Consider the following 57,671-nt stretch of genomic DNA (forward strand, 5'->3'; position numbering starts at 1 on the left):
AACTTTGGACTTCTTTTTTTATCTTTTTTTTGAGCGCTTATCCCGAACTGGGGTTTATTGACTATCCTTAATATTGGCTACATTACAATCGATACGGTTTTAAACAGTACTCTCGTTATTCAATCAGACCAGAAAACCGATACCCTGTACCGCGTACCGTTTGAATAAACGTATGGCAGCCAAAGGGCTTTAGTAACTTACGTAAACGGCGAATGTGCACATCAATCGTTCGATCCTCAATATAGACATTGCCGCCCCAGACCTGATCTAACAGCTGCGGACGCGTGTAGGCACGCTCCGGATGGCTCATAAAAAACGCCAATAAACGATACTCTGTAGGACCTAAATCGATAACCTGATCATTCGCTGTCACTCGCTGGCTTTTGGGGTTTAGGCTCAGTGCACCTATTTCGATAGGTCTATCGCTACTGAGTGCACTACTACGACGTAGTACCGCTTTGATCCTAGAGATCAATTCTCGGGTGGAGAAAGGTTTGGTCATATAGTCATCAGCGCCAGCATCGAGCCCGTGTACTTTGCTATCTTCTTCGCTTTTGGCAGTCAGCATAATGACGGGTATCTCAGCGAGTATCTCATCATTTTTTAGCATACGGCAAAAATCAATGCCGCTCTTATCTCCTGGCAACATCCAATCTAGCAAAATTAGCGCAGGCCTGTGATCAACGACTTGCTGATGAGCCTCTGAGATATCGGCCGCCTGCAAACTCTCAAAGCCTGCCATCTCTAGCGTCATCATCACCATCTCACGAATTGCAGGTTCATCTTCAACAATCAAAATCTGCTCGTTGTGCATACTACAGCCTTGTTTTTTAACGTACTAATAGGAAATGAAAAGTCGATAAGTACTGATTAGCGTCTGTCCATTAAACACAATAATTATGACAGTTTAATGACAGTAATCCTATCGCCAAACCGCTGTTAAATAAATCTATCCCTGCCAACCTCATAAGAATGAAGCGTGACGTATTTTTTTGAGGCGATCTTAATTCATAAAAACACTCTATGTCATCAAACTGTCATATTTGCTCGGCACAATGTGCTCATCAACCGCCAAGACAGGTTGTCGAAAAACACAAGTAGCAATACCGCAGTAGCGGAAGTGTTAATTATAACTGTCAATAATGATAAATAGTGAACTTTAGGAGAAACAATGCGTTATTCATTTATGGCTGTCGCCATCATAAGCACTCTAAGTTTAACCGCTTGCGATAGATCTGCCGATAGTAACTCAAGCACTGAATCAACTGCTTCAGCCCAATCGAGCGCGGCCTCTACTCAGAGCGCTAATGCCGCATCAGCTGAAAACGTGTCGATGAATATCACCGGCGCAGGTGCTTCTTTTCCGCAGCCTATCTATGCTAAGTGGTCAGCGGACTACAATGCAGCGACCAAAGGCCAAGTGAACTATCAGTCTATCGGCTCATCAGGCGGCATCAAGCAAATCACTGCAGGTACGGTTGATTTTGGGGCATCGGATGCGCCAATGACGCCAGAAGAGCTAGAAAAAGAAGGCTTGATTCAGTTCCCAACCGTTATCGGTGGCGTGGTTCCTGTCGTGAACGTAGAAGGCATCGAGCCTGGCGCACTAAAGCTTGACGGTAAAGTATTGGCAGACATCTATCTTGGCAACATCAGCAAGTGGAATGACGCGGCAATCAAAGCGCTAAACCCAGACTTGACGCTACCAGACAGCCCAATCACTACTGTATTCCGTTCAGACGGCTCAGGCACGACCTTTAACTTCACGGACTACTTGGCAAAAGTATCACCAGAGTGGCAAAGCAGTGTCGGTGTGGACAAAACCGTTAAGTGGCCAACCTCTGACCGCGGCGCGGCAGGTAAAGGCAACGAAGGTGTGGCAAGCTACGTGAACCGTATGCAAAACTCTATCGGCTATGTGGAATACGCGTACGCGAAGCAAAACAACATGTCACACGCGACCTTGAAAAACGCAGCGGGTAACTTTGTACAGCCGTCAATCGACAGCTTTGCTGCTGCAGGCGACATCGATTGGTCTCAGCAAGAAGGCTTCTATAAAGTCATTACCAACTCAGAAACTGACCAAGCATGGCCAATCGCTGCGGCGACCTTTATCTTGGTTCACAAGCAGCCACAAGATCCAAAACAAGTGGCAGGCGTGCTGAACTTCTTTAACTGGGCGTACGACCAAGGCGACGCGGCAGCTACAGATTTGGACTACGTGCCATTCTCAGATACTGCTGTGGCACTGTTTAAAGACAGCTGGAAACAAGTGGTTGATAAAGATGGCAACCCTGTCTATACCCCACAGTAAGAACCGTTAACGCATGACGTCTGTAACCAAGCCGAGGGGCGGATCGCAGGCGTCGTTGCATCGCTTGTATTTAGCGCATCTATTCGAGTAATGAGAGCAACGTTGAGGTGACTATGGCAGGGCACAATCTGCAAACACAATTGGCAAAACAAAAGCGCTGGGATGCTGTCTTTGTAAATACCACCAAAGCGGCGGCGTTGTTTGTGCTGCTGAGCTTAGGGGCAATTTTGGTCTCTTTGATTGTTGGTGCATGGCCAAGTATGCAAACCTTTGGCTTTGACTTTTATACCAGCAACAACTGGGATCCTGTCGCAGGCGAGTACGGAGCGCTGGCACCGATTTACGGTACGGTGATGACCTCGATTATGGCGATTGTGATTGCGGTGCCTATTAGCTTTGGTATTGCCATCTTTTTGACTGAGCTGTGCCCAACCTTTTTAAAGAAGCCTTTGGGCATCGCTATTGAGCTGCTCGCGGGTATTCCCTCTATCATCTATGGCATGTGGGGTCTGTTCGTATTTGCGCCGTTTTTTGGTAATAACATCCAGCCATGGCTGACCGAGCATTTGGGCGATTTGCCTGTGATTGGCAAGCTGTTCGTCGGTGCGCCGATGGGTATTGGTCTGTTTACCGCCGCGCTTGTTTTGGCGATTATGATTATTCCCTTTATCGCCGCGACCATGCGTGATGTGTTCTCAGTGGTGCCCAATTTGCTCAAAGAATCAGCCTACGGTATGGGCGCGACCACATGGGAAGTTATGTTTAAAATCATCTTGCCTTATACCAAAACAGGGGTGGTTGGTGGCGTAATCTTAGGTCTTGGCCGGGCGCTTGGCGAGACCATGGCGGTGACCTTCTTGATTGGTAATACCTTTAACATCAACCCAAGTATGTTCGCCTCTGGCGTGTCGATCACCTCGGCGCTGGCCAACGAATTTGCCGAAGCCTCTGACCCACTGCACTTGGCGTCACTGCTACACCTTGGCTTGATTCTATTTATGATTACTTTCGTGGTGCTGAGTATCTCGCGCTTGATGTTACGCAATATGGACAAGCGCGCAGGACACTAAGTCGGCGCGCACGGTTTACTACTTTTAATAAGCGTTATGTTGTATGAACGGTCAATCCAGCGACCTATGAATCAAAAGGAATATGTGCATGTCTAGCTTGACTGCTGTGTCACCTGTCTCAACCCCGCCCGCGCAAAAGATTGACCGCGGCTTATACCGCCGCCGCCGTATGTGGAACAAGGTCGGACTAGGCTTTGCGTCTTTTGCCATGGTCTTTGGTTTGTTTTGGCTGCTTTGGATTTTGGTCACGCTCGGTATCGAAGGCATGAGCGGCTTGATTGAGATGCCAGTATTTACCGTAGACACGCCGCCGCCGATGACAGAGGGTGGTTTGCGAAACGCCATCGTGGGTTCAATCATGATTGCCAGTAGCGGTTTGTTTATCGGTGCGCCGATTGGCATGTTGGCGGGTATTTATTTGGCGGAATTTTCAGGCGGCAACAAGCTGGGTCAAGTCATTCGTTTTTTAAATGACATTTTGCTGTCGGCACCCTCTATCGTGATTGGTCTATTCGTCTATGCCTTGATGGTAAAAGGCGGCAGCTTTTCAGGTTGGGCAGGGGCGTGCGCTTTGGCACTCATCGTGATTCCTGTAGTAGTGCGTACTACTGAAAACATGCTGCTGCTCGTGCCCAATACCTTACGCGAAGCGGCGTATGCGCTTGGTACGCCTAAGTGGAAGCTGGTGTTAAGCGTGACGGTAAAAGCAGCGCGTGCAGGCTTGACCACAGGGGTGCTGCTCGCATTCGCCCGTATCACGGGTGAGACCGCGCCTTTGCTATTTACAGCGCTGAACAACCAATACTTTAGCTTAGATATGAGTAACGCCATGGGCAACATGCCAAACACCATTTATCAGTTTGCCATGAGCCCTTATGACAACTGGCATGCTTTAGCTTGGGCAGCGGCGCTATTGATTACCTTTACGGTGCTTGCGCTCAATGTCATCGCCCGTTATATCGGTGCGCGTGAGCGTCATTAATCACGGCCGCGACTCAGCCATTGCCACACAAACGCATATCAGACCGAAAAAAAGGATACTCCCATGACCGACACCGCTATCAAGACACCAAAGACCAAATCCGTATTTACAGAAGAAAGCACTGCCGTGAACACAAAAACCACCCAACCACCTGTATCTGCCCCTGTTATTAACACACAAGCCAACACACAGACGCAGGCAGATGCCAGCAGCACAACAGAAGAAGCAACGCCAGCAGCGAAAATGCAAATTCGTGATTTAAACTTCCATTACGGTGATTTTCATGCACTAAAAAACATCTCTATCGACATTCCAGATCGCAAAGTGACCGCGTTTATCGGGCCATCAGGCTGCGGTAAATCAACCCTGCTGCGCACCTTTAACCGCATGTATGATTTGTATCCCAACATGCGCGCGGATGGGCAAATCATCCTTGATGGGCAAAATATCTTGGACAAGTCGGTCGATGTCAATTTGCTACGCGCTCGTGTCGGCATGGTGTTCCAAAAACCGACACCGTTCCCGATGTCTATTTTTGATAATGTTGCCTTTGGTGTGCGTCTGTACGAAAAACTGTCTAAAGCGGATCTGGTCGAACGTGTCGAATGGGCACTTAAAAAAGCGGCACTGTGGGATGAGGTTAAAAACAAGCTAAACGCCTCAGGTCTGTCACTCTCAGGTGGTCAGCAGCAGCGCTTGTGTATCGCGCGCGGCGTGGCTACCAAACCTGAGGTGTTGCTGCTTGATGAGCCAACCTCCGCCCTTGACCCCATCTCAACAGGTGCGATTGAAGACTTGATTGAAGATTTAAAACAAGACTACACCATCGCGATTGTGACCCACAATATGCAGCAAGCGGCGCGTATCTCAGACTACACCGCCTATATGTATCTGGGTGATATGGTTGAGATTGGCAAGACCGACCAAGTCTTTACCAACCCCACGCAAAAAGCGACCGAAGACTACATCACAGGTCGTTACGGTTAAGTTGCCATAATTGCTACCGATGCCGCTCTGTTGCGGCATCTTTTTTGTCTTATTTTTGCCTTATGAGGACACCATCATGCCGCATCAAATGGCGCACACCTCGCGCAGCTTTGACCATGATTTAAAAGAAACCACGACCTTATTTTTGCACATGGGCGCGCAAGTGGATGAGCAGGTAGCGCATGCCATGCGCGCCTTGATTGAGAGCGATAGCACGCTAGCGGAGCAAGTGATTGAGCACGACAGCCATATCAATCAAATGGAAGTGCAAATTGATGAGCATATTTTGCTGCTCTTAGCGCGTCGCCAACCTGCCGCGCGTGATTTGCGCTACGTGATGGCGATGAGTAAAGGCGTGGTCGATATCGAGCGCATCGGCGATGAAGCGACCAAAATTGCGCATATGGCCAAACAAATCGCCGCCGAAAATCACAACACCTATTGTCACCATGAAGTACAGCACCTGAGCAACCAAGTACGCTTGATGCTGAACAATGCGCTGCTGGCTTTTGAAAAACTACACGCCAATGAAGCATTTGAAGTGATGCGCGATGATGGTAGTGTTGACTTCGAGTACCAGTCGGCGGTAAGGGCGCTGATGACGTATGTCATGGCAGATGCGCGTCAAGTCACACAAGTGATGAATTTGATGTGGGTACTGCGCGCGCTTGAGCGTATCGGCGACCATGCGCGCAACATCGCCGAGCTGGTAATTTATATCAGTAGCGGCACGGACGTGCGCCACAGCGATTTTCATACCGTCAAGCAAGCGGTCGATGCGTCAAAAGACAAGGGGCTGTCCTAGATAAGTAAAATTATTTAGGATAGCCCCATCCCATGTCTGTCATTCATACCCGATTATCGCCTCAATAAGGCTGAAGCAATGATATTAGCGAACCTTCATACTCTACTATTATCCGCTTATAATATATAAAGACATCGATTATTTAATTTAAAAGGTTTACTAGGTACCATAAACACCCTTCTTACTGGCACACGAACGGCTAAGTCTTTACCTTCACCGATTCCAGAGCAAGCAAACATGAATGTCTGCATGCTTTGGAAGGCGCGCTGCGAGCATGCAACCTGCCGAACCCCCACCAACCACGACATAATCAAATTCTATTTTGATATTCTTGTGGTATGCACGCTTGAATTATAATAGTAATTGTAATTACCTTATTGCTGGTTTATAACTATAAACTAAGCATATTATTTACTGCTTTTATTCTAGATATCCCACTGACTCATTGCAATAAAATGCTTTACAATGGTAACTGTTATTATCATCACTGAATAGTTTGAGCGAAAAGTTAGTTAAATAATGAGCCTATAAGGAACAATAAGATATGCCACCTACTCGATCAAAGCTGCCTTCTAACTCTAATCGTAAAAACAAAATTGGCCAACCAAAGAGCAGTAAACTTAAAAAAGACACGCGTACTACGCCTTTAGCTGTAGCGCCTCTGAGTGATATGCGTCCTGCGACATTAGAGAAAGTAGAAAAAGCGGTTCGTCTGCTTTTTGCTGATAGTGATGCCAGCGATATTACTATGATACAAATTGCCAAGACGGCAAATGTGTCACTGCAGACGCTCTATAAGTACTTTGGCGATAAGCAAACGGTACTTTATACCATTATGGATTTAGTGCTAGGCAGACTTGCCACTAGAATGATGGATCATCTGCAAGGTATCGATAGCGTTGAAGATCGCCTGCGTAAAACCCTATGGGTATGCTTAGATTTTGTCGATACGCATCCAGACGCGGTGATGGTGCTGTCTAAAGTCTCGATAGCGCGTTTTCATAACATCGCAATTTATAACAATAAAGAGCTAATCAATGCATTTTTAAGCGTGCTTGAAGATGGTCAAAAGCGCGGAGTATTAGTAGACACTGTGCCACTGCACATCTTATTTGATGTGTTTATGGGCTTTATTAGTCGCCTTGGTATTATGCAAACCATTCGTCAAGCAGAGGCACCACTAAACGCAAATTTTGATGCTTTATTTAGTATATTGTGGCGCTCTATGTCGAAGCCTGAGTTATCCGACTTATAAGCAGATCATTAATTCAAACCTAGCTATTAAAAAGCTAATTTAGTTAAAATCAGCTTTTTAATAGCCTTTAAACTAAAGCATTTTTTACGCTTTATTGGCCGCTTTTCTCAGCTCATGACGTAATATTTTACCGACAGTAGATTTTGGCAGCTCGTCTATAAATTCGATATGGCGAGGACATTTATAGCCGGCTAGATTTTCTTTACACAGCATTTTTATATCCTCCGCCATTAAGTTTTCATCAGCCTTAACGATATAGGCTTTGACCGACTGTCCTTGGCTTTTATCAGCAATACCGACGACAGAGCACTCGGCAACTTTGAGGTGAGTCTCGATGACGTTTTCGACTTCATTAGGATAAACATTAAAGCCGCTGACGATGATCATATCTTTTTTGCGGTCGTATATTTTGATGGAACCTTGCTCATTCATCGAGGCGATATCACCGGTTTTTAGGTAGCCATCAGCAGTGAAAAATTTGGCATTATCGATATTATGATAGGTTGTGATGACGTTATCGCCTTTGATACACATCTCGCCCACCTCATTTAAACCTAGCACCTCATCCTCATCATTGCGAATACTAATATCCACGCCAGGTAGCGGCAAGCCGACGTTGCCCGTGTACTCGGTACCATCAAATGGATTGGCAGTTCCTACGCCTAGTGTCTCAGACATCCCCCAGCCTTCCAAAATAGGCAGTCCTGTGATTTCAAGCCAGCGTTTGGCCGTCTCAGGCGTGGCTGCCATACCGCCCACTACCGTTAATTTACATTCTGAGAAATCCAGTTTACGAAAGTCAGGATGATTGACAAAAGCTTGAAACAGCGTATTCACCCCTGGCAGCAAATGAAAAGGACGTTTGGCTAAAATTTTAATAAAGCTATCAATGTCACGCGGGTTAGTGACTAAAGTCAGATGCTGACCGACCGTTAAGCCGACTATCGAGCAGATAAAAGCATAGATATGATACAGCGGCAGGGCAATATAGCTATGACTGAGCCTTTAGCGAGTCCCAAATTTGGAATCCAAGCGGCAATCTGCAATGACATGCTATCGATTTGCGCATAGGAGTAGCTGACGCCCATATTGCTAGTAAACTGACGATCAGCAAACGCTTGCAATTTATCATCAAATATATCTAGCACCGTACTATGTGGTCGATCTATATAGGCATTAACCCCTGCTGGATAACCCTGTGTCCAAAACTTATCCATAACTTACCTTCCTTGGTAATTGATTTATAGTAGATAATGTTGACCCTGCATCCACAAAAACCAGCTTTTAAATTCAGTCTTTTATAACTTGCCATCCTAATGTTGTCTGGTGCTCATCTTGGTGGGCAAATAATGGATGACTCTTGGCCTCCTCTAAGCTCAGTACTGGCGTTACACAGACATCGGCTGACGCGAATACTTGCTGCCAAAACTCAAGCGGTTGACTAGCAAACTTATCACTGACTTTTGTGGCCGCTTCACGACTTTCAGGCAGGTTTGGCATCACCCCGCGCTGCCAATGCGCGTCTTTGAGCTCTGGCAGCTCTAATACCTCACACAGCCCTTGCCAGAATTTTAGCTCAAGTGATCCTACCGCCATGTAGCGATTATCAGACGTTTGATATAAGCGATAACAAGGCAATAGTCCACCCAAAAAGTCATAATTTGGCGACGGGTTTTGTCCTGAGAAGCTTTTGACGAGCTCCCCTGTCGCTTTTGGCATGACCATATGGTTATACAAGCTATGAGTCATACTCACCGCAACATGGCGACCTTTACCTGTGCGCTGTGCGGCGAATACCGCTGCTAACAAGGCAATTACTGCCGTATCACTACCACCTGCCAAATCGGCAAACTGAATGTTAGGCATGGCCTGCTCACCAGTTGCGGTACGCAGCTGATCGAGTACCCCGCTCATCGCCATAAAGTTGATATCATGACCGGCTTTATCCGCCCAGTCGTGAGCCACTGGCGAGTTGTCGCTATCGTTAGCCATGCCATAGCCCGTAATAGAGACGATAACCAATTTTGGATTAATAGCATGTAAGGTTTGGGCGTCTAACCCCATCCCTTTTAGCACCCCAGGGCGAAAGCTATCGAGCATGACATCAGCGTCTTTGAGATGCGCTTTGATAACCTCTATGCCTTTGGGGTCGCGAAAATCAACCTTACCGATAGTTTTGCCGTGATTTAAAGCTTCAAACAAGCCGCCTAAAGCGCGGGCAGGATCGCCGCTTTTTGGCTCAACCTTGGTAATCTCAGCGCCCAAATCCGCAAGCAGACGCGTGGCAAAGGGCCCAGGTAGGTTGCGCGTCAAATCTACAACGCGCAGTCCTTGTAAGCAGTCGCTCATACCCTCTATTGCGTGAGCTAAATTAGCCATCCACAAACTCCTCGCCACTTGCAGCCATATCTACCAAAATCTTAGCCGGCTCAAAACGCTCGCCATATTGCTTGGCTAGCTCACGGCTACGAGCGACAAAGCGCTCGACACCCATAGCGTTGATAAACTGCAAAGTGCCGCCTTGGTTTGGAGCAAAACCCCAACCAAAGATAGAGCCGATGTTGGTATCTGCGACAGATCGCACCACGTTTTCTTCAAAACATTTCGCCGACTCGTTGGCTTGAATAAACATCAAGCGATCGACTAGATCTTGTTGCGAGGGCTGCTCGCTACTGGTTGGATAGAGCTCGGTCAGCTTAGGCCACAAGTGCTTATCGCCTTTGTCTGGATAGTCATAAAAGCCTTTGCCGTTCTTTTTACCTTCGCGCTCATGCTCTTTGACTAAGGTTTTAAGAATGTCGTAAGAGGGACGCATCACCATGGTCTTACCCTCCGCCTCCATATCCTTTTGCTGTTGCTCGCTAACATGCAGCGCTAAGCTTAACGACACCTCATCTTGTAGCGCTAAGGGCGACATAGGCATACCCGTCTTTAGACCTGCGACCTCAATACTGCGGGGATGCACGCCTTCGCCTAGCATAGCGATGCCTTCTGAGACATAAGTACCAAACACCCGCGAGGTATAAAAGCCGCGACTATCATTGACGACGATTGGGGTTTTGCCAATTTGCAATACATAATCAAAGGCTTTGGCTAAGGTCTCATCACTGGTTTGCGCGCCTACGATAATCTCAACCAACGGCATCTTATCAACTGGCGAGAAGAAATGCAGACCGATAAACTGCTGCGGGCGCTGGCTGGCCTCAGCCAGTCCGGTGATAGGCAGAGTTGAGGTGTTAGACGCATAAACGGCCGTTTGTGGTATAACGGCTTCCGCTTGCTCAGTACACTTAGCTTTGATTTCACGGTTTTCAAACACCGCTTCAATTATCAAATCACAATCTTTTAGGTCGTCATAGGAGACGGTTGGTTTAATACGAGCTAGCAGCGCTTGTTTTTTGTCCTCGGTAGAACGTTTACGGCTGATGGCTTTATCTAAAATAGTCTCAGAATAGGCTTTGCCCTTTTCAGCTCCTGCTATATCTGTATCGAGTAAAACCACATCGATACCGACTTTAGCCGTGACATAAGCGATGCCTGCGCCCATCATACCCGCACCTAAGATACCCACCTTTTTGGTTTGATAGCGCTCAAAGCTATCAGGACGTGATTGGCCTTTTTTGATGTTGTTAAGCTGCGTCCAAAGCGTGCTGATCATATTTCTAGATTCAGACGATAGCACGCAAGCGGCAAAATAGCGCGACTCAAGCTCAAGGCCAGTGTCGATATCGACAATGCAGCCTTCAAAGACGCAAGACATTATATGGGTGATCGCAGGATAATTACCATGCGATTTTTGATTCGCCATCGCAGGCGCGATAGAGAATACTTGTACTACTTTTGGATGCTTGCTATCACCGCCGGGAATTTTAAAGCCCTTTTTATCCCAAGGCTGCTTTGCTTGCGGATTGGCTTTGATCCACGCTTTGGCTTGCGCTAACATATCTTCATTGTCCGTCGCTATAGCGTCGATAAGACCGATATCCATTGCGGCTTTAGGCCGTAGCTCTTTGCCTTGGGTCATTAGCTCTAGCGATTTTTGAATACCAACTAGCCTTGGTAGACGCTGAGTACCACCGCCGCCAGGTAGCAAGCCAAGTTTGACTTCTGGCAGACCCAGCTTAGTCTTTGGCGAGTCAATCGCAATGCGATAATGACAAGCTAATGCCAGCTCCAACCCGCCGCCAAGCGCCGTTCCTGTCATCGCAGCCACGACGGGCTTGCCTGCGGTCTCAAGCCTGCGGAGGCTGCCTTTTAATTCTTTAACCAAGTCAAAGGCTTGCTGCGCGGTTTGTATATTAGAGAGCTGATCGATATCTGCGCCAACCACGAAACTGTTTTTTGCCGAGGTTAGAATTAAGCCTTTCGCAGAATCATCACCAATAAAGCTGTCCGTCACAGTAGCAAAAGCGTCGTTAAAACCATCGCCGATAACGTTCATTTTACGATCGCTTTGATCGATAGATACGGTGATGATGCCCTCATCATCCCGCTCAGCTGAAAAATTTGCTAGCTTGTTTATTGCATCAATGCTGTCTGTAGTCGTTGTCATTTTTTGTCCCTTAAATGATCTCTTAGTTATCACTATCTATTTAACAGGTAGAGTGTTATACGCGCTCAATGATGGTGGCAATACCCATACCACCGCCGACACATAAGGTAAGCATGGCGGTTTTAAGATCACGGCGCTCAAGCTCGTCGAGCACCGTTGTCATCAGCATCGCACCTGTAGCACCAAGCGGATGACCCATAGCGATAGCGCCGCCATTGACGTTGACGATATCAAGCGAGATGCCAAGATCATCCGCTGTATTCATAGGGACAGCGGCAAAAGCTTCATTAATCTCCCAAAGATCGATATCGGAGGCTTGCATACCCGCCTTGTCGAGTGCTTTTCTACAAGCAGGGGTTGGACCTGTGAGCATGATCGAAGGCTCAGAGCCTATGACTGAGGCCATCGTAATCTTGGCTCGTGGTTTCAGACCGGCTTTTTTGCCTGCAGCAGCGCTGCCGACTAAGCATAACGCGGCACCATCGACGATGCCTGAGGAATTGCCCGCATGATGCACATGATTGACAGTTTCGATAGTGGTGTATTTATCTAAAATCACACTATCAAAACCCATTTGACCAGACATAGCAAAAGAAGGGTTTAGGCCTGCTAGCGTCTCAGGCGTCGTGCTGGGACGAATAGTCTCATCTTTCGCTAATAGCAGCATACCGTTGAGATCTTTGACAGGTACTACTGACTTATCAAAATAGCCCTGCTCCCAAGCTTTGGCAGCTCTTTGGTGTGACTGGGTAGCGAACGCATCGACATCGCTGCGACTAAAACCTTTGAGCGTGGCTATGGTATCGGCACCCACCCCTTGTGGGACAAAACCAGTACCGTCATTGACCCGTGGATCCATGTACCAAGCACCGCCATCAGAACCCATAGGCACACGGCTCATTGACTCGACGCCACCAGCGACGACCATGTCCTCCATACCCGACATGACTTTTGCTGCGGCAAGGTTGATCGACTCAAGTCCTGAGGCGCAGTATCTAGACAGCGTGACACCTGCAACGCTTTGATCCCAATCGGCATCGAGCACGGCAATACGCGCGATATCAGAACCTTGTTCGCCAACGGGTGTCACACAGCCGAGTACCACATCATCGACTAGACTTGTATCCAAATGATGACGCTGCTGCATCTCTTTTAATAAACCACGCACCAGCCAAATCGGCGATGCTTGATACAAAGAGCCGTCCTGTTTACCCTTGCCGCGCGGCGTACGGATACTGTCAAAAATATAAGCCGTCTCAGTCATAAAATTCCCTTTTTCTGTCTTTTGAATAAATAATAGTTTAAATCTAAAGCTGGACTTATTTATTATAAATCCAATTTTAGCTTTTATATTAGCGATAACGCCTATAAGAGCCGTTACATAAAGCGTGACGCCAGCTCTTTCATAATCTCATTAGTGCCGCCGTATATTTTTTGTACCCGAGCATCGGCATACATACGAGCGATTGGATACTCTGACATATAGCCATAACCGCCAAACAGTTGCAGACACTCATCCATCGTTTTGCACTGTTTCTCGGTTACCCAGTACTTAATGAGCGAGGCTTGCGCGGCATCAAGTTTACCTTCTATTTGTGCCTCTACTGCTGAATCGCATAAGGTTTTTACCGCTAAATAATCCGCTTGCACCTCAGCGAGCTTAAAGCGCGTATTTTGGAACTTCCAAATCGGCTTGCCAAAAGCTTCACGCTGTTTGACATAATCGAGGGTCAGCTCTAAAGCCAGTTTCATAGCGCCGCAGCCACTCAGAGCAATAATCAGGCGCTCTTGTGGCAACTCCTGCATCATATGCATAAAGCCTAGACCTTCCATACCGCCGAGTATGTTTTTTTGTGGCACACGGACATTATCGAAGAATAGCTCTGAGGTATCTTGTCCGGCAAGGCCCGTCTTTTTGAGGTTACGACCGCGCGAAAACCCTTGTAGATCGTCTGTCTCAACTAGGATAAGAGAGACGCCCTGCGCACCCTTATCGCGGTCTGTTTTGCACGCTAATAGCAAAATATTGGCATGCTGACCGTTAGTGATAAAGGTTTTTGAACCATTAATAATATAGTCGTCACCATCTTTTGTCGCATAAGTCTTAATGGCCTGTAAGTCAGAACCCGTACCCGGTTCGGTCATCGCAATAGCACCGATATACTCGCCTGTTGCCATTTTTGGTAATATCGACTTTTTCTGATCTTCTGTGCCAAGCTTATAGATATAAGGCGCAACAATACCTGAATGCACCATACCGCCATACCCGGCTTGGTTCGCCTGCGACTGCGCCAAAATGATAGCCGCTTCATGACCAAAGTCGCCGCCACCGCCGCCGTATGCTTCTGGTATTGACGCACACAAAAAGCCCATCGCGCCCGCCTCTTCCCAAGCATCGCGATCGATCATGCCAGCCTCGCGCCATCCTTCGTCTCTTTCTTCCCAGCTTTGAAACATTTTTAGAGCACTGTCGTATACCATTTCGTGCTCTTCGGTCATCCACTTTGCTGAAAATGTTCTGATGCTCATAATGTCTTTCCTTGACAAGGTTTTCTAGTAATAATTAAATCAATAATGATAGTGCAAAACTTTTTATGGCGGGTTAACAATAAATAGTAATATTTATTACCCTTATAAATTCTTTGATACCGTCTTCAGATATCAAGCCATGGGATTTATACTAGAATAGCAAGTATTATGTTGCAACTCATATTTAAACAATGGTAATTATAATTACCATTGTTTAAATATGAGTTAATAGTTTGTGTTAGTAACGCAATTGCTCATACTGATTATGAAAAAGTAAATAGCCGCGGGGTAGCAGCATAGGTAGATAAAATTAGATAACTGAAATGAGACTGAGATGAGATTGCTGGAGCTTTAAGAATTCTATATTAAGAGTCTTAAGTAAAGATGCTTGGTTAAAGAAGCTTAGTTGTGGAAGCTCGATTAAAAAAATGAAAATAAATCAGCATATAAGGGCCATATCGTTGATAACCTATCAAAGAATAGATAAGTAGAACAAGGTGAAAAAACAGGCCCTTTTGCATGAGATTTGAGAGATGAATTATAGGCTTAGACCCGCTCTATGACCATAGCCAGCCCTTGCCCGATACCAATGCATAAGCTAACGACCGCATATCGTCCACCCGTGCGCTGTAGCTCGCGCGCTGTACTTAACGCGAGCCTTGCACCTGATGCACCAAGCGGATGACCGACCGCAATCGCCCCGCCATTAGGGTTGACGCGGGTGTCATCAAAGTCGATATTCAAAGCCTTTAGACAACCCAGTACTTGCGAGGCAAAGGCTTCGTTAATCTCAATGTGGTACAAGGCGCTAGCGCCACGACGATGCGGCGTAACGTTGGCTCATATCTACCTATGTACTCAACAGCTATGGGCCGCGCGTGCTTAGCAAGCATGCCATCTGCTGAACAAGATTTTATGATGAATGCGATACGTCATAAGTACGATAAAGACTGGTTAAACATCAAGTCAAGCCTAGAGCAAGCGTTTAAAGATTATGAGGATTTTGGCTACTGCTTCTCATTTGGTGATTGGCAAAAAGAGGTCAATGCCGTTGCCACAGCTATCATGCACCCTACCGAGGGTCTACTCACCTTTAACTGCGGCGCGCCAAGTTTTGTACTTAGCTGTACTAAGATTGAAGAGGACATTGCGCCGCGTCTAATGCATATGAAGTATAATATTGAGAGCAGCCTTTAGTTCAATCAAGAAAAACGAGCACTTACACTCAAACCAACTACTGTAAATAACCGCCCTCAGACATAAGCTCAGGCGGCAGATCCGTTTCGCCCAGAGCTTCTAGCAAATTGATCTCGATAGTGCGAGAAATAGAAGTCAAAGCCAAATTATTAGCATCCACGCCAAATGGATTGGTAATTTCCTCATTGAGAGCATCTAAGCCAAAAAAGGTGTACGCAATGACGCCGCAGACTAAAGGGGTGACCCAGCCTAAAGACGTCGCCAAGCCAAAAGGCAGCATAAAGCAGTACAGGTAAGTGGTACGGTGCACCAGCAAGGTATAAGCAAATGGCAATGGCGTGTTATGAATGCGCTCGCAAGCTGCCAAAACTATAGTCATCGAGGTGACGCGTTCGTCCATATTTTGTATCATAAGATCAGATGTCAGCTGCTCACGTCGACTACGGCTGAGCTCTTTGCCGATTAATCGCAAGAGATATTCAGGAAGGTTACCGGCTTTACGCATACTGGCGTGATGCTCCGGCGCTACAAAACGCTCAACATCCTCCCAAGGGGAAGTATTACGAAGTCTGTGCCTGAGGGCGTGAGTAAAGGCAATCGTCAGCTGCACCATAGAGCGCTGCGCGCGCTGTCCACTATAAGTGTCGTCGTCTATAAAGGATAGTACCTGCCGAGTAAAGCTACGAGCATCGTATACCAACTGACCCCATAAGCAGCGTCCCTCCCACCAGCGCTGGTAGCTGGCATTATTCCGAAAGCCGAGAAACAAAGATAAAGCAATACCCAGTAAGGTAAAAGGCGCAGCACCATAAGAGGGAAAGGAGCCTGGAATCCAGTGCTGGACGGCTGAGATGACTGCGCTAAGTAAAGTAATCAGTAAAACTTGCAGATAGATATGAGGAATGACAGAACCGCGTAAGGTGAAGAGTATTCTAAAGGCATTCGGTTTTTGCCAAACGATCATGACAGCTTCCTATAAATCTGATATCGAGGTACGCGGGGTCAACTACTTGGGTGCTAGCTACTGAGAAATAATGACTGGCGATTTTAGCACGAAACTTTTCCATGCGGTGGCAGTGCTTAGGTAATAACTTGCATACCGTTATTAATCATTAGAATATTCGACTAATCATGACAAGAGTCATCCGCAAGCGCGTGTAGTATCCCGCACGATTCAGCAGGTGCCTCTGTTGTACACTTTTGGCGCAGCTGTATTAAGTGCTGCTTTAATTGCCGCAATTCTTGCATGCGTGTCTCTACGGTTTCAATATGCTCCTCTAATAACTCATTGACCTCTCCGCAGTTTTTATCTGGAGTATCCCAGTACTGCAGTAACACGCGCACTTCATCCAAACTCATATCAAGCGTACGACAGTGCAATATAAACTGCAGGCGCTCGATGTGCTCTTCACGATATAACCGATAATTGCCTTGGCTACGAAAAGGCTCGGGCAATAACTGCTCTTTTTCATAATAACGAATGGTCTCAACCGTCGCCCCTGTGCGCCGAGCAAGCTCACCGATTTTAATGGGTGCTTTGATTGCTGCTTTGACTGCCATTACCCTCTCCTTTTATTGCTCAAATCTATACTGCTTAAATCTATGTAAGTAGCCGTAAGGTTCATTATAAAAATCTGATGTGCTGCCATTAACACCTTGACCCTAAAGCCGCTACAGGGTTCATAATACCTTTAATAAGAGGATAAATCACTATGCAATATCATATTGAAGGTATGGACTGCGCCAGCTGCGTTAACAAGATCGAAACAGCTTTAACCCGTATGCCAGGCGTCTCTGACGTTCAGCTCAACTTTGCGACACAAAAGTTAGCGCTCACCCTAGCGCCTGATGCCACGACTGAAGTCAAAGATATCGAAAGGACCATCAAACGCCTTGGGTTTGGTATGTCAGAATTAACCGAACAACAAGACGCAGTCGTTGGTCATGAGGCCAATGTAGACGATCAGCACTGGTGGCAGACAATGAAGGGCAAGCAGGTCATCGGCATTGGCTTACTGATGAGCGCAGCCTATATGCTGTCTTTGGTATTTCCTGCATACGGCGCTTGGGCTTTTATTATCGCTGTGGTTATTGGCGTGCTTCCTTTTGCACGAAAAGCCTTGACACTGGCTACAGCAGGTTCTCCCTTTTCGATTGAGATGCTGATGTCTATCGCAGCGCTTGGCGCCCTTATCATTGGTGAGGCTGAGGAAGCGGCTGCGGTTGTTTTCTTGTTCTCCGTAGGTGAATTATTAGAGAGCGTTGCCGCTGATCGAGCGCGTGCGGGCATTAGAGCACTAGCCTCACTGGTGCCAAAAAGAGCCGTGTTACTTGATGAGCAAGGCGTGCCGCGTGAAGTTGCTGCCGCGTTACTACAAGTAGATGACCGAGTACTCGTCCGTCCTGGTGATAAAGTCTCTGCTGATGGCATTATTATTCAAGGCTCCTCCAGCTTAGATGATTCGCCGGTAACAGGAGAGTCGATACCGGTTGTCAAAACCGTCGGCGATGAGGTATTTGCAGGTTCCATCAACGTTGATAGCGCCCTACACGTACGCGTACAAAAAACAGCGGCTGATAATACTATTGCGCGTATTATTGAGCTTGTGGAGCAAGCACAAGCCTCCAAAGCCCCTACCGCTCGTTTTATTGAAAAATTTAGTCGATACTATACGCCCATCGTGATGGCTGTTGCCGCCTTAGTGATCATCGTGCCGCCATTATTGTTAGGCGGAGGATGGGGAACTTGGCTGTATCGCGGTTTGGCACTGTTACTGATTGCTTGTCCTTGCGCGCTAGTACTATCTACTCCGGCGGCCATTGCCTCAGGCTTAGCAGTTGGTGCGCGCCGCGGCTTATTAATCAAAGGCGGTAGCGCCCTAGAAATCATTGGCCGTGTCAATACCGTGGCCTTTGACAAGACGGGTACCTTAACCGAAGGCAAGCCGCGCGTAACTGACGTCGTTGCCTTTACAGAAGGAGGCACTGAGGTAAGCGGGACAAATGAGGTATTAGCGTTGTTCGCTAGCGTTGAGTCCGGCTCTAATCATCCGCTTGCCAAAGCTATCGTAGAGCGTGCAAGAGTAGCTAAGGTTGCCATTCCTATCGCTGCCAATGCCTCTGCAACTGCTGGTAAAGCGGTACATGCCACGGTCAATGGACGCTCTTTAGCCATAGGCTCTCCTATCTACGCCGCTGACGAGAGCTTACTTCTACCCGAGCAGCAGGTACAGATTGAGTCGCTGCAAAGTGAAGGCAAAACGGTTTCAGTGCTATTCGATGAACACAGCGCTGAAGTGATTGGCTTAGTGGCACTGCGCGATGAGCTGCGTGACGATGCGTGGCAAGGTGTGGCTCAGCTTAGCGCCATGAACGTGCGCTCGGTCATGCTAACAGGTGATAACCATCTCACCGCGCAGGCGCTTGCTACGCCTTTGGATATAGAATGGCGAGCTGAGCTGTTACCCGAAGACAAACTACGTTTACTCAGCGAGATGAGGGACAATAATAAAATAGCGATGGTGGGCGACGGAATTAATGACGCGCCAGCTCTAGCCAGCGCAGATGTCGGCATCGCGATGGGTGGTGGTACCGATGTGGCTATCGAAACCGCTGACGTTGCTCTATTACAAAGCCGCGTCACTGACGTCGCTCATCTTATTGCTCTGTCACGCGCGACCTTAGCCAATATACATCAAAACGTCATTTTTGCGCTCGGTCTAAAAGGTATCTTCCTTATTACTACCATACTCGGTATCACAGGTTTGTGGATTGCGGTCTTAGCCGACACTGGCGCAACGATACTCGTGACCCTGAATGCCTTGCGTTTGCTGCGCTTTAAAAAGACCCTATAAGTTATCTTGAACTTATAGGGTCTATACAAAGCTATATTTATTAAGAATTAACGCTCTAAATGTAAATACTGCAAATGGCGCTCATACTGATGCAGAATATCGACCAGCACCTGCTCTTTGGTGTAGCCTACCAAGTCGTACTCCTGCGAGCCATCGCTTAAAAACACCTCAGCACGGTAGTAAAACTCAGCATGCTTGGTTGAGGTGTTTAAGGTAAAATTCGGACGTTCAGCTTTGATGAGATTGACCTCATAAATAAAGTCATCTTCATCGCCATGACCGACGCGCAGCTTGATACCATCTATTTGACCATTGTCATCGTCTAGACCTGCATCGAGATCGTCACCGATATTGGCCAGATTTCGCACATCCAATGACGTCTTTAGACCGCCAGTTCTTAGCTCTTTTTCGACATCACTCATGGCAGGTTTGACGATGTTTTGTAAAAACCGCTCGACTTGCGTATGGCTTGGGAAGCTAACGATACGCTGCAGACGCGCTTTCCAGCTCTTACCGCTATCAAGTACGTTTGCGGTGCCAACCGTACTGGCTTTACGCTTATTGCCCTCTTCTTTTAGGCTGCGCCACATCGACATCATATAAAGCACCAAAATCAGCGAAAATGGCAAACCTGCGATGACAGACACTGACTGCAACGAAGCAAAGCCGCCTGCGAACAGCAAACCTAAAGTGATAAGACCGGTCGCCGCTGCCCAAAATAGGCGCAGCCAAACCGGCGCATCAGTATCATTGGTCATACCTTTTGAGCTGAGATTGGCCAGTACTAGTGCACCAGAGTCCGCTGAAGTCACAAAGAAAATAAGCCCGATGACCACGCCAGCGAATGATAAAACATCACTAAAAGGGAAGTACTCAAACAAGGCAAACATGCCCATCGCCGCGTCATTAATAGCGATTTCACCAAGCTCTGTCGCACCATTGGCGACTAAGTCTATCGCTGAATTGCCAAAGATAGAAAACCAAGCAAAGATAAACCCCAGCGGGATAAACATCACACCAAAGACAAACTCACGCAAGGTACGACCACGGCTGATACGCGCAATAAATAAGCCGACAAAGGGTGCCCAAGCCACCCACCATGCCCAGAAAAATATCGTCCAGCCTGATTTCCAATCGGCACCAGCGCTGCCGTCATAGGCATAGACGTCGAATGTTTTGAAAACGATGGTTTGGAAATACTGACCGATACTTTGGGTAAAGGTATTGAGCAAGTACACCGTATTGCCCATCACCAATATCGCGATTAATAGCAATATTGACGAGAGCATATTGAATTCAGATAGACGGCGTACCCCTCGCTCTACACCGGTCATGGCAGAGATAGCGGCAGCAGCTACTACGCCTAAGATGATCAAGCTCTGCACCATCTTGCTCGACTCGATACCGAAGACATGGGTCAAACCCGCGTTGGCCTGCAACACCCCGATGCCTAAGCTGGTGGCAATCCCCATCAAGGTACAGACCACGCCAAAGGTATCAATGCCATCACCGAGCCAGCCTTTGACTAGGCGCTCGCCAAAGATAGGCGTCAGCGGTGAGCGTAGCGCCAGTGGCATGTTTTTGCGATAGGCAAAGTACGCTAGCGCCATACCAATCAGCGCATAAATACCCCAACCATGCAGACCCCAATGCAAAAAAGTCTGAGATAACGCTTGGCGCATCGCTTCGGCACTGGCAGGCTCTAGCCCCGTATGCGGCGTGAGATAATGCATCAACGGTTCAGAGGCACCAAAAAACAATAAATCGATACCAATACCGGCCGAAAATAGCATCGCTGCCCACGCCAAAAAGGGAAACTGCGCTTTTTCGTGGTCTTGTCCCAGCTTGATATCGCCGTATTTTGAAAAGCCCACAAACAAAGCAAAAATACTATAAGCAGCCACCACCAGCATGTAATACCAGCCAAAACTCTCTGATACCCACGCCATGCTCGCGCTTAATAATGCCTCACTATAATCTGGCAAGGCAATCGTCCAAATAATCAATAAAATAGAAATAATCGCAGAGCCTAAAAAAACCGCTTTATTTAGGCTCAAGGGTTTCGTCGCATCTTCTGATGGCGAACTGTACATAAAAGACCTCAATAGGTAAATGAAACAGGATCTGATAGTGCTTTGTCCGTCATAACATAGTGCAGAATTACCACGTTATCTATATAAGCGCAGGATGCACAAAGCAGTACCAATCAATAAAACTTGCTAAGCAATTCGCAGACTCCTTAGCAAGACCTCAAAAACCAGCAATATAAACAGGAATAACGATTACGCTATAGTCAAATAAAAATTGAGAACCTATAGCTAGGAACAAGTTTTTCTCGTTTATTGCCAGCACAAACGGATTGACGCTGATAAAAAAGACCTTTACTTTGAAAGGCCTTTTATTTGAAATTGACGTTATATTATCCTTATATCGTGCCTACTCGCTGGCACGTTTATTTATACAGTCGTATGATAAGCACGCATCGGCTCGGCTCGAAGTGATGCGCCATTGGCGACATAATAATCCGCCGTCGAGCGTGGTAATTGCTTGCCGCGCATCTTATCAACGATTTTTTCGGCCAGCATAATGGTGGTAGCATTTAAGTTACCACTAATGATATTTGGCATAATCGACGCATCAACGACACGCAGACCATCGATACCGTGTACCAGCCCTTCACCATTGACCACCGAATCATTACCCTCACCCATCGCACAGGTACACGACGGATGATAAGCGGTCTCGCTATGATTGCGGACATACTCATCCAACTGCGCATCGGTCACCAGATCATCGGTCGGCGCGATAGCACGGCCGCGATATGGGTCAAGCGCTGGCTGATGCATAATCTCGCGAGTGATACGCATCGCCGCGCGGAACTCTTGCCAGTCCTGCTCGTGCGACATATAATTAAATAAAATACTTGGATGCGCATTTGGGTCTTTTGAGGTGAGCTTGACGCGGCCACGACTCGGTGATCGTAATGAGCCCACATGCGCTTGGAAGCTGTGCGATTTCACCGCACTACGACCATCGTAACGCACCGCTAATGGCAAGAAGTGATACTGGATATTGGGGTGCGTAAATTTCTCATCAGTACGGATAAAGCCGCCACCCTCGAACTGATTGGACGCGCCAAGACCAGTACCATTAAACAACCACTCAGCACCAATCGCAGGTTTATTCCACCATTTATTGGCAGGGGCAATCGACACGGGTAGCTTACATTCGTACTGCATATACAGCTCTAAATGGTCTTGTAGATTATTACCGACACCCGGCAGCTCTAAAACCTCATTAATACCCAAGTCTTTGAGCCACTGACCAGGGGCAATACCAGAGCGCTGCAATAATTGCGGCGAAGCGATAGCACCCGATGAGACGATCACTTCACGAGCGGCATAGAATTTTTTGGTTTGACCTTGATGCTCAACTTTAACGCCGACCGCGCGCTTACCATCGAATAAAATCACATCGGTCAAGGCACCGGTCAAAATCGTGATATTGTCACGCGGCTTGGCACGGTCGAGATACCCGCGAGCCGTTGATGCGCGGCGACCATTAGGCGTGACAAAACGATCCATTGGCCCAAAGCCTTCTTGCTGATAGCCGTTTAGATCCTCTGTACGCGGATAGCCTGCCTGCACGCCCGCTTCAATCATCGCTTCAAACAGCGGATTGACCCCAGGTTTTGAGGTGGTCATTTCTACCGGACCACCGACGCCATGATAGTCGTTTTCGCCTGCGTCGCAGTTCTCTGATTTTTTAAAGTACGGCAAGCAGTCGAGATACGTCCAGTCTTCTAAGCCCTTGATTTTGGCCCAGTCGTCAAAATCGAGCGCATTACCACGGATGTAGCACATGCCATTGATGAGGGATGAACCGCCCAGCCCTTTACCGCGGCCACAGTCCATGACGCGGTTATTCATATATGGCTCAGGATCGGTTTTGTAGCCCCAGTTATACGTAGTGCCTTGTAGCGGCATCGCGAGCGCCGCTGGCATCTGCGTACGAAAGTCTAGTCGATAATCAGGTCGACCAGCTTCTAATAGCAACACCTTAATGTTGGCATCTTCGGTCAAGCGCGTGGCCAGCACGTTTCCGGCTGAGCCTGCACCGACAATGATGTAGTCATATTCAGGTGTGGTTGATGTCATAAAACGCTCCATAATAGTAAAAATACGTCATGTCATCAGTAAGCTCACATCATGCCGGCGTATTTACCTACATGACGTGCTTACTAACGACAACTTTCTTTGTACATTAAAACAAGTGGTTAAAACAGGTGGTTAAAACAGATAGTTAAAAAACAGGCAGTTAATAAACCATTAAAATACCGACTCAAACTTACCCAGCTCGACTTGGATAGATTTGGTCTGCGTATAATGCTCAAGGGCTTCGATGCCATTTTCGCGGCCGATACCTGAATGCTTATAACCGCCAACTGGCATTTGCGCAGGCGACTCGCCCCAAGTATTTAGCCAGCAGATACCCGCCTCTATCTGCCCGATGACGCGATGAGCGCGGGTTAGATCTTTGGTTACCACCCCTGCCGCCAAGCCATACTCGGTATCATTGGCACGGCGAATGACTTCTTCCTCAGTCTCATAAGTCAATATCGACATCACAGGGCCAAAGATTTCTTCACGCACGATAGCCATGTCATCGGTGCAATCGGTAAACACCGTTGGCGCGACATACGCGCCTTTAGCCAGCTCGTCTGTCGTCACTCGCTCACCGCCCGCCAATAGACGCGCGCCACCCGCTTTACCTTGCTCGATATAGCCAAGCACACGCTCCATATGCGGGAAGCTCACTAGTGGTCCCATATTGATATCTTCATCCATCGGATCGCCGAGTTTGATACGTTTGACCCGCGTCAAGATCGCTTCTTCAAACTTAGCTTGTAGCGCTTTTGGGATAAATACACGCGTGCCATTGGTACAGACCTGACCGGTACTATAGAAGTTCGCCATCATGGCGATATCCGCTGCCATATCGATATCGGCATCGTCAAAGATAATCAATGGCGACTTACCACCCAGCTCTAATGTCACGTCTTTGAGAGACGATGATGCCGCGCTTGCCATGACTTTTTTGCCCGTTGGCACGCCGCCTGTAAACGAGACTTTGGCAATATCAGGATGCTGAGTTAATGCTTCGCCGACTTGGTAGTCGCCTTGTACGACGTTAAAGACGCCATCTGGCATGCCCGCCTCAGTAAAGATTTCCGCCAGTTTCAGTGCCGTCAGTGGCGTGACTTCTGAGGGTTTAAAAATCATCGCGTTACCTGCAGCCAACGCTGGCGCAGCCTTCCACATCGCGATCTGAATCGGATAGTTCCATGCGCCGATACCAGCGACGACGCCGAGTGGCTCACGGCGCGTATAGACAAAGCTCGTGTCACGCAGTGGAATCTGACGACCCTCAATCATGGGCGCAAGCCCTGCATAGTATTCAACAACATCGGCACCTGTGACGACATCGACATACTTAGTCTCAGACAGCGCTTTGCCGGTGTCTTTGGTTTCAAGCAATGCCAGTACATCATTACGCTCGCGCAATATCGCAACTGCCTTTGACAAAATACGGCCACGCTCAACTGCGGTCATTGCCGCCCACACTTTTTGCCCTTGTTGCGCCGCTTTTACCGCTTCATCGATTTGCTCGGCAGTGGTTTGCTGAATGCTCGCCAGCACTTCACCTGTCGCTGGGTTGATATCGTCAAAAGTCGTTGAAGAATCATCGACCGCCAGATAGCGACCGTTAATATAAGCGGTCTGCGTTTGTGTTAAATCAATAATATCTTGTAAATTATTTACGTTTGTCTGAGTAGTTGTCATAAGTTTTCCTTAAGGCGACTGAGAATTTATAAAAAAGCGTTCAGTCAATCATGCCGTCATAGGTTAAAGATAAAATTTTCTATGTGCGTGTTATTGACCAAAGCTGTTTATCAAGTTATTGGTCAAAGTCATTTATCAAAACGGTTTATCAAAGTCTTGCTGCGTCATATTTATCAAGCGCTCACGTATTGAGGCCTTGTCCGAGATATCGATACCCGAAAAGTCAGAGAGCCAAATACCATCGGCGACCAGACGTACCATACATAGCGTTTCGCTATTGTCGGTAGCGGCATATTTTTTTAGCTGCTCATTTGACCACTCAGCCCAGCGTTCGCGTAGCATCCGGTCTCCTAGCATCAATACATACAAAGTCGCTTGGCTATTAAACTCGGCCTGCCCTTTTTCGCCTAAGCTGATGGTGGCGTCGATATAAGCGCGGGTAAACGAGCCGTAGCTGACCGGATCCTTTGCCATGGCAGCATTGACTTCTGCCTCAAACTTGGCCATCGCATCATAAAATACCTCTAAGATAAGCGCGTCCTTGGTAGCAAAATGATGCATCACTCCGCCTTTGGTCACGCCGACGGCATCTGCCACCGCTTGAAAGGTCACTTTAGACAAGCCCTGCTCTAGCGTGATACGTGCTGCCTCATCGAGCAGCGCCCGCCGCACCAGCTCTGGCTGTTTTTTACGTTTATGCGCGTTTTTCGTTTCCATTTTTGTGTCCATGTTCATTTTTACCTACTTGTCAGTGCACCACCGAGTTTGACAATACGTTCATCACCACCACACCACCGACGATCATCGCAATACCGACCACCGCCGCGGTATCAAGACTTTGCTTAAAAAAGAACACCCCGACTAGTGAGGTCAGCACAATCCCCAAACCACCCCACAGCGCATAGGCGATGCCAAGTGGTATGGTCTTGATGGCCTGGGTCAATAAATAAAACGAGATGGCATAAAGCACGCCCATAATCAAGGTCGGCACCAAACGGGTAAATTGCTCTGACTTGACCAAAAAGGTCGTGCCAACCACTTCACAAATGATAGCGATGGCGAGATAACCGTAAGCAATGATGGTAGGACTCATAGCTAAGACACCTGTGTTAAATCCAGCGTACACGCTTGATTGAGTGAAATGGATAAGCAATAAATAATAGAATGCAGCCCCCAAAGAAACCACACGGTCGGTATTTTATAGAAATAATCCAGCAATGTGAAGGGCTAGTATGCCATTTCGTTGACCTAGCCAGTATTCTTTAGGGTCTATTCAGATCTATTTAGTCAATTCTTAGCGACATAAAAAAACCGATCTACTTATAGATCGGCTGTTAGCTTCAAAGATAAAACTATTTAGAGGTAGTATTTTTGAATCCGCCGTAGTGCTTTACATGAAACCAGTCTGGAATGACTGTAGGAAGTCTAGGGTCATACTTTTTATACTCCTTAGCCCCATATACCGGCTTGCCATCGACAATGGTTAGCACGGATTCGATTTCTTTAATTTTTTCTTCAGGAACGGAAAAGTAATCATCGGATAGCAGCACAAAATCTGTATACTTGCCAGGTTCTAACGTCCTTTTAACGGTCTCTTCATTTGAGAGCCAAACATCTGCAGCATCACTGAGAGCCGATAATACCAATCATCGGGATCATAGCCTGAGGCAAACCAAGTAAAGCTTGTCCAAGCATTCCACAAGATAAAAAAGGCAATGATAAAGGTTAAAAACCCTGAAAAATCATGTGCGAGCAAACGCTCGTGCAAGCCACTTGCAGCGGCAGCAACGGCTATCACATAAACCAAATCGAACAACAGCTCAAGCGTCGTTGAGGCGCGGTTAGGCTCATCAGGATCGCGAGCACAGATCTCATTAATAGCAGGCAAGGTCATCATGGGCTATATTCGCTAGACTAAAAAAGGCTCTACCTTATTATTTTTTGAGCAAAAAAGCCACGGTTTTATGACCTATCCAGTTGACCCAGCTGACGGGGAAGAAACGCATCTGTAAGCGGATGATATTTGCCATGATACCATTAGGGCAATACCATTCAGCTTGCAGAGGCAATAAACCTTGCGCGCTTTGCCACTCTTTTTCGTGAACGAGCAGTTTGGCATTGGGAAAATAAGCGGCTCTGTCCTCATGGGCGGTTTTACTGCCGAGCCATTGTCGCACATCTTGCGTATGCAAGTGGTCGTAGCTGATGTAATCGACATCTTCTGGCGTCAGACCGATCTCATCTAGAGCTTGAGTCACATTACGAAAAATAGGGGCAACCACACTCTCAAGTGGCGACCAATCTGGCACTTTATTCGTTAAGCGCTTAAAAAAGGAGTCTCACGATCCGCCTCGATATCAGAAGGCGAGAACAATAAAGTCTTAAGCTCGCCTAGAGCATTATGGAACTGCACGATGAACAGACGATTCAAAATATGTAGATAAGGGAACTTATAAGTGCTTTGCGTGTAGACGCCGCTGTAGGCGTACCATGTCGGATAAGGCACCCGAACCAGATTGACACTTTGATAGTAGACCACTTCCGGCTCATCCATAAAGCGCTCTCGAAATGCTTCAGCTGCCTCACGCGCCGCTTTTAGGCGCTCTTGCGGTAATGGTTTACGCTTTATACCCGCTTTCACATACTACTAAGGTCTGCTTGCTTTTGCTTATCACTTATCCGCACTTATAGAGGGTTATCCCAGTAAGGATCATCACCCAAACGCTCAGCAATAAAGTCAATTAAGTAGCGGCAGCGCTGCGACAAAAATCGATTTTTTGGATAGACAGCATAAGCATTTAAGGTCGGCAGTTGATAGTCCTCAAGCAAAGATACCAAATCACCGCTTGCCAAGGTCTTATAGGTAATAAAAGTAGGCAAAAAAGCAATACCTTGACCCTTTACTGCCATATCGAGTAAAAAGTCGCCGTTATTGGCTTTTATTTTTGATTGAGTAGCGACTGTATGCGTTTTACCTTCGGCGTCCGTTAGCGCTATTCTGCTATCTTTGCCAAGGCCATACTGCAAAAACTGATGCTCCTTGAGATCTTCTAAAGTTTTTGGCGTGCCCATTTTTTTTAGATAATCAGGACTCGCGCACAGAGCGTAACGAATCAGCGCTAAACGCTTGGCTTGATGTGTAGAGTCTTGCAATTCTCTAATACGAATGGCCAACTCAAAGCCCTCTTCGACCAGATCTACATGACGATCAGAGAAGTCCAGCTCAAAGCACAAGCCGGGATGCTGATTGGCAAAATCATCAATTACACCGCTAAGATGCATCAAACCAAAAGTCAACGGCGCGGTCATCTTCAGTGTACCTTCGATACGCGTAGGCGCGCCGCTGGTCTGCTCGTTGAGCGCGTCAACTTCGTTCAATATACTGCACGCTCGCTGATAGTACTGCTCGCCAGCCTCAGTCAGATTAGATTGACGCGTGGTTCGGCTGATAAGCTGATTACCTAAGCGCGTCTCTAAATCTTTTAGGCGCCGACTTACCGCTGACTTAGCGATATTTAATTGCTCAGCGGCTTTGGTGATACTACCTGCTTCGACAACACGTACAAACATCGACATGTCTTCAAACTGTCCCATGTTAACCGCCTTATTATTGTTTATTTCAAAAAAGTAAGGGAGATTCTATCTAGAGAACCTCCCTTACTCAATCAAAAGTTAGCTGACAAACTAAGTTAGCACTTAAAAGCGGCTATTTGAGATCAGCTTTTTTGCTGCCCTCAACCTGCACCACTAGCTTGACGTTTTTCATGACACCGCCGTCTGTGTAGGTATCGATACCCCATTTGGTTCTGTCGATAGTGGTTTCAAAATCACCACCGCAAGCCTCGACGCCTAATGTTGGGCTGTCGTAGCAATTGAACTTAGTGGCTGTCAAAGTTACCGGATGCGTCTCCCCTAGTAAGGTCAGATCGCCGGTGACTGTTTTGACTTTATCACCATCAAACTGCCAGTTGGTAGATTTGAAATATGCCGTTGGATATTCTTTGACATTAAAAAAATCTTCAGATTTTAGATGATTATCAAAGGCTTTGAGTCCTGTGCTTAAGCTGCCCATAGGAATAGTAATGCCAACGAAGCCCTTTTGTGCTTCAGGCGCGTACTCAAGGATACCTGACAAATCGTAGAAACCGCCTGCATTGGTAGAAGTACCGAAGTGATCTACGCTAAAGCGTACCGCAGTGTGCTTGGGATCAAGCTCATAAGTTGCAGCGTGTCCAACTGTGCTAAGTACACCAAGACCAATGATAGCGGCGATAGCGACAGCGCGATTGGCTTGTTTTAAAAATTGTGAGGCCATATTGGATCATCCTTTTATTGAGTACAGACTAATTAAGTCAAACCGTTTAAGTACAAATCAGTTAAGTGCAGTTAGGTCAAGTGAAACGAGCTAAGCACAGAGATTTGCATTCATGTAAATGCACGCTTTATTAAGCATACCTAATAGATTAAGACACTAATTTTAGCAAAAACTAGAAAAAATAAATGCCGAACCTGCTAAAGATATGTGTCATTGCGTTGCTTTTTGTATGGTTTTACCAAAGCCACTTGTCAAATGTTCATTATTACTATATAAGCCCTATACTAATTGCTTAGCTACTATATATATTAGTAGCGCAATTAATAATGCAGTTTCAGTATCTTCAACACACATAAACACACATAACTTTTGGCACTTATAACTTAAAACACATCAAAGCTTGATATCTCGCAGAAGCGCTATTTTTGACCGCTTTTATGATTGCAACAAGAAAAGAAGCCATGATTCGTCATGGCTTCTTTGTTGGCTATTGCTATCGTACTATCTATATCGGCTTAGCAGCTTAAGTTAGTACCTTGATACCTTAGCTTAATACCTTAAGCTGTTGCGTCATGAAATACCGAATTGGCTTGGTATTCTGGATGCTTGTCGATATAGGACTTTACATAAGGACAAGTGGGTTTGACCCGTAAACCTTTAGCCGCTGCATCGTCTAAGATATATTTGACTAAGTAGCCTGCGATACCTTGGCCACCAAGCGCATCAGGCACTTCAGTATGCTTATACTCAATACCCTTCTCGCCTTGAGAGGTGGTAAAGAATTCGTAATCCTCTAAAGCGATTTGATCATCGATATGAATTTCAAAACGTTTTTTGTCTTTATTATCAATAACTTCGTAATTCATCTCACCTTGATTCGACATTGTTACTCTCTTTTTATGGTTTGGATTTAATACGCCAATTCATATTAGGGCGTGTCCCTATTTCAAAAATGGTGATGAAAATGAGATAAATCGCAGGCAAACAAGGAAAATAGCGAAGGTAATATCAAGATATTGACCAGCTATTTGACACCGTTTGCCAAAGATTTAGCCATTTTTAGCCCATTTAGTCATAAACGCTTGAATTAGGGACACGCCCTAGTAGCTTATGTCAACAACAGCGCAGATATTATAGTACGTCAATTGTATGCTTTTTTTAGCTTAGCCTCTTTAAACTTGATAATAGCGATAAGCGTTTGATGACGGACTAAAATAACAATCATCACTAATCATAGCTCCCCTGCAAACTGATAGCGCTCGCCGGCATGCCACATCTTTACCACCGTTAGCACCTTACCCGCTGAATAAGTCTGGCGCTGGAGCATTAAAGTTGGCGAATTAGGCGCTATTTGTAGAGCTTGAGCGATATCTTTAGGCGCCGCTAGCGCTTGAATAGTATAGCTACCTCGCTCTAATGGAGTCTGCTCAATCAGATAGTCGCTAGTATTCACGACCCTAAAATCTTGCTCTATAAAATCAGGCAACTGCTGCGCGTCAACCCAGCGCTCTTCGAACTGTATTGGTAGTCCATCAGCCAAATGGATAATTTTCACCTCGTATACTAGTGCTTCTGGCAGATCCTCTTTTGCTAACTGAGCGCTATTACTTTGCTTAGACTTTACTAGGATATCGCTAAACCTATCGTACACTTCTTTAGGCAACTCGTTTGCTAAAGTTTCTTGGGTAAGACTTCGCGTGCTCACCACTTGCGCTTGATAATCGCGATTGGCGGACTTTAGATCCTCAGCGATATTACGCACCTCGACAAAGGTATGATTAAACTGCTGCTGCGCCACAAAGGTGCCAGAGCCTTGGCGGCGCTCTAATACCCGATCTTCACTGAGCTCTTTTAACGCCCGGTTGACCGTCATACGCGACACCCCAAACTCTTCTGCGAGCGCCATCTCGGTCGATATCGCCTCTCCTGCCTGCCATTTACCGCTATGAATGTTATGCAGAATTGCTGTCTTAATACGCTGATACGCCGGACTTTTTTTACTATTTTTGGTAGTCATTTCAATTATACCTATTGCTTCGCCCTGTCGTTACAGGGCATCAGCCTGCACTGAGAAAACATTCTTATGAGATTATGAGCCTTACTATAACCATCATTATACGATTTTGACAGAGTCAATAATGATAAAAAGTACTTGCAAGCCGATTCGATTATTGATAATTTGTATATACAACTTTTCCATACGAATATGTATGGCGTAATTATTTACTAATACCGAAACTGCTTTTTAGATAATCATAAGGAATGATGATGACTACTCCATTAGCCCCTCAAGAGTCTACCTTTACTCGCCGTGATGACAGCCGTGAAATCGCTGCGCCTACTGGTAGCGAGCTGCACTGTAAAAGCTGGCTGACCGAAGCGCCGTTTCGTATGCTACAAAATAACTTACATCCCGATGTCGCCGAAAACCCAAAGAGCTTAGTCGTTTATGGCGGTATCGGCCGCGCGGCGCGCAATTGGGAGAGCTATGATCAGATATTAGAATCTCTCAAAGAGCTTGAAGATAACCAAACGCTGTTGGTGCAATCCGGCAAACCGGTGGGCGTATTTCAAACTCATGAAGACGCGCCGCGCGTCTTGATTGCCAACTCAAACCTAGTACCGCGCTGGGCGACATGGGAGCACTTTAACGAGCTCGATCGTAAAGACTTATTTATGTATGGGCAGATGACAGCGGGGAGCTGGATCTACATCGGGACTCAAGGCATTGTACAGGGCACTTACGAGACCTTTGTCGAGGCAGGTCGTCAGCATTATGATGGTGACTGGAGCGGACGCTGGATCTTGACTGCTGGACTTGGCGGCATGGGCGGCGCACAGCCACTAGCGGCGACTTTTGCTGGCGCAACCTCTTTGAATATTGAGTGCCAACAGTCGAGCATTGATTTTCGTTTGCGTACCGGTTACGTCGATAAGCAAGCGGACGATCTCGACCATGCCTACGAGCTGATCAAGCAACACACCGCCGCAGGCGAAGCCATTTCTATCGCCCTACTCGGCAATGCCGCCGATATTTTACCCGAGATAGTTAAGCGCGCCAAAGACGGCGAGATACAACCTGATCTAGTCACTGACCAAACCTCAGCGCATGATTTAATAAATGGCTACTTGCCAAGCGGCTGGACGGTTGCAGAATGGAAGGCGGCGCAAGAAGACCCAAGTCAACACCAAGCTCTGACCAAAGCCGCTGCTGAGTCTTGTGCGGTACACGTCCAAGCGATTTTAGATCTACAAGCGATGGGTATTCCAGCGACTGACTACGGTAACAATATCCGCCAGGTGGCGTTTGATGAAGGCGTCAAAGATGCCTTTAATTTCCCCGGTTTTGTCCCTGCTTATATTCGTCCGCTGTTTTGCCAAGGCAAAGGCCCATTCCGCTGGGTGGCGCTCTCAGGAGATCCTGAGGACATCTACAAAACCGATCAGAAAATCAAAGAGCTATTCCCCGAGAACACCCATGTACATCGCTGGCTTGATATGGCAAAAGAGCGCATTCACTTTCAAGGCTTGCCGGCGCGGATCTGTTGGCTTGGCCTTGGTGAGCGCGACAAAGCGGGTCTGGCGTTTAATGAGATGGTCAAAAACGGCGAGCTCAAAGGCCCTATCGTCATCGGCCGTGATCACTTAGATACCGGCTCAGTCGCTAGCCCTAACCGTGAGACTGAAAGCATGAAAGATGGCACGGATGCGGTCTCTGATTGGGCGCTACTCAACGCTATGCTGAACGTGGCAGGCGGCGCAACGTGGGTATCACTACATCATGGCGGCGGTGTCGGCATGGGCTACTCGCAGCATTCAGGTATGGTGATTGTCGCTGACGGCACAGATGCCGCAGCCAAACGCTTGTCACGGGTACTGGTCAACGACTGCGGTTCAGGAGTGATGCGTCATGCGGACGCGGGTTACGAGCTGGCGATTAAGACGGCTAAAGAATATGGTCTAAATCTACCGATGATCAAATAATTTGCCCTCTGTCCTTATGAGCTTGTAGCTAGGCATAAGGACATAATCGCCTATTTATCAAGGAGGATAATATGATTGAACAAGACACCACCTCTGATCTGCATGATGACCATGCAACGACATCGTCAAAAAAACTGCTATCAAAGCCTGTGGCACTGATACAGCTGATTGTCTTTAGTGCTATCGGTCTGGTGATGTTCTTTGTGCCGTTTACCATTGGTGAAAAAAGCACGATATTGTTCGATCATGGCGCGACCTACTTGGTGACGCAGCAGCATACCCTTGCGGTATTTTTATTGTTTCTACTCATGATTTATGGTGTGGGTAAGCCTATCTTTGATGGCTCGTGGCGTAAGAATATCACTCATATGATTATGACTGGTTTTAAAGTCATTGGTCTGATATTGGCGGTGATGTATGTTTCTGGCGCGGCACCTTCCTTTATAATGGAAGCCGATATGCTGCCGTTTTTATTTGAAAAACTGGCACTACCCGTCGGTATGATCGTACCCATTGGTGCGCTGATTTTAGCCTTTTTGGTGGGCTTTGGGCTGCTCGAGATGGTTGGTGTGCTCATGCAGCCCATCATGAAACCCATTTGGAAAACGCCGGGATCATCGGCGATTGATGCCGTTGCTTCCTTTGTCGGTAGCTACTCTATCGGTCTGCTCATTACCAATCGTGTGTATTTGCAAAAACAGTATTCAGCGCGTGAAGCCGTCATTATCGCCACTGGCTTTTCGACGGTATCGGCCGCATTTATGGTAATTGTTGCCAAAACGCTTGGAATCATGGAATTTTGGAACCTCTTTTTTTGGTCAACACTAATCATCACCTTTTTGGTCACTGCGATTACTGCTCGGATTCCGCCCATTAGTCTGTTTGATGATAAGGTGGAGCGTCCAACCCTCGATCACGCAAGAGGTAAACGACTAGCGGCAGCTTTTGATTTGGGTTTGTCCACCTCACGCCGAGCCACTGACCTCAAACAAATTTTGTGGTCTAATTTTCGTGATGGCCTGACGATGGCAGCGGCTATTGTACCCTCTATCATTGCGGTCGGCTTGACTGGATTGCTATTAGCAAAATATACACCCGTGTTCGATGCCTTAGGGTTACTGCTTTATCCATTTACATTGCTTGGCGGCCTACCAGACCCGCTGGTCGCTGCCAAAGGTATGTCAGCAGGATTGGCTGAGATGTTCTTGCCAGCACTACTACTGAGTGACGCAGATGTACTGACGCGCTATGTCGCAGGGGTCATCTCCATTAGTAGCGTGCTGTTTTTCTCCGCCATGATTCCTTGTGTCCTTGCAACCGAGATTCCAATCTCTGTTGGTAAAATGGTCACCATTTGGTTTGAGCGCGTGGTGCTCAGTATTTTGCTCGCGGCGGGCTTTGGTCAATTGGCCATCTACCTTAACTGGATTGGTTGATAGCACTGACATCAAATGAGACGTATTAAATATTAAAGTACCTAAAAACACCTAGATAGCTCAACCTTATAACGATTTGTCTTAAAAATAATACCATTAACACCGCTTACAACCCTAGGATTACCCTTATGAGCAACATCAAACAACTAACCCTACACCCACGCCACCTTAGCTTTGAGATGCTACGCGACATTTACGATCAGCCCGTGGTATTGAGCTTGCCTGAGAGTGCTTACGCGGATATTGACGCCTCGCATAACAATGTCAAAACCATTATTGAGCGTGATAAGAGCGCTTACGGGATTAACACCGGCTTTGGCTTACTGGCTAAAACCCGAATCAGCGATGATCAATTAGAGCTACTACAGCGCAATTTGATCATCTCGCATTCAGTCGGTACGGGAGATGCCCTACCTGCTGATGTAGTCAGACTGATTATGGTAATGAAAGTTGCCAGTCTAGCGCAAGGCGTCTCAGGCGTGCGCCGCCTCGTTGTCGACAGCTTACTTGGCTTAATCAATAACCAAATTACCCCATATATTCCGGCTAAAGGTTCAGTTGGCGCCTCAGGAGATCTAGCGCCGCTCTCGCACATGACGTTGGCGATTATGGGCGAAGGGCAAGTATTTGTAAAAGACAAGCTCGTATCAGCTGCTGATGCGCTAGCGCAGCATGGTCTTGAGCCAATCACCCTGGCCGCCAAGGAAGGCCTTGCACTCATCAACGGTACGCAAGTATCGACGGCGCTTGCTTTGCGTGGTTATTTCCACGCGCGTGATTTACTAGAGTCAGCCACTATCGTGGGCTCCATGTCCATTGATGCTGCTAAAGGTTCAGATGCCCCGTTCGATGCGCGTATTCATGAAGTGCGTGGTCATCATGGGCAGATTCAGATTGCTCAGGCGCATAGAAGCTTGATCGAAGGCAGCGCGATTCGTGCCTCACACGCGGGCGAGCAAGATGATCGCGTACAAGATCCCTACTGTCTGCGCTGTCAGCCACAAGTGATGGGTGCTTGCTTGGACATTATCAATCAAGCCGGGCAAACGCTACTTATCGAAGCCAATGCAGTGACTGATAATCCGCTGATCTTCAATAATGAAGATGGCCCCGTGGCAATCTCTGGCGGTAATTTCCATGCCGAGCCGGTGGCTTTTGCCGCTGATATCTTGGCATTAGCGATCGCTGAGATCGGCTCGATGTCAGAGCGCAGAGTTGCCCTACTGATCGATGCGACTTTATCCGCAGGCTTGCCGCCATTCTTGGTTGAGAACGCTGGAGTCAATTCAGGCTTTATGATCGCTCATGTCACTGCCGCAGCGCTGGCTTCTGAGAATAAATCCATCGCCCATCCTGGCAGCGTTGATAGTATCCCAACATCTGCTAACCAAGAAGATCATGTATCGATGGCAACGTATGCAGCGCGCCGACTATATGAGATGGTACAAAACACATCGACCATTGTCGGTATAGAGCTGCTGGCTGCCGGACAAGGTATCGATTTTCGACAAGGTCTTGAAACCTCAAAGCCCCTGCAAACCGCTCATAACAGCTTGCGTGATAAAGTGAGCTTTTATGATAAAGACCGCTATCTTGCGCCTGATATTGAAGCGGCCAAACAGCTGGTATTAAGTGGTGAGCTCACGCGCCACTGGCAAGATTTGCGCGCAGACTGGTATCTATCAAAGTAGCGCCATGTATTAGCAGCGTCTCGTATTAATAGAGCATTGTAAAGGAGCCCGATCATGCCAACCATCATGGTACAGCATACAAAAGCGGATATGAGCCTATGGACAGGCCGCGTTGAGCCATTCGAGACACAGCGCGCCCGCTATTGGTATCAGCTTGCTCAGCCTTATGATTTTGATAAAGCAGGTCAGCGCGTTGGCTTAGTAGGCTTTGCTTGCGATCAAGGCGTGCGCCGCAATCAAGGTCGCATTGGTGCTCGTGCGGCTCCGCCACTACTAAAAAGCACTTTTGCTAGTCTCCCTGTTATCAAAGAAATTCAAGATAGCTTTGAGGGTAAGCTGACAACTTTAATGGCTGATGCCGGCGACATCGAGTGTAAGGATAATGACACACTTGCCGAGCAAGCCTTGGAGCAGGCGCAGCAGCGCTATGCTGATGTCATTACAAGTGTGATTAAACAAGGCAGCCTAGCGATCGGTCTTGGTGGTGGTCACGCCATAGCTTATGGTAGCTTTTTGGGTCTATGGCAAGCCATGCAAACAGCGCCGAGTGATCAAGACAAAATAAAAGCTCAGACAGTCATCGGTATTATTAATTTCGATGCGCACCTTGATATTCGTGCCGCCAATGCTCCCACATCTGGTACGCCGTTTCGGCAAATTGCTGAGCATCTACAAGCCTTTAATCAGCCTTTTCATTATTGCTGCATAGGCGTCAGTCGTCTATCAAACACTGCTGCCCTATTTGATCGCGCCGATGATTTAGGCGTGCAAATCATTAGCGATGAAGACTGTAATCATAAAAAATGGAAAAAGCTAGCGTCACAAATCACTAACTTTATCGAGCAAGTGGATATTATCTATCTTACGATTGATATGGATTGCCTGCCAGCAAGCGTGGTGCCTGGTGTTAGCGCTCCGGCAGCTTATGGTATCAATTTGGGTTTTGTGGAGCGCGCGGTCAAACTCATCATGGACTCAGGCAAAGTTAAAATAGCAGATATTGCCGAGATTAATCCCACTTATGATATTGACAACCGCAGTTGTAAGGTGGCGGCGCGTCTATTATCTACCATCGTTGAGCGCTACTTACTAACTATATAATTTAATAAAACCTGAATAATTTAATAAAACCTGAGTTAAATAGTGCATGAAATGCACTCTACCCCGTTTCGATTGAAAACTATAAACGCGCTAGCTTTCACCTAAAATAAGCAGGAGCATATTATGACCAACTCTACAAAGCAAACCAATAATAATGATGACGCTATGACATCGTTTGACAGCCTTATTATCAATGCCAATCTCGCGACTTTTTCGGCTGAGTATGGCTTTGGTATAAGTGCAGATAATAACAGTCATAATATGCCCTACGGTCAGCTAGAAAATGCCGCTATCGGTATTAACAATGGCAAAATTGCTTGGATAGGCGCTCAAGATGAGATATCAAGCTTTTTATCTAGCTATCAAAACCAGCAGATTACTGATGCTAAGGGCAACTGGATAACGCCAGGTCTCGTTGATTGTCATACTCATCTGGTATATGCCGGTAACCGCAGCAACGAGTTTGAAGCGCGCCTACATGGTGCCAGCTATCAAGACATCGCCGAGCAAGGCGGCGGTATCGTCTCAACAGTGAGATCTACCCGCGCGGCTAGTATTGATGAGCTATTCGCGCAAAGTGAGAAGCGGCTACTTGCACTCATGCGCGAGGGCGTGACTAGTATCGAGATCAAGTCCGGCTATGGTTTAGATTTGGATACTGAGCGTAAAATGCTCACCGTCGCCCGTCAGCTTAGCGAAAAACATCATATCGATGTCAGCACCAGCTATCTTGCCGCCCACGCCTTGCCTCCAGAGTATAAAGACCGCGCTGATGAATATATCGAGCAAGTGTGTGAGTGGTTGCCTATCTTGCATCGTGAGGGCTTAGTCGATGCTGTCGATGGCTTTTGTGAAGGGATAGCTTTTAGTAGTGAGCAAATCAGAAAGGTTTTTGAAGTGGCGCGCGCGCTTGAATTGCCGGTCAAGCTGCATTCAGAGCAGCTCTCTAATATTGGCGCGAGTGCACTGGTCGCTGATTATCAAGGACTATCTAGTGATCACTTAGAGCATTTATCAGAGGACGATATCAAGAAGATGGCCGCAAGCGACACCGTCGCAGTATTATTACCCGGCGCATTTTATACGTTACGTGATACTAAGCTGCCACCGATAGAGACTTTGCGTCAGCACAAGGTTTCAATGGCTATCTCCACCGATTGCAACCCTGGCACCTCACCCCTAACTTCTTTGCTGCTCGCGATGAATATGGGCTGTACGTTGTTTTACTTAACGCCAGAAGAGGTGCTCGCAGGAGCTACGGTTCATGCGGCCAAGGCACTAGGATTAAACAACAAGGGCAGAATCGCTGTCGGCTGCGATGCAGACTTAGTGCTGTGGGACATCGCCCGCCCTGCTGATCTGGCTTATCAGATCGGGCTCAATCCTATCCTAGGAACGATGTATCAAGGTCAATGGCGCTAATTTATAACCATGAGACTTATGACTTAGGTCTTGTTGAATATAATAACCGCTTGACGCTATCGTTAAATAGCGCCAAGGGGTTTAGTTTATACTTAGAGTTTAGCCAAAACCGCTACTCTGCAACCTCTTCCTCAACAGCTTCTAGGTTCGTCTGTTGATACTCTGCTTGCTCCACGGTTCCACTGTACATGGTCTTGGCCATAGGCAAAGTGCTATAGAGCATTTTTCCAATTGCAGTACCATTGCCTTCTTCATAATACTGCATCAGCTCACGCCCGTACTCTCTAATATCGATACTATTACTAGCATTGGGGGTTTGTTTATCCGCTGGCAAGTTTGGGAACGCTATAGCTGAGGAGACAGGCATATATTGCTGCAGAACATCGATTGTCAGCCCTTTATTGGCCTTTTGTGAGTCTGCATAGTGGCTGCGCTGATGCTGCCATTGTATCTGCCCGCGTGGGCTCAAACCATATAGCGTTTGAATCATTGGCTGCTGGTTTGCAACTTTATTATTCATCGCTTCATTATCAGAACGCGCTGCGCCTTCGAATACGTCATTGACGATACTATCTGCTTGTCGATCAGTGACGTTTTTCATCAAGGATAAAGCTTGCTGCACGAGTACTTTGCTAGTGAGCTTAGTCGCATCAGGGCGAGGAGCGCTTGGCTCATAAGCCTTGGCTTCTTTTATAAGCTCAGGATACTGATTGGTCATCCGCTCATAAAAGATACTAACGTAATCTTTATAAAACTGCTCATAGCTCTCAGCACTTTGTACGCGGCGGATGATTTGCGGCGTTTGCTGCATAGTATTTAGCTGAGGCGTAGGCAGTTTGGGCGATAGAGTCGCTAAAGTCGTCGGCGCAATATAGTCAAACTGACTCTCGGGCGCCGCTTCATAAGTGCGGTCTAAGGCTTCAAAGTGCGCCTTAATCACTGACTTACCGAAGCCTTTGGGCAAGCTACCGTCATCAAGCGCTAAGCGTAGCCATTTGTTTTGCCACTGAGTGCCAAGCTTATCATCGGCAAATTCAGAGGTCAGTAGTGCAAAGTTATCAGCCCATAGATAGATATTACCGGTCTTAAAATCGACATAGATAGGCTGACTAATAGTAGTACGATTATTACGCGCATGATACTGAGCGCTCATCAGCATCGTAAACCTGCCAGCTAGCGGCTGATAAATGCCTTGCGCATTGATGGATAAAGGCTTGAGCAAATACGCGTCAAGCAATTGCGCTTTTTTAATATCGAGTGGCGTTGATTTATCCTCATAGTTATCAAATAGCTGCTGATAATAAGGGCTTACCGCCTGTGAAGTACTTCCATTCTGTTTTTCATTAAGAGGATTGCCCTTTATCGTACTGGTTTCAAGGATAGTGGCGCCCTCTTGCCCTTCCGCTTCGACAGCTAACGGTTCACTGACTTCGACTATAGCTTCATTCTCGTCACTGTCATAGTCATCATAGCTATCATAATAGTCATCAGCTCTCTTAGCCTGCCAAGCTTGATAAGCGTCCCTACACGCTAAATATTTGTTTTTAAGTGCGCTGCGCTGTACCTTATACTGCGGTGCGGACAGCTCTAAGTTTTGCGCTTGTGCTTGGACAATCAAATCTGCATAGGCCTGATCATGGGTCTCTTCACAATACCTGGCGGCAGTCTCTGCGGCGACTAGTTGCGTTTGGTCTACATTGGTAAACTGCTGCTCATTGCTGATCTCAATGTTGCTATGGTAACTAAACGAGCTACGGCGCTGTTTTTTTAGAGCGCTCTCTAAGCTTGTTTTTGCCGCGTTTTGACTGGTGGCAACATTAGTCACACTGCTTGGGTTGGTACTCATAGACTGGCAACCCGTTAGCGCTACACTACCGACCAACAAGGCGCTACTGACTAGCGAGCGCTTAGCCATAATGGTATTTGTAGCTACAGATAACGCTACTGGCTTGATTTGAGTTTTCATTTTTTATCCTTAAAAAGCTTAATACTAATTTTAAATTAGTTATACCCTTTATTAATCTGCGCTATTAGTAGCGTTATCCATGTCGTCGTCATCGTCAGCACTTTCATAGCCATTTTCGTATGCGTCTTCATAAACATCTTCATAGGCATCTTCATATGCATAGTCATAACGTGCGTAGCGAGCCTGCTCTAATCTTTGTTTTTGTTGATGCTGCTCGGCAAGCCAAGCGTTGCCATCAAGTGCGGGCTGCGAGTTTGCGCCAAATGTTTGCGTCAATAGCGGAGTTAATGGACTACTCTCAAAGCTGCGGCGATCATAGCGTACTTGGTTCAATACAGTCGTGTTTGAGCCCATCAAGTCGCCACCGAAATTGATCCGTTGCTGCTTAGCCAATAACTCATCTGAGCTATCAAGGTAGTAGTAATTCACTTGATTAAAGGAGATAGGAGAGATCGCTTCTACCAGCTGCAATAAGGCACCGACATCAGCGCTTTGATAGCCCTTGTTGTAGAGCTGTATTTTATCTATTGCCTTTTTTAGCATGGCGTTATCTGGGTACTGAGCAGGATTAGCGTCGACATATTGTTGTAGCGACTGGCTCATATATTTGAGCATTTTGCCGATGATCTCGCCGGTTTGCTTGCTACCAAAGTTAACTTTGACTGCTCGCGCGGCGCCCACTTGTTTTGCAAATTCATCTTCTTGAATATCAACGGCGCTGAAGTGTTCGGGCGCCAACTCTGCCATGCTTGCCTGCATAGCATTGATAGCAGCGTCATAGATGACTGCAGTTGGCACTTGAGAAGTGATAGCCTCAGGTAAACCAAAGTCCACCGTATGCGCTGTCATCTGCGTTGGCGTATCCTCAGGATTGGCTAAAGCCACCAGCGGCATGATAAGCGCTGGATCTAAGGTGACTTTACTGGTATTGAAATCTAAAGCTAACGGCAACTGCACCGATGAGCTGATAGTAGGTGCAGCGTAATCGTAGCTGTAGACGATCTTAAACTGGCGCTGTTTTGGTAGATATTGACTAACGCTATTAAAGGTCAAATATTTATACTGATAAGCGTTGGTAGCTGCGACTTGCTCGGGGGTTTTATGCAGCATATCTAAAACCATACTGATAGCGCCAGGAGTGGAGGATTTGACCGGATTGGCTGCAGGGTTGGTTGGTTTAACCTTCTCGCTTTGTTTGGCCGCTTGCAGTGCTTCAAAATCTGCCAACCACTGTTTTGGATTGTTACTGGCTATACGCGCGCGCAAGCTAGTATCGCGGCTGCCATTGTTATAACCCTCTGCGGTTTCACCGTAGTAATCATAGCCTTCTTTGTCATAGCCCTCCTCATCAAACCCGTCATAATCGTAGCCGCTGCGATCATAACCGTATTCGTCATAACCATCGATATCGTAGCCATCGCTATCATACTCATAACCATCCACTTCATAAGCGACTTCAAAGTCAGCCGCTGCGCTCACTGCATCTGCAGCGGTTTCGTTATGGCTTTCATAGTCGTTGTAGTTATCATAGTTATCATAGTCATAATCGCTATGATTTTCGTAATCATCATTCTCTTGCGCTTCGCGATGGCCGTAGACTTCAAGAATCGTTCTGAGTAACCCTGTCGAGCCAGCATCGATACTATCGGCATCGATAAAAGGCACGGCATTATAGTTAGCCTGTGCCACCGCGACATGATCAGTCGCTAAATGTTGACGAATAGCACTTATTAAATGACGTTTGGCTTGGCTATCACTATTAGGGAAGCGGGTTTGATCGAAGAGCTGCTCATAACGCTCGTCGTGCGCTTGTAGGCTTTGATTAAAAGCTTCACTTTGTGCTTGCATAACCGCAGGGTCGACAACGCTAAAATCGATGAGCGCAGCGGAGCTGTGATTAGAGCTATCTAACGACTTATTAGACTGACAACCGCTCATAACCGCAGCGCTACTCGCTAATAGTAACGTATAACTGGCGCGCGATAGCCATTTGCGTTTGGTACGCTGCGGATGCGCCATCGGCATAGAAATTGGCATCAACTTTAGCATTGAAAGTGAATATGGTGATTTCTTGTGATGAATAACTGACATAAAAATCCCTTTTTTTGTTTTAAGTTATCTAGTGCTATACAGGGTTGCTACCATTTGCTTCGGTTAATTTAGCTCCATTGTAGTTGCTTGATACAAGAAACGTTACGATTGAGCAACATATCAACAAGTTTAAGGGATATCACGCAAAAAAGGAGATATTTATTCAAAAAAACATTAGGGACACGCCCTAATTCTGTTCATACAAAAATTGGCTAAATCATCCCTAGAACTAATGTTTGATTTTATTTATCTTAAAGCTTTATGGTTGTGGTAGGATTTGTTAGTACTTTTACATCTGCGCTTATTGGTCAGTTGTCATTTTATCACTCGTATCTGAACCTTATTGACTATGTCTATATATCAGCTAAAGACTCAATTTCAAAATCAGTTGCGGCCTATCAGTGATGCCTTGGTAAGTTTTGGCGTGAGTGCCAATCAAGTCACTGTTAGCGCTATTGTGCTTAGTGCTGGTAGCGCTTATGTTATAGCCAATATAGCGCCGCAAGCGAATAATAACACCCTAACGAACAACCCTACTGAGCGAAATGCGCGTATCTGGCTCATATTACCTGTAGCGCTCTTTGTGCGTATGGCATTAAACGCCATCGATGGCATGATGGCAAAGGAGCACCAGCAAGCCTCAAATCTAGGAGCGGTGCTCAATGAAGGTGGTGATATAGTCTCAGACTATTTATTAATAGCGAGTTTGTCCCCGCATATACCTACCACTACTGGCAACAAGCTATATTTTAGTCCTAAGGCTTTACAGCTTCCACAGGATCTGTCTTCCGCCAAACTCTCCAATCACACTCATCTAAAGCTCATTAATAGCTTAAGTATGCTAACGGAAGTGGTGGCTATTAGCGCCAGTCTAACCACTGGTGAACGCGCCAATCATGGGCCATTGGGTAAAAGCGATCGAGCCTTTGAGTTAGGCGCTATTGGGTTTTTTATGGCCTTTGCTCAGCCTTGCGTTAATTGTATGGCTCATCGTCAGCCTCGTATTGGTTATATAAAGCCTTTATTTTTGCTCAATCAGCTATTACTCATCAAGACCTCGCTTAATCGCCTCGCTTTTATCGCAAAGTTTTACTTCAACCACTATCATCCGCCGCCAATAGCCAAGTCTGTCGAGGCCTCTTCCACCATTCGCTCACAAGGACGCGCTAATATGCTAACCGAACCTACTCATAAAGCTGAAAAAAACTCTGTCAAAGCATCAGCCAATACCGCTAATATATCGGCTCGTATTATCACTGAGCACAGCTGCTTTAATGCTTACGATGGTACGGCGCTCTATTATCGCTATTGGTTAACCATGCCATTAGCGCAATTGGCTAATCTATCTAAGCAACAGCAGTCCGAGCAAAAGCAAGTCATCCTCTTGCACCGAGGTCATGAGCATTCGGGACGTTTAACAGAGTTAGCAGAGCGCTTTGTCCAAGCCGGTTATCAAGTGTTTGCTTGGGATGCACGCGGTAATGGGCGCTCAGGCGGTATCAAAGACCACGCCGATAGCGTTACAGAGCTTGAGCGCGACCTCAATGACTTTGTGACCTTAGTCACTCAGCAAACAGGTATTGGCTTAGAAGATACTGTGATCGTGGCCAGTAGTATAGGAGCGGTATTAGCCGCGGCTTGGGTGCATGATTATGCGCCAAATATTCGCGGTATGATCCTTGGCACGCCGGCGCTCAGCATCCGTCTATATATTCCCTTTGCGATTCCGGCTCTTAAAGTCGCGCGTAAATTTGGTTTGATGTCCAGAGTATCGAGCTATGTCAAAGCGCAAGTCCTGACCCATGATAAAGACGCGCAAGCCGCTTATAATGCAGACCCACTGATTTCAGGATCAATATCAAGTGACTTGCTTATTGACACTCATGCAACCGGTCAACGTCTGCTTGATGATGCTGGCGCTATTACCGCGCCAACTTTTATACTATGCGCGGGCAAAGACTATGTGGTCGACAAGCAAGCTGAACGTCAGTTTTATGAGCAATTAAGCTCGCCTAATAAGCGCTGGCAGCTATACCCAGATAGCTTTCATGCGATATTTCATGAGACTAATAAGGCTGATATCTTCGCTGATTGTATCGACTTTGCCGATAGCTTATTCGCGAACAGCACTGATAAAGTGGATTTAACCGGCGCTCACCTCAATAGCGCCAGTAAAGATAAAGTCGATCGCCTTGCCCTTAAACCCTTTAACCCAAGCTTTGCTATGACCCGCTTTGCTATGCAAAAATTTGGCCATGTCAGCGATGCTATCGCTACCGGCCTAGAGCATGGTTTTGACTCTGGCAGCTCGCTTGACAAAGTCTATGCCAACGCGCCAAAAGGTAGCAATGCTTTTGGCAAAGCGGTCGATAAGTTTTATCTGAGCAATATCGGTTGGCAAGGGATTCGGATACGCCGTCAGCATTTGTTAGAGCTTGGACGAAAGGCACTGGATCAGCGTATGCAAATCCTTACTATAAACAGCGAAACCGAAAATAATGAGTCAACGTTAAGTATTCTCGATATTGCTAGTGGTAATGGCTATTACGTTTTTGATTTATTAGCAGAGTATGAGCAACTACAAGCTGAGATGCGCGATTATGACGCGCACAATGTGCAAGTGATCACAAATAAGGGAGTCAAATTAGGCTTAGATAATCGGGTCAATGCGGTGCAAAAAGACGCTTTTGATGATGCCAGCTATAAAGATAATCAAGGCAATAATTTACCAAATGTCAAAAATAGTGCCGCAAACGCCTTCGATGTAGCAATCGCTTCAGGGGTGTTCGAATTATTCTCCGACAATACCTTGGTCAGTACTGCGCTCGCAGGTATAAATGACAGCTTAGCGCCTAACGGTTATTTGCTTTATACCAATCAGCCATGGCATCCTGAACAAGAGTTTATCAGCAAAACCTTAAACAATCATCGCGGCAGTAGCTGGGTGATGCGCTGCCGCTCGCAAGCAGAGATGGATCAGCTTGTCACGCAGGCAGGGTTTAAAAAGATTGATATGCGCATCGATCGCTTTGGTATTTTTACCGTATCTTTGGCGATAAAAGTGGACTAGTCTCCAATGAATAACGATAGCTTACTTGAGTCCAAACCTTATCAACGCGTGCAGCTATTCTCGGGTGGTGGCTACCGTTTTGGCTACTATCTAGGCAGTTACGCTGCTTTGTGTGAGTACGGCCTAAAGCCTGATTTGATACTAGCCACTTGCGGCGGGAGTCTAGCCAGTCTTTTAGTCAATATCGCCCCAGACCCAGAAGATCTAAAACTATTAATTGAGAGTAAGGCGCTCTATAACGTCGTAAAATCCAGTCAGCATCGCCAAGATTTTACGCTAAGCGCAAAACAACGAAAACCTAGCTATTTTTATCAAGGGCTAAAACGCTTAGGACTATCAACAAGCGCTTCTAGGACTTTAAAATTACATCAGCGCGAAACTTATGACGAGCTGTTGGCCGAATTACATAATTTTGCCATGTTTGAGATTGCCGACGAGACGACTTGGCTAGATGAATTGATCCAGCTACAACCAAGCCTTGACATGAATACTTCTCCTGATACTGCGATTATTGCTAGCCGTCTTGTGCCCACAGAAGACTCGCTAAAACAAATGCATCAAGCAAAAAACCTGCAGCTGGCTGCCAAATTACAAGAAGTGTTATTCACCCCAGCTCACCTGCGCGCTTGTATCGATAAGCAAACTTTAGCTTGCCCTACTCATCGCTATGCTCCTATGCGTATTATGCAAGCGCTTCATCTTGTTACGGACTGGGATATTGCGCAAGCGGTCAGAGCATCGATGGCAGATATGTACTATCTGCAGCCGACGTTTATCGAAGGGCTGGGTTGGAGCTTAGGCGGCGTTATAGATTTGACACCTATCGAGTTGGCAGCTCAGTTTGGCAGTAGCGTATTTGCTGAAACCAAAGCGGGCTATGATAGAGTACTGGCGGCACCTGCGATTCAGCGTATTTTTGGCTTTGATCCTAATGAAAGATTAGCTGAGGTTTTGTCCTTTAAGGCCGATAAGAATAGTACTAACGATATTGAGCAAAATAAGATTCATTGGTTGCCCTTCGCTGATAATGGCAAAGCCCTAGCCGGTCAACATGCACGTAAACGACTTAATGTACGGCAAGGACGAATTGATCTCATTCATGCTGATTACGACGACTTTGTACAGCAAATGCAAGCGCAGTGGCACTATGGCCATCAGCGTACGCTTAAATATTTACAGGCGAATGACTTGGCTTAGTTATTTTTATCTCCTATAGAGCGCGTCCTCATTTTGAGAGGATATAAACTCTATCGTTAACTAAAATACCTGCTCGCTAGTCTCTACTCTAACTCGTTAAAAGGACGTTACGATGATACCTTCAAAAATCAATTTTAATAGGGCTACTTTACTTCTGAGTAGTACCCTTTTGCTAGCAATATCTGCTCACAGCGCGGAAAACCGCCCAGTAGTGACGAATAACACTGCTATCAATACTAGCGCTATCAACTTAGCGGCTATGACTGAGAACCCAACCCTCATCTCTGAAACTCAGCGCGTAACTGTAGCTAAGTCAAATGCGGCACCCAACGCTTTGTCCTCTCCTGCTACCGCTAAAGCCGAACAAGCTATCTATTCAGGCGCGGCTATTCAGCATCCGTTATGGGCCAAAAACGGCATGGTCGCAAGCCAAGAAGCACTGGCCTCAGATATAGGGCTACAAATTCTAAAAGACGGCGGCAATGCTGTTGATGCAGCGGTCGCGGTAGGTTTTGCTTTGGCCGTGACCCTGCCGCGAGCCGGTAATATTGGCGGCGGCGGTTTTATGATGATTTATGATGCCAAGCAAGATAAGACCATTGCCCTTGATTATCGCGAAAAAGCGCCTAGTCGTGCGACGCGCGATATGTATTTGGATGCTAATGGCGATGCGATCAGTAATTTGTCGCGTTATCACGGCTTAGCGGTTGGCGTGCCAGGTACCGTTGCCGGACTACTTAAAGCGCTTGAGGATCACGGCACTATGACGCGCCAGCAAGTGATGGCACCTGCTATAGCGCTGGCAGCTGATGGTATTGACGTCACCGCAGGCTTGTCTGAATCTTTGGAGGCTTTAAAAGAGCGGCTACAAAAGTGGCCAAGTACCAAAAAGATATTCTTCAAACCTGATGGCAGTACCTATCAGCCTGGTGAGCGTTTGCGTCAGCCAGAGCTTGCGCACTCGCTACAGCTTATTGCGGATAAAGGCGCAGATGGTTTTTATCAAGGGGAAACAGCGCTTAAATTAGTGAAAGCGGTAAACGAGGCTGGCGGCGCTATGAGCTTGCAGGACTTAGCGGATTATGAGGCCATTGCCCGCGAGCCTGTGACCGGCAACTACCGCGGCTATGAGATTGTCTCTATGCCGCCGCCGTCCTCTGGTGGCATTCATATCGTGCAAATCCTAAATATCTTAGAAGGCTATCCGCTCAAGGACTATGGGCAAAATAGCGCGCAAACGATACATTTAATGAGCGAGGCGATGCAGTTGGCTTATGCCGATCGAGCGGAGTATCTAGGCGATTCTGACTTTGTCGATGTGCCGACTAGCGGACTGACCGCCCGTCCTTACGCCAACAAACTACGCAGCCTAATCGATCCTAATAAGGCCACGCCAGCGGCTAGTATCAAAGCCAATAACCCACTGCCCTATGAGAGCGATCAAACCACGCATTTTTCTATCGTTGATCAAGCCGGTAACGCAGTAGCCAATACCTATACGCTCAATTTCTCTTATGGCACCGGCCTTGTCGCCGAAGGTACAGGTATACTGCTCAACAATGAGATGGATGATTTCTCTGCTAAGCCTGGCACCCCAAACGCCTATGGACTTATCGGCGGCGCGGCAAACGCCGTTGAAGCGGGCAAACGTCCTTTATCTTCTATGAGCCCGACCTTAGTATTTAAAGACAGTAAGCCCTATATCGTCACTGGTAGCCCCGGTGGTAGCCGTATCATCACTACCGTTACCCAAATCATCTCAAACGTTATCGACCACGATATGAATATCGCTGAGGCCACGCACGCGCCGCGTATCCATGATCAGTGGCTGCCTGATGAGATTCGTGTTGAGAAAGCTCTCAATATCGATACGGTAAAAAAGCTAGAATCTATGGGGCATAAAGTCAGCCCCAAAGACACTATGGGCTCGACTCAGTCTATTATGCTGACACCTACTGGGATTTATGGTGCTTCTGATCCGCGTATTGTCGATGCAGCAGTGGTTGGGTATTAAGTTAACTTTTTGGTGTCAAATACGCGTGGCGGAACTGAGTAGGCGATATGCCTGTGAACTGCTTGAACTGGCGGCTAAAAGCGCTGTGATCACTATAGCCGCAGTTCAACGATACCTGAGTCACTGACATTTCAGGATTAGCCAATAACTTCACCGCATACTCCAAGCGTAGCTTTTGTACAAACTGCAGCGGCGACATACTGAGCACTGCCTTAAACGTTCGCTCTAGCTGCGACACGCTCAAATTAGCCAGTTCCGCTAGCTGAGCCACATTAATTTTTTGATCGAGGTTAGCTCGTACAAACTGAGCAACTTCTGCCAAGCGAGCGTGTTTACGTAAAACGCGCTCATTATCTTCATCAATATCGACTGATATCCCAACCATCGCCACCACTTGTTGACTCTTATTATAAATAGGCAGCTTATTGGTAATACACCACCCTAATTGACCAGACGCATAACTGTGCAGCTCTAAGTTGTCGACAATCGACTTTCCCTCGCGCAATACCTTCATATCTTGCACCATATAGTCTTTGCCCTGATGATGTGAAAACACCTCTTCTGTGGTAAATCCCACGATATCTTCGTGCTGCCTCAACTGACAACGTTTTAACAGCGTTCTGTTTGCCAGCTGATAACGCGCCTGCTCATCTTTTACAAAAAAGACAATCTTGGTGAAATTGTCAATCAAAGGCAGCAATAGCGATATATTCCCAACAAATTCATCCATACTTTCTGGATAATAAGACGTAATACTCTCTTGTAGTGACATCACAAGTTCAGTGTTTTCATTTACTTCATCAAGCATAGCGCTTCCTTGTTCTATCAAGCTGAATACACATATTAAACGTTAAAAAACTCTATATGCAATTACTCTCATATTCTATGACACAGAGCTTATATAACAGCATCCACTGACTATATTTATGAAAAAAGTCATGTCTTATTTACTCCAAAAATATATTACAACCTTACTAGTGTACACTGAGCCACTATGCAGAAATGCGCATTTATCCATGAAAAAACAGCAAGACGCTTTATCCAAAAACATCCATTCTATATGTAGACCTTAGCAATTGCGGATTAATTGATGACTGCAAGCTATGCTTGCATTAGCTCTATTGCACAACAATGGAATGTAACTTTCTCAAGGATGAATTAGGGTGCCCGTCATGTCTTCTACATTATTTAACTTTAAAATTATCGACTCACATACTGGCGGTGAGCCTACTCGTATGGTCTATGACGGCTTTCCTGAACTGGTCGGTGAGACCATGCAAGAAAAACTGCATTACTTCAAACAAAACTTTGACCATCTGCGCCAAAGTATCATTCTAGAGCCACGCGGCAATGATGTCCTTGTCGGTGCACTACTTCTTCCTGCAACTGATCCTAAAGCCACAGCGGGCGTTATCTTTTTCAACAATGCTGGTTATTTAGGTATGTGCGGGCACGGCACGATTGGTGTCGTCGCATCGCTGGCTTATCAACAAAAAATCACGACTGGCACACATTGGTTTGAGACCCCGGTGGGTTTAATCAAAACAACCTTGCATGATGATGGCAGCTGTAGCATCCAAAACGTCCCTTCTTATCGTTATAAAAAACAAGTTGAGGTTCAAGTTCCTGAATTAGACCTTATCCGTGGCGATATCGCTTGGGGTGGCAACTGGTTCTTTTTAGTCAGTGAGCATGGACAAGACATTCAAGCAAATAATGTCGAAAAACTGACTCAAGTAACCATGCAAATTAAGCAAGCATTAATCACTGCTAACATCTCTGGCGAAAACGGCGGTGAGATTGACCATATCGAGCTGTTTGCCGATAGCAATGATGCTCAAGCAGATAGTAAAAACTTCGTCCTATGCCCAGGTGCGGCGTACGACCGCTCACCTTGCGGTACCGGCACCAGTGCCAAACTGGCCTGCCTTGCTGCTGACGACCTCTTAGCGCCTAGTCAAATCTGGCGCCAACAAAGTATTGTTGGCAGCGTATTTACCGGCAGCTACCAATATGCCACTGATCTTAACAATACAGAGTCTACAGCCTACCCTGAGCACACGATTAACCCAACTATCTGTGGTCATGCCCATGTCTGCGCCGAGACCACACTGATTGTACAAGAAGACGACCCATTCAAATGGGGCATTTCTTGCTAAACACTTGTTATGTAATTATTAAGCAATTGCTAAAAAAACTATTAAGCATATGCGAAACCACAGATAGCAATAAATTGGTCAGCCAATGTTTATGCATGAGTATTATCGAGAGATCTTATGAGCACCTCACACTTCGACATTCATATTATTGGTAGCGGCATTATCGGTCTTGCGACTGCGGTGACGTTACAAGCGCGAGGCATCAAGGTCGCATTACTCGACGCCAATAAAGTCGGTCAAGGCGCATCATTAGGTAACGCCGGTCATATCGCTGCCGAGCAGGTTTTTCCGATTGCCGATGCAAGTATGCTTCGCCATATCCCAGCCATGCTCTTTAACCCAACAGGGCCATTACGTATAGACTGGCGCTATCTACCGCGCTTAATGCCTTGGGCAATGCAATTGCTCATGAACATGCGCCCTGAGCCATTTGAGCGCATTCATCAGGCATTAATGGCCCTTAATCAGAGCAGCATTCAAACTTGGCAGGATTTTGCTAATCAGTGGAAACTAAACGATTGGGTACATATTGAAGGCTCATTATTAACGGTTGAAAAACCGGTTAGCGTGTCGTTATTAACCGCACATGGCAACCGTCTTAACGAGATTGGTGTGGCAAATGAGTTACTCAGTCAAAAAGAGCTGTTGGCGCGTGAGCCTGCCTTACAAGATAACCAGTTGGCGGCGTTATTCTTTCCAAATACCGGTCACATCACCAATCTAAAATCCGTCATGAAACAGCTTCACAGTACCTTTAGACAATTAGGGGGTCATACGATTGAACATTGCCGTGTACTGGATGCAGCCGTGCATCCAGACGGTATTCGTCTAACCACCAGTCAAGGCGATATGACAGCATCTAAGGTCATGCTATCTGCCGGTGCTCATTCAAAAACATTGGCGAGGAAACTCACTGGTGTGACGGTACCGTTAGATACCGAGCGTGGCTATCATCTAATGCTACCGCATGAGCCGCAGCGTTTGCAGATACCCGTATCCAGTATGGATCGGCGCTTTATTATGACACCGATGCAAGAGGGCTTGCGTTTGGCTGGCACTGTGGAGTATGCAGGACTTGACGCGCCAGCAAATATGAGGCGAGCTCACATGTTATTGCAACAAGCGCAGCCCATGCTAAAAGCACCATTAAATGCAGCAGACAGTGTGCCTTGGATGGGTTTTCGACCTTCAACAGCGGATTCACTACCCATCATAGATAGGATTGACAAGGTGTTTTTAAACTTCGGGCATCAACATTTGGGCCTAACGCAAGCTGTCGTCAGCGCACGAATGGTCGCGGAGCTATATTTTGATGAGCCCCCTGTGATAGATCCAAAACCATATCGACTTAACCGTTTCAAATAAGCAGTTTATGACTGCCGTGTAGCAAGCAAAAAACCAACCGATTCAATATTGAATCACCATTATTTAAATCACTACTAACAAGGAAAGACTTATGAATATTAATGGAATCTTAGTCCCAATCGTTACCCCATTTGACCATAACGGTAACGTTGATGCGCAAAAACTAACGGCACTGGTCGAAGCCTTTATCGATAAAGGCGTTGCTGGTATCGTCGCTTGCGGCACTACTGGTGAATACTACACGTTTTCAGATGCTGAGCGTGAGTTGGTATTGACCACTATTGCTGAAGCTGCAAAAAATAAAGTGACCCTTATCGCTGGTATTAACAGCTTATCAACCGATCATTCTATTGAGCTTGCCGCACAAGCAAAAACCTTAGGTTATGACGGGCTTATGCTGTCTGCCACCCCTTATAGCTTACCTGAGCAAGATGGCATCATCGCCCACTTTGAAAAAGTAGCCGATGCCAGCGAGCTGCCAATCATCATGTACAACTTTCCGGACCGTGTCGGCGTTGCCATTGAATTTGACACGATTGCTCATCTAGCCAAGCACCCTAACATCGTCGGCGTAAAAGAAAGTAGCGGCGACTTTAGCCACGCGTTACGTATGCTACAAGCTGGTTTTGATGACTTTGAAGTGGTTTGTGGCTGTGATGATCAACCCGTTGACTTCTTCTTTTGGGGTGCAAAAAGCTGGATCGCAGGCGCAGCAAACGTCTTTCCAGCCGAACAAGTCGCTCTGTTTGAGGCCACCCAGCAAGGCGACTGGGATAAAGCCAAGCAAATCATGAGTGAGATTTATCCTGCCATTCATTCTATGGAGTCTGGCAACTACAACCAAAAGGCCAAAGCGGGATGCTTAAACGGCACTATGGATGTTGGCTCAGTTCGCGTACCACTCACGGACATGCCAGCAGATGAGAAATCAGAGTTTTTAGCATTGCTGTCTAAATAGCACTCAGCTTAGTAAAAGAACTGTTAAGGATAACCAATGCTAAATTTGAAGCCGTAGTTAAACTGACGGCATCAAATTTAGCAGACAAGGATTAGAAAAATGAGCACTAAAGAACAAGTATTCGAGCAAGCAAAACAACAAAAACTATGGGCGGGTCACTTAATCGCCGCCGAAAATCTATCAACAGAGACCTTAGACAATTACACGCCTATTGATAACAGCGTCATCGGTCAAATCGCCTCAGGTAACGCCGATGATGTTGACATTACCGTCAAGGTCGCACGCGATAGCTTTGAGAATGGTGAATGGCGACGTCTAGCATCAGCTGAGCGTAAAGCCATCATGCAGCGCTGGTGTGCGCTCATGCACGAACATAGCGAGGAACTTGCAGCATTAGATTGTGTGGATGCGGGCAAACCCATTACCGAATGCCTAAATACCGATATCCCAGCGACCATTGAGACTTTTGAATGGTACGCCGAGGCCGCTGATAAGGTTTTCGGTAAAGTCGCTCCAACTGGCAGCGCCGCTTTAGCTCTCATCGTACAAGAGCCTATTGGCGTCGTCGGTGCGGTGTTACCTTGGAACTTTCCAGCCCAAATGTACGCTTGGAAAGTCGCCCCTGCTCTCATCTCAGGCAACTCCGTCATTGTCAAACCCGCTGAGCTGACCTCCCTATCCGCCTACCGCTTAACCGAACTCGCCTACGAAGCTGGCGTGCCAAAAGAAGCCTTACAGCTGGTCTGTGGTCTTGGGGAAAAAGTCGGTGCAGCACTCGGTCAGCATATGGATGTGGATATGGTGTCATTCACTGGCTCAACAGAAGTCGGACGTCTGTTCTTACAATACGCGGCACAAAGCAACTTAAAGGAAATCGTCTTAGAGTGCGGCGGCAAGAGCCCGCAAGTTGTCTTTGATGACGCTGTACTTGATGACGCCTCAATCAACGACATCTTGTCTGCTGCATTTTGGAACATGAGTGAAAACTGTAGCTGCGGATCACGTTTGATCGTACATAGCAGCCAAAAAGCCGCTTTACTTGAAAAACTTAAAGAAGGTCTAAAAGACTGGAAAGTTGGCTCACCTTATGATCCAAGCACTGCCATTGGCCCAATGATCGAAAAAGCACATTTCGACAAGGTGAGTCATTATCTACAAACCACCAAAGATGAAGGCGCAACGCTTGTGGCAGGAGGCAACATCCATTCAGAATTGGGCAGCGGTTGGTATGTCGAGCCTACTATTTTTGACAATGTCAGTCCCGACATGACTTTGTTTAATGAAGAGGTATTTGGTCCCATCCTTGCCGTCACTAGCTTCGAGACTGAAGAAGAAGCCATTAGTCTTGCCAATCAGTCTAGCTATGGTTTGGCGGCGTCATTTTATACTCAAAACATCAAGCGCGCGTATCGAGTCGCTTCAGCCATCAAAGCGGGCACTGTCTCTATCAATGGCTTTTCAGAAGGCGATATCACAACGCCATTTGGCGGCTATAAACAGTCAGGATTCGGCGGACGTGATAACGGTCTAGAAGCGTTGGAACAATACACACAGACTAAGACTATTTGGGTGGTCAATTAGTAGAGCTTCACAACACGTACGGTCATATTAACGCGCTTAATGTGACTGTATTTCATATCAAAACAATTGAATTCTTTAGTCAAACTTACAAGGAAGTAAGCTCATGGAAGCAATTATTAACACCATAGTCGGCTATATCTGGAGTGATGCGTTAGTTTATTTGGCACTCGGTGTCGGTATTTATTTTACGATTATGACCCGCGGTGTACAGTTCCGCTATTTTAAAGAGATGATCAAGTTATTATTTGACAAGCAAACTTCAAATAGAGGTATTAGCTCATTCCAAGCCTTTTGTATGGCGTTGTCGGGTCGTATTGGTGTTGGTAACATTGCTGGGGTTGCCACGGCCATCGCAGCTGGCGGACCTGGAGCCGTATTTTGGATGATTGTGATGGGGCTGCTGGGCGGTGCAAGTGCCTTTATTGAATCCACCCTTGCGCAGGTATACAAAGACGATGTGGATGGTCAGTACCGTGGTGGTTCGCCATTTTATATTGAGCGCGGCCTTAAGATGAAGCCTTTTGCCATTGTCGTTGCTGCCGTCACTTGCCTGTCTTATGGCGTATTGGTTCCTGGCGTTCAAGCCAATACCATCGCTGACTCCTTTCAGACCGCTTTTAATATCCCCTCTTCGGTGACTGGTATAATCATTGTGGCGCTATTGGCCATTATTATATTTGGTGGCGTAAAACGTATTGCCAGCTTTGCTGGTACTGTTGTACCTTTTATGGCGATTGGTTATATTTTAATGATGGTCATCGTCTTAGCCTTTAATGCATCCAACATACCTGCCATGTTTGCCCTTATCTTCAAGAGCGCCTTTGGAATGGACGCTGTCTTTGGCGGCATCGTTGGTACTGCTATTTCTTGGGGCGTACGCCGCGCGGTATTCTCCAACGTCGCCGGTGCTGGCGAGGCGACTTTTAGCTCCGCTGCTGCTGAAGTATCACACCCTGCCAAGCAAGGTTTGGTGCAGGGCTTTTCGATTTATATTGACACCGTTCTCGTCTGTACTGCGACCGCACTGATGATCTTATCTACAGGTATGTACAATGTCATTCCGGCAGAGGGCATGACGTTGGTTGAAAACATGCCAGGTGTGGACGCTGGTACCGCATTTACACAAGCGGCGGTATCAACCGTATTTAGCCAGTATGGCAGTGGCTTTGTGGCCCTTGCTATCTTCCTATTTGCTTTTACCTGCTTGATAGCTTATTACTACATTGCTGAAACTACTCTTGTCTATTTAGATAGCAAGCTGCGTTATCCTGTATTAAAGCCAATACTAAAAATTGTATTTTTGATCATCTGCTTTGCTGGTAGTGTGCAATCAATCGGCATGATGTGGGCACTTGGTGATATTGGCTTCGGTAGTATGTGTTACTTAAACTTCATTGCTATCCTACTGCTTAGCAAAACCGCATTAAAAGTTCTAAAAGACTACGATGAACAGAAAAAGTTAGGACTTGATCCAATGTTTGATCCTAGAAAAGTAGGTATCGAAAACGCAGATTTCTGGATAGAGTATAGTGATAAGTACGGTAAGCGTTAAGTATTGGTAAAAAACCTCGTTTTACTTCCTCTCAAAGCCTTTTATATCAGTGTAATATAGAAGGCTTTTTTCATATCCGTACGTGCCAGCAAAGACAGGCTATTTCGTATGGCACCCACCGAAGCTATAGCTGTCAACAGCAAATAATGCTATGATGTCCTGCTCAATTGAGCATTTGCGACAAAGGCTTTTACGGCCTAAACTTCCCATGTAAACCACGCAAAATCCGCTAATAAAACCTATTGTTATTGACCGCACCAATAAGAGTCCTCTATGGCATTTGTACACCTTGGCATTCACAGCGAATACTCCATCACTGATTCTATCGTGCGCATAAAGCCGCTTATTAAAGCGGCGGCAGCTGACAATCAGCGTGCGCTG

Annotated in this window: 48 protein-coding genes and 1 pseudogene (1 of these 49 running past the window's edge); 22 read left to right on the forward strand and 27 right to left on the reverse strand. The window is 46.7% G+C overall.

The features are described from left to right. Positions 1-115: 115 nt before the first annotated feature. Complete coding sequence (phoB, locus tag I3248_RS04440) at positions 116-814, reverse strand: phosphate regulon transcriptional regulator PhoB (RefSeq protein ID WP_238062678.1); 699 nt, start codon at positions 812-814, stop codon at positions 116-118. A 357-nt stretch (positions 815-1,171) separates the two neighbouring features. Between phoB and pstS the strand changes: the two genes are divergently transcribed. From pstS to phoU, 5 genes are all read left to right on the forward strand, one after another. Further along, positions 1,172-2,314 carry a phosphate ABC transporter substrate-binding protein PstS gene (gene pstS, locus I3248_RS04445; RefSeq protein WP_238062679.1) on the forward strand — a complete coding sequence of 381 codons (1,143 nt, stop codon included), beginning with the start codon at positions 1,172-1,174 and terminating at the stop codon, positions 2,312-2,314. Positions 2,315-2,427: 113 nt separating this feature from the next. After that, on the forward strand, positions 2,428-3,384 hold the full coding sequence (gene pstC, locus I3248_RS04450) for a phosphate ABC transporter permease subunit PstC (protein ID WP_238062680.1): 957 nt from the start codon (positions 2,428-2,430) through the stop codon (positions 3,382-3,384). Between the two features lie 169 nt (positions 3,385-3,553). After that, complete coding sequence (pstA, locus tag I3248_RS04455; RefSeq protein WP_238062739.1) at positions 3,554-4,366, forward strand: phosphate ABC transporter permease PstA; 813 nt, start codon at positions 3,554-3,556, stop codon at positions 4,364-4,366. 243 nt (positions 4,367-4,609) lie between these two features. Continuing rightward, positions 4,610-5,353 (forward strand): phosphate ABC transporter ATP-binding protein PstB, encoded by a 744-nt coding sequence (gene pstB, locus I3248_RS04460; protein WP_238062740.1) that lies wholly within the window; start codon positions 4,610-4,612, stop codon positions 5,351-5,353. A gap of 76 nt (positions 5,354-5,429) precedes the next feature. Continuing rightward, positions 5,430-6,158: a phosphate signaling complex protein PhoU gene (phoU, locus tag I3248_RS04465; RefSeq protein WP_201559309.1), complete on the forward strand. Its 729-nt coding sequence runs from the start codon at positions 5,430-5,432 to the stop codon at positions 6,156-6,158. A gap of 213 nt (positions 6,159-6,371) precedes the next feature. On the opposite strand, the gene I3248_RS12125 is transcribed toward phoU, so the two are convergent. Further along, a complete protein-coding gene (locus tag I3248_RS12125) occupies positions 6,372-6,434 on the reverse strand; it encodes a hypothetical protein (RefSeq protein ID WP_269117139.1) in 63 nt (20 codons plus the stop codon). Between the two features lie 268 nt (positions 6,435-6,702). On the opposite strand from I3248_RS12125, the gene I3248_RS04475 reads away from it, so the two are divergent. Continuing rightward, positions 6,703-7,413 carry a TetR/AcrR family transcriptional regulator gene (locus I3248_RS04475; protein ID WP_238062681.1) on the forward strand — a complete coding sequence of 237 codons (711 nt, stop codon included), beginning with the start codon at positions 6,703-6,705 and terminating at the stop codon, positions 7,411-7,413. Between the two features lie 84 nt (positions 7,414-7,497). On the opposite strand, the gene I3248_RS04480 is transcribed toward I3248_RS04475, so the two are convergent. From I3248_RS04480 to I3248_RS04510, 7 genes and pseudogenes are all read right to left on the reverse strand, one after another. Further along, positions 7,498-8,400 (reverse strand): AMP-binding protein, encoded by a 903-nt coding sequence (locus I3248_RS04480; protein WP_346268420.1) that lies wholly within the window; start codon positions 8,398-8,400, stop codon positions 7,498-7,500. Beyond that, complete coding sequence (locus I3248_RS04485) at positions 8,355-8,630, reverse strand: hypothetical protein (RefSeq protein ID WP_238062682.1); 276 nt, start codon at positions 8,628-8,630, stop codon at positions 8,355-8,357. Before I3248_RS04485 ends, I3248_RS04480 begins: the two co-directional genes overlap by 46 nt. Before the next feature lie 73 nt (positions 8,631-8,703). Beyond that, positions 8,704-9,792 carry a CaiB/BaiF CoA-transferase family protein gene (locus I3248_RS04490; protein WP_238062683.1) on the reverse strand — a complete coding sequence of 363 codons (1,089 nt, stop codon included), beginning with the start codon at positions 9,790-9,792 and terminating at the stop codon, positions 8,704-8,706. Then, positions 9,785-11,965 carry a 3-hydroxyacyl-CoA dehydrogenase NAD-binding domain-containing protein gene (locus I3248_RS04495; RefSeq protein ID WP_238062684.1) on the reverse strand — a complete coding sequence of 727 codons (2,181 nt, stop codon included), beginning with the start codon at positions 11,963-11,965 and terminating at the stop codon, positions 9,785-9,787. The genes I3248_RS04490 and I3248_RS04495 overlap by 8 nt, the downstream gene beginning before the upstream one ends. A 55-nt stretch (positions 11,966-12,020) precedes the next feature. After that, positions 12,021-13,229 carry an acetyl-CoA C-acetyltransferase gene (locus I3248_RS04500; RefSeq protein WP_238062685.1) on the reverse strand — a complete coding sequence of 403 codons (1,209 nt, stop codon included), beginning with the start codon at positions 13,227-13,229 and terminating at the stop codon, positions 12,021-12,023. Positions 13,230-13,342: 113 nt separating this feature from the next. Then, positions 13,343-14,494: an acyl-CoA dehydrogenase family protein gene (locus tag I3248_RS04505; protein WP_238062686.1), complete on the reverse strand. Its 1,152-nt coding sequence runs from the start codon at positions 14,492-14,494 to the stop codon at positions 13,343-13,345. A gap of 546 nt (positions 14,495-15,040) precedes the next feature. Next, positions 15,041-15,289 (reverse strand): annotated as a pseudogene (locus I3248_RS04510) (3-oxoadipyl-CoA thiolase); the annotation flags it as partial. Positions 15,290-15,316: 27 nt separating this feature from the next. Here I3248_RS04510 and I3248_RS04515 point away from each other — a divergent pair. Beyond that, complete coding sequence (locus tag I3248_RS04515) at positions 15,317-15,691, forward strand: IclR family transcriptional regulator C-terminal domain-containing protein (RefSeq protein ID WP_269117141.1); 375 nt, start codon at positions 15,317-15,319, stop codon at positions 15,689-15,691. A 37-nt stretch (positions 15,692-15,728) separates the two neighbouring features. Here I3248_RS04515 and I3248_RS04520 read toward each other — a convergent pair whose 3' ends face one another. Further along, positions 15,729-16,655 carry a bestrophin family ion channel gene (locus I3248_RS04520; protein WP_238062688.1) on the reverse strand — a complete coding sequence of 309 codons (927 nt, stop codon included), beginning with the start codon at positions 16,653-16,655 and terminating at the stop codon, positions 15,729-15,731. Between the two features lie 161 nt (positions 16,656-16,816). Next, positions 16,817-17,251 (reverse strand): Cd(II)/Pb(II)-responsive transcriptional regulator, encoded by a 435-nt coding sequence (gene cadR, locus I3248_RS04525; protein ID WP_269117136.1) that lies wholly within the window; start codon positions 17,249-17,251, stop codon positions 16,817-16,819. A 152-nt stretch (positions 17,252-17,403) separates the two neighbouring features. Here cadR and I3248_RS04530 point away from each other — a divergent pair, with 152 nt between their 5' ends. Next, positions 17,404-19,545 carry a heavy metal translocating P-type ATPase gene (locus I3248_RS04530; protein WP_238062689.1) on the forward strand — a complete coding sequence of 714 codons (2,142 nt, stop codon included), beginning with the start codon at positions 17,404-17,406 and terminating at the stop codon, positions 19,543-19,545. 47 nt (positions 19,546-19,592) lie between these two features. Here the strand turns inward: I3248_RS04530 and betT are convergent, their stop codons facing one another. From betT to I3248_RS04595, 13 genes are all read right to left on the reverse strand, one after another. Continuing rightward, positions 19,593-21,638, reverse strand: a complete 2,046-nt coding sequence (gene betT, locus I3248_RS04535; RefSeq protein WP_238062690.1) for a choline BCCT transporter BetT — start codon at positions 21,636-21,638, stop codon at positions 19,593-19,595. A gap of 363 nt (positions 21,639-22,001) precedes the next feature. Next, a complete protein-coding gene (gene betA / locus I3248_RS04540; protein ID WP_238062691.1) occupies positions 22,002-23,702 on the reverse strand; it encodes a choline dehydrogenase in 1,701 nt (566 codons plus the stop codon). A gap of 171 nt (positions 23,703-23,873) precedes the next feature. Then, complete coding sequence (gene betB, locus I3248_RS04545) at positions 23,874-25,388, reverse strand: betaine-aldehyde dehydrogenase (RefSeq protein WP_238062692.1); 1,515 nt, start codon at positions 25,386-25,388, stop codon at positions 23,874-23,876. Positions 25,389-25,523: 135 nt separating this feature from the next. Continuing rightward, complete coding sequence (locus I3248_RS04550) at positions 25,524-26,105, reverse strand: TetR/AcrR family transcriptional regulator (protein WP_238062693.1); 582 nt, start codon at positions 26,103-26,105, stop codon at positions 25,524-25,526. Between the two features lie 31 nt (positions 26,106-26,136). Beyond that, on the reverse strand, positions 26,137-26,481 hold the full coding sequence (locus I3248_RS04555; protein WP_198336581.1) for a multidrug efflux SMR transporter: 345 nt from the start codon (positions 26,479-26,481) through the stop codon (positions 26,137-26,139). Between the two features lie 259 nt (positions 26,482-26,740). Beyond that, positions 26,741-26,938 (reverse strand): hypothetical protein, encoded by a 198-nt coding sequence (locus tag I3248_RS04560; RefSeq protein WP_238062694.1) that lies wholly within the window; start codon positions 26,936-26,938, stop codon positions 26,741-26,743. A 23-nt stretch (positions 26,939-26,961) separates the two neighbouring features. Continuing rightward, on the reverse strand, positions 26,962-27,285 hold the full coding sequence (locus I3248_RS04565; protein ID WP_238062695.1) for a low temperature requirement protein A: 324 nt from the start codon (positions 27,283-27,285) through the stop codon (positions 26,962-26,964). Positions 27,286-27,322: 37 nt separating this feature from the next. Further along, entirely contained in the window at positions 27,323-27,697 is a 375-nt protein-coding gene (locus tag I3248_RS04570; RefSeq protein ID WP_238062696.1) for a hypothetical protein, read from the reverse strand. Positions 27,698-27,705: 8 nt separating this feature from the next. Beyond that, positions 27,706-28,029 (reverse strand): hypothetical protein, encoded by a 324-nt coding sequence (locus tag I3248_RS04575; protein ID WP_238062697.1) that lies wholly within the window; start codon positions 28,027-28,029, stop codon positions 27,706-27,708. Positions 28,030-28,073: 44 nt separating this feature from the next. Next, positions 28,074-28,982, reverse strand: a complete 909-nt coding sequence (locus I3248_RS04580) for a LysR family transcriptional regulator (protein ID WP_238062698.1) — start codon at positions 28,980-28,982, stop codon at positions 28,074-28,076. Positions 28,983-29,094: 112 nt separating this feature from the next. Beyond that, positions 29,095-29,703 carry a YceI family protein gene (locus tag I3248_RS04585; protein ID WP_238062699.1) on the reverse strand — a complete coding sequence of 203 codons (609 nt, stop codon included), beginning with the start codon at positions 29,701-29,703 and terminating at the stop codon, positions 29,095-29,097. A 557-nt stretch (positions 29,704-30,260) separates the two neighbouring features. Then, the gene (locus tag I3248_RS04590) at positions 30,261-30,587 is read right to left on the reverse strand and encodes a GNAT family N-acetyltransferase (RefSeq protein WP_238062700.1); all 327 of its coding nucleotides are present in this window, start codon (positions 30,585-30,587) and stop codon (positions 30,261-30,263) included. Positions 30,588-30,934: 347 nt separating this feature from the next. Next, on the reverse strand, positions 30,935-31,720 hold the full coding sequence (locus I3248_RS04595; RefSeq protein WP_238062701.1) for a UTRA domain-containing protein: 786 nt from the start codon (positions 31,718-31,720) through the stop codon (positions 30,935-30,937). Between the two features lie 251 nt (positions 31,721-31,971). Here I3248_RS04595 and hutU point away from each other — a divergent pair, with 251 nt between their 5' ends. From hutU to hutI, 5 genes are all read left to right on the forward strand, one after another. Beyond that, a complete protein-coding gene (gene hutU / locus I3248_RS04600; RefSeq protein WP_238062702.1) occupies positions 31,972-33,687 on the forward strand; it encodes a urocanate hydratase in 1,716 nt (571 codons plus the stop codon). Positions 33,688-33,758: 71 nt separating this feature from the next. Continuing rightward, complete coding sequence (locus tag I3248_RS04605) at positions 33,759-35,123, forward strand: YjiH family protein (protein ID WP_238062703.1); 1,365 nt, start codon at positions 33,759-33,761, stop codon at positions 35,121-35,123. A 128-nt stretch (positions 35,124-35,251) separates the two neighbouring features. Continuing rightward, positions 35,252-36,814: a histidine ammonia-lyase gene (hutH, locus tag I3248_RS04610; RefSeq protein ID WP_238062704.1), complete on the forward strand. Its 1,563-nt coding sequence runs from the start codon at positions 35,252-35,254 to the stop codon at positions 36,812-36,814. Between the two features lie 54 nt (positions 36,815-36,868). Further along, positions 36,869-37,915, forward strand: a complete 1,047-nt coding sequence (gene hutG, locus I3248_RS04615) for a formimidoylglutamase (protein ID WP_238062705.1) — start codon at positions 36,869-36,871, stop codon at positions 37,913-37,915. A gap of 123 nt (positions 37,916-38,038) precedes the next feature. After that, positions 38,039-39,337 carry an imidazolonepropionase gene (gene hutI / locus I3248_RS04620; RefSeq protein WP_238062706.1) on the forward strand — a complete coding sequence of 433 codons (1,299 nt, stop codon included), beginning with the start codon at positions 38,039-38,041 and terminating at the stop codon, positions 39,335-39,337. A gap of 112 nt (positions 39,338-39,449) precedes the next feature. Here the strand turns inward: hutI and I3248_RS04625 are convergent, their stop codons facing one another. Then, the gene (locus I3248_RS04625) at positions 39,450-41,303 is read right to left on the reverse strand and encodes a hypothetical protein (RefSeq protein WP_238062707.1); all 1,854 of its coding nucleotides are present in this window, start codon (positions 41,301-41,303) and stop codon (positions 39,450-39,452) included. Between the two features lie 51 nt (positions 41,304-41,354). After that, positions 41,355-43,340 (reverse strand): hypothetical protein, encoded by a 1,986-nt coding sequence (locus I3248_RS04630; protein ID WP_238062708.1) that lies wholly within the window; start codon positions 43,338-43,340, stop codon positions 41,355-41,357. Between the two features lie 478 nt (positions 43,341-43,818). Between I3248_RS04630 and I3248_RS04635 the strand changes: the two genes are divergently transcribed. The 3 genes from I3248_RS04635 to ggt all read left to right on the forward strand — a co-directional run bounded on the left by I3248_RS04635 (position 43,819) and on the right by ggt (position 49,675). Next, positions 43,819-46,464, forward strand: coding sequence for an alpha/beta fold hydrolase (locus I3248_RS04635; protein WP_238062709.1), 2,646 nt, complete (start codon positions 43,819-43,821; stop codon positions 46,462-46,464). Between the two features lie 6 nt (positions 46,465-46,470). Continuing rightward, complete coding sequence (locus I3248_RS04640; RefSeq protein WP_238062710.1) at positions 46,471-47,661, forward strand: patatin-like phospholipase family protein; 1,191 nt, start codon at positions 46,471-46,473, stop codon at positions 47,659-47,661. 112 nt (positions 47,662-47,773) lie between these two features. After that, positions 47,774-49,675 carry a gamma-glutamyltransferase gene (gene ggt, locus I3248_RS04645; RefSeq protein ID WP_346268419.1) on the forward strand — a complete coding sequence of 634 codons (1,902 nt, stop codon included), beginning with the start codon at positions 47,774-47,776 and terminating at the stop codon, positions 49,673-49,675. 1 nt (position 49,676) lies between these two features. Here the strand turns inward: ggt and I3248_RS04650 are convergent, their stop codons facing one another. Next, the gene (locus I3248_RS04650; protein WP_238062712.1) at positions 49,677-50,483 is read right to left on the reverse strand and encodes an AraC family transcriptional regulator; all 807 of its coding nucleotides are present in this window, start codon (positions 50,481-50,483) and stop codon (positions 49,677-49,679) included. 364 nt (positions 50,484-50,847) lie between these two features. On the opposite strand from I3248_RS04650, the gene I3248_RS04655 reads away from it, so the two are divergent. From I3248_RS04655 to dnaE, 6 genes are all read left to right on the forward strand, one after another. Continuing rightward, positions 50,848-51,834, forward strand: a complete 987-nt coding sequence (locus tag I3248_RS04655; protein ID WP_238062713.1) for a proline racemase family protein — start codon at positions 50,848-50,850, stop codon at positions 51,832-51,834. A 117-nt stretch (positions 51,835-51,951) separates the two neighbouring features. Continuing rightward, on the forward strand, positions 51,952-53,199 hold the full coding sequence (locus tag I3248_RS04660; RefSeq protein ID WP_238062714.1) for an FAD-dependent oxidoreductase: 1,248 nt from the start codon (positions 51,952-51,954) through the stop codon (positions 53,197-53,199). A 91-nt stretch (positions 53,200-53,290) separates the two neighbouring features. Then, entirely contained in the window at positions 53,291-54,157 is an 867-nt protein-coding gene (dapA, locus tag I3248_RS04665) for a 4-hydroxy-tetrahydrodipicolinate synthase (RefSeq protein WP_238062715.1), read from the forward strand. A 99-nt stretch (positions 54,158-54,256) separates the two neighbouring features. Then, on the forward strand, positions 54,257-55,738 hold the full coding sequence (locus I3248_RS04670) for an aldehyde dehydrogenase (RefSeq protein ID WP_238062716.1): 1,482 nt from the start codon (positions 54,257-54,259) through the stop codon (positions 55,736-55,738). A gap of 103 nt (positions 55,739-55,841) precedes the next feature. Then, positions 55,842-57,290 carry an alanine/glycine:cation symporter family protein gene (locus tag I3248_RS04675; RefSeq protein WP_238062717.1) on the forward strand — a complete coding sequence of 483 codons (1,449 nt, stop codon included), beginning with the start codon at positions 55,842-55,844 and terminating at the stop codon, positions 57,288-57,290. A gap of 273 nt (positions 57,291-57,563) precedes the next feature. Further along, a protein-coding gene (dnaE, locus tag I3248_RS04680; RefSeq protein WP_238062718.1) for a DNA polymerase III subunit alpha crosses the window boundary here: on the forward strand, positions 57,564-57,671 show its 5' portion. Its footprint extends 3,579 nt past the window's final position; only the first 108 of its 3,687 coding nucleotides appear in the window; the start codon lies at positions 57,564-57,566; the stop codon falls past the right edge of the window.

This window comes from Psychrobacter sp. Ps3, assembly GCF_022129275.1.
In the GTDB taxonomy this organism is placed as follows: Bacteria; Pseudomonadota; Gammaproteobacteria; order Pseudomonadales; family Moraxellaceae; genus Psychrobacter; species Psychrobacter submarinus.

Excerpts from the sequence above, each read along its gene's own strand:
- phoB (WP_238062678.1), bottom strand. The coding sequence starts at position 814 with ATGCACAACGAGCAGATTTTGATTGTTGAAGATGAACCTGCAATTCGT.
- pstS (WP_238062679.1), top strand. The coding sequence starts at position 1,172 with ATGCGTTATTCATTTATGGCTGTCGCCATCATAAGCACTCTAAGTTTA.
- pstC (WP_238062680.1), top strand. The coding sequence starts at position 2,428 with ATGGCAGGGCACAATCTGCAAACACAATTGGCAAAACAAAAGCGCTGG.
- pstA (WP_238062739.1), top strand. The coding sequence starts at position 3,554 with ATGTGGAACAAGGTCGGACTAGGCTTTGCGTCTTTTGCCATGGTCTTT.
- pstB (WP_238062740.1), top strand. The coding sequence starts at position 4,610 with ATGCAAATTCGTGATTTAAACTTCCATTACGGTGATTTTCATGCACTA.
- phoU (WP_201559309.1), top strand. The coding sequence starts at position 5,430 with ATGCCGCATCAAATGGCGCACACCTCGCGCAGCTTTGACCATGATTTA.
- I3248_RS04475 (WP_238062681.1), top strand. The coding sequence starts at position 6,703 with ATGCCACCTACTCGATCAAAGCTGCCTTCTAACTCTAATCGTAAAAAC.
- I3248_RS04485 (WP_238062682.1), bottom strand. The coding sequence starts at position 8,630 with ATGGATAAGTTTTGGACACAGGGTTATCCAGCAGGGGTTAATGCCTAT.
- I3248_RS04490 (WP_238062683.1), bottom strand. The coding sequence starts at position 9,792 with ATGGCTAATTTAGCTCACGCAATAGAGGGTATGAGCGACTGCTTACAA.
- I3248_RS04495 (WP_238062684.1), bottom strand. The coding sequence starts at position 11,965 with ATGACAACGACTACAGACAGCATTGATGCAATAAACAAGCTAGCAAAT.
- I3248_RS04500 (WP_238062685.1), bottom strand. The coding sequence starts at position 13,229 with ATGACTGAGACGGCTTATATTTTTGACAGTATCCGTACGCCGCGCGGC.
- I3248_RS04505 (WP_238062686.1), bottom strand. The coding sequence starts at position 14,494 with ATGAGCATCAGAACATTTTCAGCAAAGTGGATGACCGAAGAGCACGAA.
- I3248_RS04515 (WP_269117141.1), top strand. The coding sequence starts at position 15,317 with ATGCGGCGTAACGTTGGCTCATATCTACCTATGTACTCAACAGCTATG.
- I3248_RS04520 (WP_238062688.1), bottom strand. The coding sequence starts at position 16,655 with ATGATCGTTTGGCAAAAACCGAATGCCTTTAGAATACTCTTCACCTTA.
- cadR (WP_269117136.1), bottom strand. The coding sequence starts at position 17,251 with ATGGCAGTCAAAGCAGCAATCAAAGCACCCATTAAAATCGGTGAGCTT.
- I3248_RS04530 (WP_238062689.1), top strand. The coding sequence starts at position 17,404 with ATGCAATATCATATTGAAGGTATGGACTGCGCCAGCTGCGTTAACAAG.
- betT (WP_238062690.1), bottom strand. The coding sequence starts at position 21,638 with ATGTACAGTTCGCCATCAGAAGATGCGACGAAACCCTTGAGCCTAAAT.
- betA (WP_238062691.1), bottom strand. The coding sequence starts at position 23,702 with ATGACATCAACCACACCTGAATATGACTACATCATTGTCGGTGCAGGC.
- betB (WP_238062692.1), bottom strand. The coding sequence starts at position 25,388 with ATGACAACTACTCAGACAAACGTAAATAATTTACAAGATATTATTGAT.
- I3248_RS04550 (WP_238062693.1), bottom strand. The coding sequence starts at position 26,105 with ATGGAAACGAAAAACGCGCATAAACGTAAAAAACAGCCAGAGCTGGTG.
- I3248_RS04555 (WP_198336581.1), bottom strand. The coding sequence starts at position 26,481 with ATGAGTCCTACCATCATTGCTTACGGTTATCTCGCCATCGCTATCATT.
- I3248_RS04565 (WP_238062695.1), bottom strand. The coding sequence starts at position 27,285 with ATGATGACCTTGCCTGCTATTAATGAGATCTGTGCTCGCGATCCTGAT.
- I3248_RS04580 (WP_238062698.1), bottom strand. The coding sequence starts at position 28,982 with ATGGGACAGTTTGAAGACATGTCGATGTTTGTACGTGTTGTCGAAGCA.
- I3248_RS04585 (WP_238062699.1), bottom strand. The coding sequence starts at position 29,703 with ATGGCCTCACAATTTTTAAAACAAGCCAATCGCGCTGTCGCTATCGCC.
- I3248_RS04590 (WP_238062700.1), bottom strand. The coding sequence starts at position 30,587 with ATGTCGAATCAAGGTGAGATGAATTACGAAGTTATTGATAATAAAGAC.
- I3248_RS04595 (WP_238062701.1), bottom strand. The coding sequence starts at position 31,720 with ATGACTACCAAAAATAGTAAAAAAAGTCCGGCGTATCAGCGTATTAAG.
- hutU (WP_238062702.1), top strand. The coding sequence starts at position 31,972 with ATGACTACTCCATTAGCCCCTCAAGAGTCTACCTTTACTCGCCGTGAT.
- I3248_RS04605 (WP_238062703.1), top strand. The coding sequence starts at position 33,759 with ATGATTGAACAAGACACCACCTCTGATCTGCATGATGACCATGCAACG.
- hutH (WP_238062704.1), top strand. The coding sequence starts at position 35,252 with ATGAGCAACATCAAACAACTAACCCTACACCCACGCCACCTTAGCTTT.
- hutG (WP_238062705.1), top strand. The coding sequence starts at position 36,869 with ATGCCAACCATCATGGTACAGCATACAAAAGCGGATATGAGCCTATGG.
- hutI (WP_238062706.1), top strand. The coding sequence starts at position 38,039 with ATGACCAACTCTACAAAGCAAACCAATAATAATGATGACGCTATGACA.
- I3248_RS04625 (WP_238062707.1), bottom strand. The coding sequence starts at position 41,303 with ATGAAAACTCAAATCAAGCCAGTAGCGTTATCTGTAGCTACAAATACC.
- I3248_RS04630 (WP_238062708.1), bottom strand. The coding sequence starts at position 43,340 with ATGCCAATTTCTATGCCGATGGCGCATCCGCAGCGTACCAAACGCAAA.
- I3248_RS04640 (WP_238062710.1), top strand. The coding sequence starts at position 46,471 with ATGAATAACGATAGCTTACTTGAGTCCAAACCTTATCAACGCGTGCAG.
- ggt (WP_346268419.1), top strand. The coding sequence starts at position 47,774 with ATGATACCTTCAAAAATCAATTTTAATAGGGCTACTTTACTTCTGAGT.
- I3248_RS04650 (WP_238062712.1), bottom strand. The coding sequence starts at position 50,483 with ATGCTTGATGAAGTAAATGAAAACACTGAACTTGTGATGTCACTACAA.
- I3248_RS04655 (WP_238062713.1), top strand. The coding sequence starts at position 50,848 with ATGTCTTCTACATTATTTAACTTTAAAATTATCGACTCACATACTGGC.
- I3248_RS04660 (WP_238062714.1), top strand. The coding sequence starts at position 51,952 with ATGAGCACCTCACACTTCGACATTCATATTATTGGTAGCGGCATTATC.
- dapA (WP_238062715.1), top strand. The coding sequence starts at position 53,291 with ATGAATATTAATGGAATCTTAGTCCCAATCGTTACCCCATTTGACCAT.
- I3248_RS04670 (WP_238062716.1), top strand. The coding sequence starts at position 54,257 with ATGAGCACTAAAGAACAAGTATTCGAGCAAGCAAAACAACAAAAACTA.
- I3248_RS04675 (WP_238062717.1), top strand. The coding sequence starts at position 55,842 with ATGGAAGCAATTATTAACACCATAGTCGGCTATATCTGGAGTGATGCG.